The sequence below is a fragment of the Streptomyces sp. NPDC050145 genome, assembly GCF_044460245.1.
Taxonomy (GTDB): Bacteria; Actinomycetota; Actinomycetes; order Streptomycetales; family Streptomycetaceae; genus Streptomyces.
The window spans coordinates 1-47671 of the sequence record NZ_JBITJS010000032.1 but is presented as its reverse complement, the minus strand read 5'-3'; the positions used below and the strand labels follow the sequence as shown (position 1 = coordinate 47671).

Below are 47671 nucleotides of genomic sequence, written 5' to 3'. Positions count from 1 at the left end.
GCGCCCCTGATGAGGCTGCGCCTCATCGGGGAAATGCGACGCGAAGCGTCTGCATTTCAGGGGCGCGGGGAACTGCGCGACCAGCCCCCACCGGGGCGCACCCGGCGACGAAACGATCAGAACCCGTGGCGGAAGCCGCCGTCGACCGGGAGCATGACACCCGTCAGATAGGACGCGGCCGGGGACAGGAAGAACGCCGCGGCCCGCCCGAACTCCTCCGGAGCCCCGTACCGCCGCAGCGGAATCCGCGACTCGTTGGCGAGCCGCGTCGCCTCGGGGTCCGCCGAGAGCCCGTCCAGCTCGCGCACGCGATCCGTGTCGATCCGCGCCGGCAGCAGCCCGACGACCCGGATCCCGCGCGGCCCCACCTCGTTCGCCAGCGACTTCGCGAAACCGGCCAGCCCGGGCCGCAGCCCGTTGGAGATGGTGAGCCCGGGGATCGGCTCGTGCACGGAGCCGGAGAGCACGAAGCCGATGACCCCGCCCTCGCCGAGCTCGCCCGCCGCCGCCCGCGCCAGCCGCACCGCACCGAGGAAGACGGACTCGAAGGCCGACTGCCACTGCTCGTCCGTGTTGTCGGCGGCGAAACCGGGGGCCGGCCCGCCCACGCTGATCAGCATCCCGTCGAACCGCCCGAACCGTTCACGCGCGGCCTCGATGACCCGCTCCGCGACCCGGGGATCGGCGTTGTCGACGGCGACGCCGTGCGCGTTCGGCCCGAGCTTCTCCGCGGCCTCGGCGACCCGCTGCTCGTCGCGCCCGGTGATGATCACCTTGGCGTCGTCGGCGACCAGCTCACGGGCGGCGGCGTTGCCGAGGCCCCGGGTCGCGCCGGTGACTACGTAGACACGGTCCTTCAGTCCAAGATCCATGCCCTCTATCCTGCCCCGCCCGGCCGCGCCGCGCCGAGGTGGGTCAGACCGTGGCCGCGGGCACCTCGTCGGCGTCCGCCCCGGCCTGCGCGGCCTCCTCCTCGCGGCGGCGCCGCTCGCGCAGTTCGCGGCGGAGCAGGACGACCCAGCCCACGGGCACCGCGGCGGCGAACAGCCACCACTGGTAGGCGTACGCGAAGTTCAGCGCCGCGTCCTCGTGGCCGGGCTTCCCGACCGGTTCGGGGGTGCCGTGCGCGGGGTCGGGGGCGGTCAGCGCGATGTAGCCGCCGAGCACGCGCGCGTTCAGGCGGGCGGCCTCGCGCTCGCTGTCGATCAGCATGATCTGCCGGTCGGGCAGGCCCTTGAGGTCCTTGATGCCGCTGGCCTCGGTCGTCTCGTCGGGCATGAGACGCCCGGTGACGGTGAGCTCGCCGCGCGGCGGCGCCGGGATCTTCGGGAAGGCGGTCTGGCTCGGGCCGTCCGCGGGGATCCAGCCCCGGTTGACCAGCAGGACCTTGCCGTCGTTCAGGACGAACGGGGTGAGGACGTGGTAGCCGACCTCGTCGTCCGCGTTGACACGGCGCCGCACGACGACCTCGTGCTCGGTGTCGAAGCGGCCCCGCGCGGTGACCGAGTGGTACCGCTCCTTGCTGGTGACCGTGTGCCCCGGGGAGGTCAGCTCCTCGGCGGGGACGGGCTTCGCGTCGAGCGCGTCGGTGACCAGCTGGTTCCGCGCGGTGCGCTCGTCGTAGCGGTGCATCTGCCAGATGCCCAGCCGGATCATCGTGGGGATGAGGACGAGGGCGACCAGCGTGAGGATCACCCACTGCCGGGTCAACAGGAAGCGGTACACGCTCACGACGGTACCCCGGCATGCGACGGCCCCCGACGGGCGGGTCCCGTCGAGGGTCGTAGGGGGTCGTAGGGGGCCGGCTCAGACCTTGTCGACGATGCCCACCCGCCCCTCGGCGCGGGAGCAGTGCGCCCCGCAGTACCAGTGCCCGTCGACCTCGACGCCCTGCCCGATGATGCGGCACCGGCAGTGCTCGCAGATGGGCGCCATGCGGTGGATGGCGCAGGAGAAGCAGTCGAAGACGTGCACCGCGCCCTGCGCGTGCACCTCGAAGGACATCCCGTAATCGTTTCCGCAGACCTCACAACGTGCCATGCGCCACAGGGTGGGTCCCCCGGGCGCCGGCGGGCGAGCGGGCGCGGGGCGAGTCGCCCCGCAATCACCCGTCTGACGCCCCCGGCCCCCTCAGCGCTTGTCCGCCGGGGTGACGTCCTGCAACAACTGTCCGAACGCGGCCTCGTCCACGACCGGCGTACCGAACTGCTTCGCCTTCACGGCCTTCGAGGTGTACGAGTCCGGGTCGTTGGTCACCAGGAGGCTGGTGAGCCGGGACAGGCTCGTCGCCACATGCAGGCCCGCCTCGACCGCGCGGTCCTCCAGGAGCTCCCGGTCCACGGACGTGTCCCCGGAGAACGCGACCCGCATCCCCTGCTGGAGCGCCTTGCCCGGCTCGTAGCGGCCCGGGTTCGGGTGCGGGCACGCCGGCCGCTTGCGCGCGGGCCGCCAGGTGCCCGCGCCGCCGCCCCGGTACGCGGACTGCGCCTGGCGCGGCACCGGGGTCCGCCCGGCCGTGTCGACCCACTCGGTCAGCGGGCGGCACTCGAGCAGCGGCAGCCGCACGTTCCCCGCCGCCGCCTTGCGCAGGCTCGGGCGGAAGGCCTCCGCGAGCACGCGCGCGTCGTCGAGAGCGTGGTGCGCGTGCTGCTGCACGACACCGAAGTGCGCGGCCAGCGACTCCAGCTTGTGGTTGGGCAGCGGGAGCGCCAGCTCCTTGGAGAGCGCGATCGTGCACAGCCGCTGGCGCACCGGGGCGGTGCGCTTCGCCCGCGCGTACTCGCGGGCGATCATCGACCAGTCGAACACCGCGTTGTGCGCGACCAGGACGCGGCCGTCGAGCCGCGCCGCGAACTCCTCGGCGATCTCCGGGAACAGCGGCGAGCCCTCCAGGACGTCCGTCGTCAGACCGTGGATCCACACCGGTCCCGGATCCCGCTCCGGGTTCACCGTCGTGTACCAGTGGTCCTCGACCTCGCCGCGCGCGTCCAGACGGTAGACGGCAGCCGAGATGATCCGGTCGTCCTTGGACAGGCCGGTGGTCTCCACGTCGACGACCGCGTATCCCTTGGGGTACGCGGCCGGCCAGGGAGTGTCGGAGGCTGCGGTCGTACGGTCTTCGAGCATGGTCCATGAGGATACGGGCCCGCACCGACAGTCCCGCGCCCGCCCGGGCCCCTTTCCCCCCGGACGAGTCAAGCCCCGGGCTCCAGAAGCGACTTCACGAGCGCCCGTACGGACGTGGTGAACAGGGCGTCGCAGTCCACCGGCCCGGCGAGCTCGCGGGCGAGCGCCTCGTCACCCTCGGCGGCGGACGTGTCCCACAACTCCTCCTCGCCCGGCCGCTGCACGGGGGCCCGTTCACGATTCCGCTCGACCAGGACATATCCGACAACCTGGAACTGCAGGGCGCGGACGGCCCCGGCGGCGCGCGCCCCGCGCAGCCCGGCCGCGTGCACCTCACGCACCAGGGCGCGCTGCGCGGGCAGGAACATCCGCTCGGTCAGGCCGCGCTCGTGGACCATCGCCACGAGGTGCGGATGCGCGCGCAGCTGCCGGCGCAGCGCGCGGGCGACGGAGACGACCCGCTCGGCCGGACTCGCGCCGCGCGGCCGGATCGCGCCGAGCTCGGCGACCGTGCGCTCCACGAGCGCGTCGAGCAGCGACTCGCGGTTGCCGACGTGCCAGTAGATCGAGGTGACCGCCGTGCCCAGCTCGGCCGCCAGCTTGCGCATCGTCAGCGCCTCGGGGCCGTGCTGCCTGACCAGGCCCGCGGCCGTGCTCAGCACCTCCTCGCGGGTGAGTGCGGTGCGTGCCATGTCGGCCCTCTTCTCGGCGAAGATCCGTCAACTTCCGTACGTGCACGTGTCTTTACCCTTCATCGGTGCCGGTGTAACTGTGTTACAGGCGCCGCGCGAACGACCCCCAACACGTCTTCGACGAAGGGCGGTACGACATGGCACGCGTACGGTACGGAGCGCGCAGCGAGGCGGAGATCGCCGCCGCGCGCACCGCGAGCAGCAAGCTTCCCGACATCTGGTCCACCGGCGTGGTCGCCGTGTGGGAGTCCGACCCCGACGCGGTCGCCGCGGTGCTCCCGCCGCCGCTCAAGCCGACCGCCCGGCCCCTGGTCCGGGCCAACATCAGCAAGGTCGACCTGCCCGGCTATCCGCTCGGCGCGGGCTCGGTCGCGGTGGCGGCCGAGCACGGGGGAGTGGAGGGCTGGTACCCGCTGGTCATGCCGATGACCCACGAGCGCGCCCTGATCGGCGGCCGCGAGGTCTTCGGCGAGCCCAAGAAGCTCGGCGAGGTCACCGTGGAGCGCGACGGACTCGTCGTACGGGCCGCGCTCGCCCGGCACGGCATCGCGTTCGTCGAGGTGCGCGGCGCCGTCAGCGGCGACCTGCCGCTGCCCGAGCCGGCCCAGAAGACCGACTTCTACTTCAAGTTCCTGCCCGCGGTGGACGGTTCGGGCTTCGACGCCGACCCGGTCCTCGTGCACTGCGTGCGCAACGAGAAGGTCAGGAAGCTGGAGCGGGTCACCGGCGACGTCGTCCTGCGCGAGTCCATGTACGACCCGGTCGCCGATCTGCCCGTGCGCGCGCTCGTGGAGATCACCATCGGCGAGAAGACCACCGACCAGAAGGGGAAGGCCGTCGAGCGGGTCAGCGCCCAGGCCCTCCTCCCGTACATCCACCAGCGCTACGACGACCCGCAGCAGATCCTCGACGGGCCGCCCGAGGGGAGCGTGTGACATGGAGCTGCGCGAGGGACAGGTCGCCGTCGTCACGGGCGCGGCGAGCGGGATCGGGCGCGCGATGGCGCGGCGGTTCGCGGCCGACGGCCTGAAGGTGGTGCTCGCCGACGTCGAGAAGGGCGCCCTGGAGGCGGCCGCCGCCGAACTGCGCGACGAGGGCGCCACCGTGCACGCGCGCGTGGTCGACGTCGGGGACCGCGAGCAGGTCATGGCGCTCGCCGAGGACACGTACGCGACGTTCGGCGCCTGCCATGTGCTGTGCAACAACGCGGGCGTCGGCTCCGGCGCCGAGGGCCGCATGTGGGAGCACGAGCCCAACGACTGGAAGTGGGCGTTCGACGTCAACGTGTGGGGCGTCTTCCACGGCGTCCAGGCGTTCGTCCCGCGCATGCTCGCGGGCGGCGAGCCGGGCCACGTCGTCAACACCTCGTCCGGCGACGGCGGCATCGCCCCGCTGCCCACCGCCTCCGTGTACGCGATCACCAAGGCGGCCGTCGTCACCCTCACCGAGTCGCTGTACGCACACCTGAAGGCGGAGCACGCGCGCGTGGGCGCCTCCGTGCTCTTCCCCGGCCCCCACATGCTGCGCACCGGCCTGTGGGAGTCGCACCGCAACCGGCCTGACCGGTTCGCCAAGGAGCGCCCCCGCAGGACGCCGTACCGCAGCCTCGACCAGTGGGAGGCCGCCATGAAGGAGGCCGGTCAGGAGGTCGCCTTCACGCCCGTGGAGGACGTGGCGGACCTCGTCGCGGAGGGCATTGCGGCCGACCGGTTCTGGCTGCTTCCCGAGAGCGAGCACAGCGACCGGCAGATCCGGGCGCGCTCGCGGTCGATGCTGGACCGGGCGAACCCGGCGTACCTGGAGAGCTTCATTCTCGACTGACCCCTCGACTGAACCCTCAGAGGAGGGACGCACGATGAGCGACCAGGACCCCTACCTGATCATCTCCTCCGACTGCCACGCCGGGCTGCCCACCGAGGAGTACCGGCCCTACCTGGACAGCCGCTTCCACCGGGACTTCGACGCGTTCCTCGGGGAACGCGACGCCCGGCGCGCGGAGGCGACCCGGCTCGGCATCCGCAACGACGCGTTCGCCGCCAAGTGGTTCCAGGACAACGAGGAGGGGCTGCGCGGCGGCTGGGACGCCGCACAGCGACTCAAGGAGCTCGACGGCGACGGTGTGGCCGCCGAGGTCGTCTTCCCCGACGCGGACGCCGTCGACAGCCAGACGGCGGCGCCCTTCGGCGTCGGGCTCGGCCTCTCCGGCGACCAGGACCCCGAGCTCGGCATGGCCGGCGCGCAGGCGCACAACCGCTGGCTCGCCGAGTTCGTCTCCCAGAACCCCGAACGGCACTGCGGCGTCGCCCTGTTGCCGATCACGGCCGACCCCGACAAGGTCGTCGCCGAGGTGCACCGCGCCAAGGAGTCGGGGCTCGGCGCCCTGATGATCCCCTCCATGTGGGTCGACAAGGACCCCTACCACGCGGCCCGTTACGACCCCGTGTGGGCGGCGGCCGCCGAATGCGGCATGCCCGTCGTGACCCACTCGGGCGCCGCCCCCCGCCACGAGTACGGCGACCACCTCGGCATCTACGTCAGCGAAGTGACCTGGTGGCCGGCCCGCCCGCTCTGGTTCCTGCTCTGGTCCGGCGTCTTCGAGCGCCACCCCGGGCTCAGGTTCGGCGTCGCCGAGTCCGGCTGCTGGTGGCTGCCGAACCTCCTGTGGTTCATGGACCGCCTCTACCTGGGCGCGCACGGCGGCAAGAAGCTCTCCCCGTTCGCCGAACTGAAGCGCCCGCCGCACGAGTACCTCGACCGGCAGATCTTCGTCTGCGCCACCAACACCAAGCGCCGCGAACTCGCCCAGCGCTACGAGATCGGCGTCGACAACATCCTGTGGGGCAGCGACTTCCCGCACCCCGAGGGCACCTGGCCCGACACGCGCGCGTGGCTGCGCAGGACCTTCCACGACATCCCCGTCGCCGAGACCCGCCGCATGCTGGGGCTCGCCGCCGCCGAGGTCTTCGGCTTCGACACCGAGAAGCTGGCCCCGCTCGCCGCCCGCATCGGACCGACCCCCGCCGACCTGGGCCAGGACGCCGACCAGAGCGCCGTCGAGGCCTCCTGGGCCCGCTCGCGCGAGGTCGGCCGGCACTGGCTGACCGACCACGACTTCCCGACCCTGGGGGTGACCCCGTGACCGCACCGCGTCCTTCCGAGGACCGCTACACCGTCATCTCGGCGGACTGCCACGCGGGCGCCGATCTCCTCGACTACAAGCCCTACCTGGAGAAGCGCCACCACGACGCCTTCGACGCCTGGGCCGCGACCTACGTCAACCCGTACGCGGACCTGCTCGCCGACACCGCCGACCGCAACTGGAACTCGGACCGGCGCGTCGCCGAGCTGGAAGCGGACGGCATCGTCGCCGAGGTCGTCTTCCCGAACACGATCCCGCCGTTCTTCCCCTCGGCCGCGCTCATGGCCCCCGCGCCCACCCGCGAGGAGTTCGAGCTGCGCTGGGCCGGACTGCGCGCCCACAACCGGTGGCTCGCCGACTTCTGCGCCGCCGCCCCGGGCCGCCGCGCGGGCGTCTTCCAGATCCTCCTCAACGACGTCGACGAGGCGGTGCAGGAGATCCGCAGGTCCGCCGACGCGGGCCTCAAGGGCGGCCTCCTGCTGCCCGGCACCCCGCCGGGATCGGGCCTGCCCGAGCTGTACTCGTCGGCGTACGACCCGATCTGGCGGGCCTGCGCCGAGCTCGGCGTCCCGGTCAACCACCACGCGGGCTCCGCGTCCCCGCCGCTCGGCGACGAACCGGCGGCCCGCGCGGTGTTCATGGTCGAGACGACCTGGTTCTCGCACCGCGCCCTGTGGCACCTCGTGTTCGGCGGTGCCTTCCGCCGCCACCCCGAGCTGCGGCTCGTCCTCACCGAGCAGGGCTCCGGCTGGATCCCCGGCGTCCTGGACATGCTGGACTACTACCACGGGCGTCTCGTGGCGGCCGCCGGCAGGGCCACCACCGCCGAGTCCAAGTTCGGCGCCGGCCTCGCCGACTCCATGGGCAAGGGCCCCTCCACGGTGTGGCGCGACAACTGCTTCGTGGGCGCGAGCTTCATGCGCCCCCACGAAGTGCCGCTGCGGGAGCGCATCGGCCTCGACAAGATCATGTGGGGCAGCGACTACCCGCACGACGAAGGCACGTACCCGTACACGCGCGAAGGGCTGCGCATCTCCTACGCGGGCCTGTCCCGCGACGAGATCGCCGCCATGGTCGGCGGCAACGCCGCCCGCGTCTACGGCTTCGACCTCGCCCTGCTCGACCCGATCGCGGCCCGCGTCGGCCCCACCGTCGCCGAGATCGACGAACCCCTCGAGGAACCGCCGGCCGACGCGACCAGCCCGGTCTTCGCGACAGGGGGTTCGGTCCGGGTCTGGTGACCCGGAGAGTGTCATGCTCGTGCCGTGACCGAACCCACCCGGAGCGATGCGACGCACGACGAGGCCCACGGCGGCGCGCTCGGCACCCGGCTCAACTGGCTGCGCGCCGCCGTCCTCGGCGCCAACGACGGCGTGGTCTCCACCGCGGGACTCGTCGTCGGCGTCGCCGGGGCCACCGACGACCGCGGCGCCCTGCTCACCGCCGGGCTCGCCGGACTGCTCGCCGGCTCGATGTCCATGGCCGCCGGCGAGTACGTGTCCGTCTCCACCCAGCGCGACTCCGAGAAGGCCGCCATCGCCCAGGAGCGGCGCGAGCTCGCCGAGGACCCGGCGGCGGAGCTGGAGGAGCTGACCGGGCTGCTCCACGGACACGGACTCAGTGCCGAGGTCGCCCGGGAGGCCGCCGTGCAGCTCACCGCGCGGGACGCCCTGCGCGCCCACGCGCGCGTGGAGCTCGGCATCGACCCCGACCAGCTGACCAACCCCTGGCACGCGGCCTGGGCCAGCTTCCTCGCCTTCACCGTGGGCGCCCTGCTCCCGCTGCTCGCGATCGTGCTGCCGCCCACCGCGCTCCGGCTGCCCGTGACGGTCGGCTCCGTCCTCGTCGCGCTCGCCTGCACGGGCTGGGGCAGCGCCCGCACCGGCGGCGCGCGCGTCGCCCCCGCGGTGTGGCGCAACGTCCTGGGCGGCGCCCTCGCGATGGGGGTCACCTACGCGGCCGGCTCTTTGTTGGGAGCCGCCGGAGTCTGAGCCTTTACCCGGGGTAATACTTGTCGGTAACTGCCTCTAGTCCTGGCTCGGTCCGCGCGCTTACGGTGCACCCATGTCCGCTTCCAGCCTCCCCGACGTCGTCCTGTGGTCGATACCCGCCTTCGTGCTGCTCACCGTCGTCGAGATCGTCTCCGTACGGATCCATCCCGACGAGGACGCCGCCGGGTACGAGACCAGGGACGCGGCCACCAGCATCACCATGGGGCTCGGCAGCCTCGTGTTCGACTTCCTGTGGAAGATCCCGATCGTCGCCATCTACACGGCGGTCTACGAGCTGACCCCGCTGCGCATACCGATCCTGTGGTGGACGCTCCCGCTGATCCTGCTCGGCCAGGACTTCTTCTACTACTGGCAGCACCGCGGCCACCACGTCATCCGCATCCTGTGGGCCTGCCACGTCGTGCACCACAGCAGCCGCAAGTTCAACCTCTCCACCGCGCTGCGCCAGCCCTGGACCAGCCTCACCGGCTGGCCGTTCTACCTGCCGCTGATCGCGCTCGGCGTGCACCCGGCGGCCCTGGCCTTCTGCTACTCGGTCAACCTCGTCTACCAGTTCTGGATCCACACCGAGCGCATCGACAAGATGTGGCGTCCCTTCGAGTTCCTCTTCAACACCCCCTCGCACCACCGCGTCCACCACGCCTCGCAGGGCGGCTACCTGGACCGCAACTTCGGCGGCATCCTCATCGTCTGGGACCGGCTCTTCGGCTCCTGGGTCGCCGAGACCGAACGCCCCGTCTTCGGCCTCACCAAGAACATCAGCACCCACAACCCGCTGCGCGTCGCCACCCACGAGTACGCGGCCATCGCCCGGGACCTCAGGAGCGCGGGCAGCTGGCGCGAGCGCGCCGGACGCGTCTTCCGCGGCCCCGGCTGGCAGCCCGCACCGGCCCCCGCGTCCGCCGCCGCCCCGCAGCAGGTCACCGAGGGAGCCGCGTGAGCGCGCCCGCGGCCCTGCGCACCGCCTTCCTCGCCCTGTGCGCGGTGGACCTCGTCGCGCTCCTGGCCGACGTCCACGCCGTCCACGTGGCCGTCAAACCGCTCCTGATGCTCGTCCTGCTCGCCCACGTGATCGCGCGCGGCGGACCCCGGCTGCTGTGCGGCGCGGTGCTGTTCGGCTGGGGCGGCGACGTCCTGCTGCTCTTCGACGACGACCTCGCGTTCCTCGCCGGAATGGGCTCCTTCGCCGCCGGACACGTCTGCTACCTGCTGCTCTTCAAGCGGCTCGGGACACCCCGGGCGCGCGGCACGATGCTCGGCGTCGTCTACTGCGTGGTGCTCGTCAACACCGTCGCCGCGCTGTGGCCGGACCTGCCCGCCGACCTGCGGATCCCGGTCGCCGCCTACAGCGTGCTGCTCACCGCCATGGCGTACGGCTCCTCCCGGCTCGGCAAGGTGGCGGGCATCGGCGGCGCCCTGTTCCTGCTGTCCGACACGCTCATCGCCATGGGCGTGGCCGAGTGGCCGGCCCTGCCGCGCCCCGACTTCTGGGTCATGCTCACCTACGTGGCGGCGCAGTACCTGCTGGTCCAGGGAGCCCTCGAAGAGCGGACGACGCACGGTGCGGCGTACGGTGAGGAGCGGGCCGAGACCCGGCCCACCCCGCACTGACCTGCAAGGACACCCCATGCGCGCCACCACCATCCACGCCCCGTACGACATGCGGGTCGAGGACGTCCCCGAGCCCGTCGTCGTGCTGCCCACGGACGCGGTGGTCCGCGTCCTGCGCGCCTGCATCTGCGGCAGCGACCTGTGGGCGTACCGGGGCGAGGCCGCGCGGGAGCCTGGGCAGCGCATCGGGCACGAGTTCCTCGGGATCGTCGAGGAGACGGGCGGGGAGGTGTCCGGGGTCCGGCGCGGCGACCTCGTCGTGGCGCCCTTCATGTGGTCGGACGGCGTGTGCGACTACTGCCGCGAGGGCCTGACCACCTCCTGCGTCCACGGCGGCTTCTGGGGCGCGGTCGGCTACGACGGCGGCCAGGGCGAGGCCGTGCGCGTCCCGTTCGCCGACGGCACCCTGGTGCGGCTGCCCTCCGACGCCGCGTCCGACGAGCACCTGCTGTCCGCCCTGCTGACGCTCTCCGACGTGATGGGCACCGGCCACCACGCGGCCCTCGGCGCGGGCGTCCGCGAGGGCTCCACCGTCGCCGTCGTGGGCGACGGAGCCGTGGGCCTGTGCGCCGTCCTCGCGGCCAAGCGGCTCGGCGCCGAGCGGATCATCGCGCTCGGCCGCCACGAGACCCGCACGGACATCGCGCGCCGCTTCGGCGCCACCGACGTCGTCGCCGAGCGCGGCGAGGCGGCCGTCGAAGCGGTCCGCGAGCTCACCGGCGGCCAGGGCGCGCACGCCGTCGTCGAGGCCGTCGGCACCGAGCAGTCCATGAACACCGCCGTGCACATCACCCGCGACGGCGGCGCCGTCGGCTTCGTCGGCGTCCCGCACGGCAGCGGCACCGGACTCGACCTGTCCGTCATGTTCGACCGGAACATCGCGCTGCGCGGCGGCGTCGCCCCGGTCCGCACCTACATCCCGCAGCTGCTGCCCGACGTCCTGAACGGCACGATCGACCCGTCGCCCGTCTTCGACCTGACCGTCGGCATCGAGGACGTCCCCGCCGGCTACAAGGCGATGGACGAGCGCACCGCCCTCAAGGTCCTCGTCACCAACGACTGACCCGCGAGGAGCGGGAGCGGGGCCTCACCAGCGGATCGGGAGCGGCACGGCCGTCAGCACCGCCGACACCGCCACCACGACCCCGAGCACCACGACCTCCGCCCGCGCGGGCCCGTACGCGCGCGTGCGGACCCGCGCCCCGCGCCGGCCGAGCCGGAGCCGCGCGGCCAGCGCCAGCGCGGCCACGACGGCGACGAGCAGCACCTTCGCCAGCAGGGTCCGCCCGTACGCCGTCCCGGTCAGCTGGTCCAGGACCGTGCCCGGCGGCATCCGGCGCAGCGTGCTGCACACCCCGGTCGCCGTGAGGGCGGCGAGCAGCAGCGCGGCCACGCGCGCGTAGCGGCCCAGCAGCGCCGTGCCCGCCCCGGGGTCGGCGGCGCGCCAGGCACGCAGGGTGCGCAGCGCGTACAGCAGCCCGCCGACCCACAGGGACGCGCTCGTCAGATGCACGAGAGTGAGCCCCGACCCCAGCAGCGCGCTGTCCTCGGTGGGTGGATGCGCGCGCAGCGCCTCCGCGACGACCACGGCCGCCAGCGGCAGCAGCGCACGGTCCGGCCGCCTGGAGCGCGCGCACAGGGCGGCCACCAGGAAGGCGTTCACCTCCAGGAGGGCGAGGGTGCCGTCGCGCGTCCCGTAGAGGCCGCCGATGTCGAGATCGCCGAAGCCGCGCGGGATCAGGTTCCCCGCGGAGACCACGGCGGCGAGCCCGAGCGCGGCGGCGAACCCGGCCCACGCCGCGCACGCGGACCACCGGTGCGCCGCCCGCAGCTCCGGCGCCACCCGCCGCGCCAGGAGGCCCGCGAACAGCTCGCCCGCCTGCACGCTCAAAGCCCCGAACAGCACGGCCCGCAGCAGTGCGATCCCGCCCGTGCCCGGAGCGGCCGCCTCGCCGGTGCCGCGGAGCGCCGCCTGCGGCCCGAGCATCGGGATCAGCGCCGCGAGGGCGACCAGGACGAGCACGGCGACGGCCCGCCCCGGTCCCGCCGGGCGCGCGGGGGCGGACATTTCGGTGGTGGGCGGTATCGAACTCACCACTGGATCTTCACCATCCGGCACGGATCCGGGCAAGCGCAGCGGAACAAAGGGAGCAAAAAAGGGCCGGGCGGCACACGCCACCCGGCCCCTCAGGAACAGACGTTCCGCTACTTGACGGCCTTCAGCGCGTTCACGATGCCGCTGCCGTAGAAGCCGTTGTCCGCCACGCTGCCCTTGCACCAGGCGTCGACGACACCGTCGCCGTTGCCGTCGTAGTCGGCCGGGCAGGCCTGCTCGTCGGCCTGCGCCTTCATCATCGCCTGCAGCTCAGCCGGCGACGCCTTCGGGTGCGCCGACTTCAGCAGCGCCGCGACACCCGCCGCGTGCGGCGAGGCCATCGACGTGCCCTGCAGCCAGCCGTACTGACCGCCCGGCAGGATCGACAGGATGCGGCCGTTCTTCGACGGGGTGTCCGGGATCTGATACTTGTCGCCGCCCGGCGCCGCGATGTCGATGGCGTTGCGGCCGTACGTCGAGTAGTACGACTTGGCCTTGTTCACGCCGGTCGCGCTGACGGTGACGACACCCTTCAGCTGGGTCGGCACGTCGAAGCACTTGTGCGGGTCGATCGTGCGCTCCACCGCGGTCGAGTCGTCCGGGCTGGAGTCGTCCAGGATCGCGTCCGAGTCGAGGTCGTGGTTGGAGTTGCCGGCCGAGGCCAGGTTCAGCGTGCCCTTGCGCTGGGCGTACGTCTGGGCCCGGTTCACCGCGTCGACGATCGCCCGCTGGTCGGGGTCGTCCATGCAGTTGTACAGCCACGGGTCCACGTAGTAGCTGTTGTTGGTGACCTCGATGCCGTGGTCGGCGGCGAACACGAAGGCGCAGACGACGGCCTCCGGGTAGAACAGCTCGCTGACCGGGTCGGCCACCTTGATGCCCGCGACCTTCACGCCCGGTGCGACACCGGCGACGCCCACGCCGTTGCGCGGCGCCGCGATCTCACCGGCGACGTGCGTGCCGTGGTAGTGGTCCGGGGTCGCGGGACGCCAGGCGCCCGGCGAGGTGTCCGCCTTGCCGCCGACACAGTTCGCCGACTGCGACGGCGAGAAGTTCGCGGCGATGTCGGGGTGCGTGTCGTCGACGCCCGTGTCGATGACACCGACGGTGACCTTGCTGCTGCCCGGGTTGATCTTCGCGGCCTGGTCCGCGCCGATGGCCCGGAGGTCCCACTGGTCGGCCTCCATCGGCTCCTGACCCGGGGCGGCCTCGGCGGCGAGCTTCTGGGCGTCCGCCTTCGAGAGCTTCTGCACGGCGCCCTCGTCGGTGGTGCCGGCCAGGCTCAGCGGCGAGGTGCGCGTGGCACCGGCCGAGGCGACGCCCTCGTTGGCGCGCAGCTGCTTGCCGAAGTCGGGGTTGGACGCGTGGACGACGAAGACGCCTATCTTCGCGTACGTCTCGACTATGGAACCGCCGGCCGCGGATATCGCCTTGCTCACCGAGGCGATGGTGTGCGCGTCGGTGCTGCGCGCGTTCACCACGTAGGAGAGCGAACCGGCCTCGGAACCGGCCGTCACGGCAGGGGCGTCGGCGGGTGCGGCGACCGCGGAAGGCAGGAAGCCGAACGAAGCCGTCAGAGCGATGCCGATCGGCAGGGCGAGGGCCATGCGGCGTCTGGCAGGCAGATGAGCCATGGGATCTCCACATCATCCGTCGTAGCGGGCGAATAAGGGAAGCCCGGGACACAGGTGGTGTCCGGGCAGGTACATGACGCGTGGTGCGGCCTGAAGGTATCGCTGATCCCGCAGGTCAGCAACGGATTCGTAAATAAACAGGCGGAGTTGAACCGCTCCCATCGTGTCCCCGTGCCGTTGTGCAGGGAGCGCACGGGTGATCAGGCCCTCTGTCGGATCACCCCGTACACCCCCTACCATCCGACCCCCGTCCCCGTCCCCGACCGCATCCGCATCACGAGGAGACTCTCCGTGGCCACCGACGCACCACCACCCCAGAAGGGCAGCCCCGACGAGCGGCGGACGATGCCCTCCACCGAGGAGTTCGTCGAGGTGCAGCAGAGCGCGGAGTTCGGTGAACTGCGCCGGGCGCACCGCTCGTTCGCCTTCCCGCTGACCATCGCCTTCATCGCCTGGTACCTGCTCTACGTCCTGCTGTCGAACTACGCGGGCGACTTCATGGGCACCAAGGTCCTCGGCAACATCAACGTCGCCTTCGTCCTCGGACTCGCCCAGTTCCTCACCACGTTCCTCATCGCCTGGTGGTACTCGAAGCACGCCGCGGCGAAGCTCGACCCCAGGGCCGAGGCCATCAAGTCCCGGATGGAGGGCGGCGCATGAGCCCCGCAGTGCACGTACTCGCCGCCGGCGAGGCGAGCGAACACCGGCCGCTGATCATCGGCCTCTTCTCGGTGTTCGTCCTCGCGACGCTCGTCATCACCGTCTGGGCCGGCCGCCAGACCAAGGACGCCTCGGACTTCTACGCGGGCGGCCGCCAGTTCACCGGCTTCCAGAACGGCCTCGCCGTCTCCGGCGACTACATGTCCGCCGCGTCCTTCCTCGGCATCGCCGGCGCCATCGCCCTCTTCGGCTACGACGGCTTCCTCTACTCCATCGGCTTCCTCGTCGCCTGGCTCGTGGCGCTCCTCCTCGTCGCCGAACCGCTGCGCAACTCCGGCCGCTACACGATGGGCGACGTCCTCGCCTACCGGATGCGCCAGCGCCCCGTGCGCACCGCCGCGGGCACCTCCACGATCGTCGTCTCGATCTTCTACCTGCTCGCGCAGATGGCGGGCGCCGGCGTCCTGGTCTCGCTGCTGCTCGGCATCACCTCGGACGCGGGCAAGGTCGGCATCGTCGCCCTCGTCGGCGTTTTGATGATCGTCTACGTCACCATCGGCGGCATGAAGGGCACCACCTGGGTGCAGATGGTCAAGGCGGTGCTCCTCATCGTGGGCGCCATCCTGCTGACCTTCCTGGTGCTCCTGAAGTTCGACTTCAACATCTCCGACCTGCTCGGCACCGCCGCGGACAACAGCGGCAAGGGCGCGGCGTTCCTGGAGCCCGGTCTCAAGTACGGCGCCACCTCCACGTCGAAGATCGACTTCATCTCGCTCGGCATCGCGCTCGTCCTCGGCACCGCGGGTCTGCCGCACATCCTGATCCGGTTCTACACGGTGCCGACCGCCAAGGCCGCCCGTAAGTCCGTCAACTGGGCCATCGGCATCATCGGCGCCTTCTACCTGATGACGATCGCGCTCGGCTTCGGCGCCGCCGCCCTCATCAAGCCGGAGGAGATCATCGCCTCCAACCCGGCGGGCAACACGGCCGCGCCCCTGCTCGCCCTCCATCTCGGCGGCACCGACTCCAACTGGGGCGCGATCCTGCTGGCCTCCATCTCGGCCGTCGCCTTCGCGACGATCCTCGCCGTGGTCGCGGGCCTCACCCTCGCCTCCTCGTCCTCGTTCGCGCACGACATCTACGCGAACGTCATCAAGAAGGGACAGGCCTCCGAGAAGGAGGAGATGAAGGCAGCCCGCTGGGCCACCGTCTTCATCGGCATCGTCTCGATCGGCCTCGGCGCCCTCGCCCGCGACCTCAACGTCGCCGGCCTCGTCGCCCTCGCCTTCGCGGTCGCCGCCTCCGCCAACCTGCCGACGATCCTCTACAGCCTCTTCTGGAAGCGCTTCAACACCAACGGAGCCCTGTGGTCGATCTACGGCGGCCTGTTCACCGCCGTCTTCCTGGTGCTCTTCTCGCCGGTCGTCTCCGGCAACCCGAAGACGTCCATGTTCAAGGGCGTCGACTTCCACTGGTTCCCGCTGGAGAACCCCGGCATCATCTCGATCCCGGTCGGCTTCCTGCTCGGCGTCCTCGGCACGTACCTGTCGAAGGAGAAGGCCGACAAGGGCAAGTACGCGGAGCTGGAGGTCCGGTCCCTGACCGGCACCGGAGCCCACTGACGCACCCGCGCGCACCGTGCTCCCGCCACGTCCGGAGCACGGTGCGCTGGTAGCTCTCTACGACAGGAGCACCGCACGCTCGTGGGATCACCGGCCTCCCCGCTGTCGGCGGCGTCACGTAGGCTCGGTCGTGTCAGGCAGAACGCGATCACAGAACGCGACCAGGGAGGGGGCCCACGTGCTCATCGACACCTACGGCCGAGTGGCCACCGACCTGCGGGTCTCACTGACCGACAAGTGCAATCTCCGCTGCACCTACTGCATGCCCGAGGAGGGCCTGCAGTGGCTGGCCAAGCCGGACCTGCTCACCGACGACGAGATCGTCCGGCTCGTCCGCATCGCGGTCACCGATCTGGGCATCACCGAGGTCCGCTTCACCGGCGGCGAGCCCCTGCTGCGCCCCGGCCTCGTCGGCATCGTGGAGCGCGTCGCGGCCCTGGAGCCCCGCCCCCGCATGTCCCTGACGACGAACGGGATCGGGCTCAAGCGCACCGCCGAAGCCCTCAAGACGGCGGGCCTGGACCGGGTGAACGTGTCGCTGGACACGCTCCGCCCCGACGTCTTCAAGACCCTGACCCGCCGCGACCGCCACAAGGACGTCATCGAGGGCCTCGCCGCCGCCCACGAGGCGGGCCTGACCCCCGTGAAGATCAACTCTGTCCTGATGCCGGGGCTCAACGAGGACGAGGCCCCCGAGCTCCTCGCCTGGGCCGTCGAGCACGACTACGAGCTGCGCTTCATCGAGCAGATGCCGCTGGACGCCCAGCACGGCTGGAAGCGCGACGGCATGATCACCGCGGGCGACATCCTCGCCTCCCTGCGGACGCGCTTCGAGCTGACCCCCGAGGGGTCCGACGAGCGCGGCTCGGCCCCGGCCGAGCGCTGGATCGTCGACGGCGGCCCGCAGCGGGTCGGCGTCATCGCCTCCGTCACCCGCCCGTTCTGCTCCGCCTGCGACCGCACCCGCCTCACCGCCGACGGCCAGGTCCGCACCTGTCTGTTCGCCACGGAGGAGACGGACCTGCGGGCGGCCCTGCGCTCGGACGCTCCCGACGCGGAGATCGCCCGCATCTGGAAGCTCGCCATGTGGGGCAAGAAGGCGGGCTCCGGGCTCGACGACCCGACGTTCCTCCAGCCCGACCGCCCCATGTCGGCGATCGGCGGCTGATCCCGCTAGCCGGCTTCGGGCCGGGTCTCCCACTCCGCCAGCGTCACGACGTCCTTCAGGAACCCGCGCACCCCCAGGAACTGGCTGAGGTGCTCACGGTGCTCGTCGCAGGCCAGCCACGTCTTGCGGCGGTCCGGCGTGTGCAGCTTCGGGTTGTTCCACGCGAGCACCCAGACCGCGTCGGCGCGGCAGCCCTTGGCCGAGCACTGGGGGGTGGCGGGCGACGGTTCGGAGAGGTTCGCGAGGTTCACGCCCCCACCCTAAAGGCCCGGGAAATGGCGACGCCGAGCAGCCACGGGGGGAGCTGCCCGGCGTCGGTCCGTCGCTCCGACGGGGGATGCGGAGCGCGTACGCAGTATGCCACGCACACCCCCGGCCCCGGCACCGGAACAACATGATTGATCTGAGCTTTTCTTGAGCTTCGCCCCGGCCTCGCACCGGCCTCGAGCGGGTCTCCAGCGGCTCTCGAGCAGGCCTCCGGGCAGGCTCCGAGGCGGCGGCGCCGGAGGCCGCCGCCGCTAGCGGCGGTCCTCCGCCACGGGTTCCGCCGGAGCGGCCGACGGGGCGGCGGAGATCATCGGGCGCAGGGGCGCCGTCACGAAGGTCGAGGGCAGCGTCGGCACGTTCTCCCGGCCCGCGTTCGCGATGACGACGGCGACATAGGGGAGCAGGGCGCCGAGGATCAGCGTCACGATCGCGACAGGACGCTCCACGTCCCACAGCACCGCCGTGAGAATCACCGACACGGTGCGGATCGACATCGAGATGACATAGCGGCGCTGCCGGCCCCGCACGTCCTCCGCGAGCCCCTGGCGGGCCCCGGTGATCCGGAAGACCTCTGCTCCGCCGTTGCCGCTGCGCTTCCGCATCACATTCCACCACCCGCAAGGTCGCCGGACTCTCCCCGGACCGGACTGCACCCCACGGTACGCCCGGGCCGCGCCGCCCACGAGACCGGGGGACACCCGGACAGGCCGTGCCGTCTGCGCCGTCCCACGTACGGCCCGCCCCGACATGCGCCGTACGGGGTACGGCCGGAGACTGATCGCACGCGTGCGGCATGTGCCGCGCGCCCGGCGCCGTTTGAGGAGGCGACCACATGAGTTGGTTGTGGGCGATCATCGTGGGTTTCGTGCTGGGGCTGATCGCGAAGGCGATCCTTCCGGGCAAGCAGCAGATCCCACTGTGGCTGACGACGGTCTTCGGCATCATCGGCAGCGTCCTGGGCAACTGGGTGGCCACCGGCATCGGGGTCAACGACACCCGGGGCATCGACTGGACCCGGCACCTGCTCCAGCTGATCGGCGCGGTCGTCGTCGTCGGCGTCGGAGACTGGCTCTGGACCTCGATGCGCGGCACCAAGCAGCGGGAACGGGCCTAGCCCCCGGCCCGCCCCGAGAAATGGCGAAGGCCCGGTCCCGCGAGAGCGCGGGACCGGGCCTTCGGCCGTTCTACGAGCGTTCTACGAGGCGGGCGTCAGCCCTTGAGCTCCACCGCGGCCAGGTTCTTCTTGCCGCGGCGCAGCACCAGCCAGCGCCCGTGCAGCAGCTCGTCGGCGGAGGGCACGTAGTCCTCCGCGGCGACCTTCGCGTTGTTCACGTACGCGCCGCCCTCCTTCACCGTGCGGCGCGCGGCCGACTTGCTGGCGACCAGGCCGACCTCGGCGAACAGGTCGACGGCCGGGGCCAGCTCGGTGACCTCGATCCGCGGCAGCTCGGACAGGGCGGAGGCGAGCGTCGCCTCGTCCAGGTCCGCGAGGCTGCCGTCGCCCTGGCCGAACAGCGCCTTGGACGCGGAGACCACGGCCGCGGTCTGGTCGGCGCCGTGCACCAGCGTCGTCAGCTCCTCGGCCAGCGCCCGCTGCGCGGCCCGCGCCTGCGGCCGCTCCTCGGTCTGCCGCTCCAGCTCCTCGATCTCCTCCCGGGACTTGAAGGAGAAGGTGCGCAGGAACTTGGAGATGTCCCGGTCGTCCGCGTTCAGCCAGAACTGGTAGAAGGCGTACGGCGAGAACATCTCCGGGTCCAGCCACACGGTGCCGGACTCGGTCTTGCCGAACTTGGTGCCGTCCGCCTTGGTGAGCAGCGGGGTGCCGATCGCGTGGACCACGGCCTCCGGGTGGACCCGGTGGATCAGGTCGGTGCCGGAGGTCAGGTTGCCCCACTGGTCGCTGCCGCCGGTCTGCAGGACACAGCCGTACTGCTCGTACAGCTTGAGGTAGTCCATGCCCTGGAGGATCTGGTAGCTGAACTCGGTGTAGCTGATGCCCGCGTCCGAGTTGAGCCGCCGCGAGACGGCCTCCTTCGCGATCATCTTGTTGACCCGGAAGTACTTGCCGACGTCGCGCAGGAACTCGATGGCGGACAGGCCCGAGGTCCAGTCCAGGTTGTTCACCATCGTCGCCGCGTGCGGGCCCTCGAAGTCGAGGAACCTCTCCACCTGGCCGCGCAGCCGCTCCACCCAGCCGGCGACGACCTCCGGCGCGTTCAGCGTGCGCTCCGCCGTCGGCTTCGGGTCACCGATCAGACCGGTGGCGCCGCCGACCAGACCCAGCGGACGGTGCCCCGCCTGCTGGATGCGCCGCATGGTGAGGATCTGCACCAGGTTGCCCAGGTGCAGGCTGGGCGCGGTCGGGTCGAAGCCGCAATAGAACGTGACCGGACCGTCCGCGAATGCCTTGCGCAGCGCGTCTTCGTCGGTGGACAGGGCGATCAGCCCGCGCCACTTCAGTTCGTCGACGATGTCCGTCACGGTCTGAGTCTCCTCGTACGTACCTGATGAATGAAGCTGATGAAGCCGAATGAAGCTGGTTGAACGCTGCCAGTCTATGGGCGTCAGACGCCCTGGCTGACCGAGCTCATGTTGAAGTCCGGCACCCGCAGCGCGGGCATCGCAGCCCTAGTGAACCAGTCGCCCCATTCGCGCGGCAGCGTCTTTTCCGTGCGCCCGGCCTCGGTGGCCCGCCCCAGGAGGTCCACCGGCGACTCGTTGAACCGGAAGTTGTTCACCTCGCCGACCACCTCGCCGTTCTCCACGAGGTACACGCCGTCCCGGGTCAGTCCGGTCAGGAGCAGGGTCGCCGGGTCGACCTCGCGGATGTACCAGAGGCAGGTCAGCAGCAGCCCGCGCTCCGTGTCCGCGACCATCTCGTCCAGGGAGCGGCCCGTGCCGCCGTCCAGGATCAGGTTGTCCCCGGCCGGCGCGACCGGCATCCCGGTCAGGGCGGCGCTGTGCCGGGTGGTCGTCAGCTGCCGCAGCTCGCCGTCCGCGATCCACTCCGTGGCGCTCACCGGCAGCCCGTTGTCGAACACCGACGCGTCGTCCCCGGAGGAGTGCGCGAGGACGAACGGCGCGCACTCCAGACCCGGCTCGTACGGGTCGCTGCGCAGCGTCAGCGGCAGCGGGCTCAGCCGCTCGCCGACCCGGGTGCCGCCGCCCGGCCTGCTGAACACGGTCCGGCCCTCGGCCGCGTCCCGCGCGCCCGCCGACCACAGCTGGTAGATCAGCAGGTCCGCGACGGCCGTCGGCGGCAGCAGGGTCTCGTACCGCCCGGCGGGCAGGTCGATCCGGCGCTCGGCCCAGCCGAGGCGCCGGGCGAGCTCGGCGTCCATCGCCCCCGGGTCGACGTCCTTGAAGTCGCGGGTGGAGCGGCCCGCCCACGCCGAGCGGGTGCGGTCCGGCGACTTCGCGTTCAGCTCCAGCGTCCCGTTCGGCTGGTCGTGACGCAGCCGCAGACCCGTCGACGTGCCCAGATAGCTGGACGTCATCTCGTGGTTCGCGAAGCCGTACAGCTCGCGGCCGCCGGCCCGCGCCCGGGCGAACGCCTCGCCGAGCGCGGGCGCGAAGTCGGCGAACACCGCGGAGGACGTCTCGGCCGGCGCCTCGGTGAACGCGGGGGAGTGCGGTACGCCGTCCACGAGCGGCTGCGCGTCCTCGGCCGGCCCGGCCTTCGCGGCCGCCTCCTCCGCGGCCCGCACCAGCGGCTCCAGGTCGGCGGCCGTCACGGCGGCCCGGGACACGACCCCGGTCGCCGTGCCCTCCTTGCCGTCGACCGTCGCGATCACCGTCAGGGTCCGGCCGCGCGTCACGCCGTTCGTGGTCAGCGCGTTGCCCGCCCAGCGCAGATTGGCGGTCGAGGTCTCGTCCGCGACGACGACACAGCCGTCGGCCCGCGACAGCTCCAGGGCGCGCTCGACGATCTCGTACGGCTTGGTGGAACGCGGGCTCATCGACCGGCCTCCTGCGTCGTGTTCAGAATGTTGACGCCCTTGAACAGGGCCGAGGGGCAGCCGTGGGAGACCGCCGCGACCTGGCCCGGCTGGGCCTTGCCGCAGTTGAAGGCGCCGCCGAGGACGTACGTCTGGGGGCCGCCGACCGCCGCCATCGAGCCCCAGAAGTCGGTGGTCGTCGCCTGGTACGCGACGTCGCGCAGCTGCCCGGCGAGCCGCCCGTTCTCGATCCTGAAGAAGCGCTGGCCGGTGAACTGGAAGTTGTAGCGCTGCATGTCGATCGACCACGACCGGTCGCCCATGACGTAGATGCCGCGGTCCACGCCCGCGATCAGGTCCTCGGTCGACAGGCCGCCCGGGTCCGGCTGCAGCGACACGTTCGCCATCCGCTGCACCGGCACATGGCCGGGGGAGTCCGCGTACGCGCAGCCGTTGGACCGCTCGAAGCCGGTCAGCCTCGCGATGCGCCGGTCGAGCTGGTACCCGACGAGTGTCCCGTCCTTCACCAGGTCCCAGGACTGCCCGGCCACGCCCTCGTCGTCGTAGCCGATCGTCGCGAGCCCGTGCTCGGCCGTCCGGTCACCCGTCACGTTCATGATCTCGGAGCCGTACCTGAGCTTGCCGAGCTGGTCGAACGTGGCGAAGGACGTGCCCGCGTACGCCGCCTCGTAGCCGAGCGCCCGGTCCAGCTCGGTGGCGTGCCCGATCGACTCGTGGATCGTCAGCCACAGGTTCGACGGGTCCACGACCAGGTCGTACGAACCGGCCCGCACGCTCGGGGCGCGCATCTTCTCCGCGAGCAGCTCGGGGATCTGCGCGAGCTCGCTCTCCCAGTCCCAGCCCGTGCCCGTCAGGTACTCCCAGCCGCGCCCGACCGGCGGCGCCAGCGTGCGCATCGAGTCGAACTCACCGCTGGAGTCGTCCACGGAGACGGCGGTCAGCTGCGGGTGGAGGCGGACCCGCTGCTGCGTCGTCACCGTGCCGGCCGTGTCCGCGTAGAACTTGTTCTCGTGGACGCTGAGCAGCGAGGCGTCCACGTGCGACACCCCGTCGGCCGCCAGCAGCCGCGCGCTCCAGTCGGTCAGCAGCCCCGCCCGCTCCTCCTCCGGCACGGAGAAGGGGTCGATCTCGTAGGAGGAGACCCACGTCTTCTCCGCGTGCACCGGCTCGGCCGCGAGCTCCACCCGCTCGTCGGACCCGGCCGCCTTGATCACCTTCGCGCTGAGCTGCGCCATCGCGACGGCCTGGGACGCCACCTTCGCCGCCGCGTCCATCGTCAGGTCGACCCCGGACGCGAAGCCCCACGTACCGCCGTGCACGACCCGCACCGCGTAGCCCAGGTCCGTCGTGTCGGAGCAACCCGACGGCTTGGCGTCCCGCAGCCGCACCGACGCGCTGCGCACCCGCTCGAACCGGAAGTCGGCGTGCTCGGCGCCCAGCGCCCGCGCGCGGGCCAACGCCGCGTCGGCGAGCGCCCGCAGGGGCAGCGCCGTGAAGGCTTCATCGATCGTATGAGGCACGAATGTCTCCCTTTCCTCACCACCGTGAGACCCGATCATGTCGCGCGGCGGGGGTGCGCGGCCAGACCTTTCTGTAGGGACCCGACAGTGAGTCGGGGGTGGCGCTGTGGGTGGCCGATTCTCCGTACCCCGGGTCGGACCGATAGGTTTCCGAGGTACGACGACCGCTATCGAAAGGGTGATCCGTTGAGCCGCTCGGTTCTCGTCACCGGAGGAAACCGGGGCATCGGCCTCGCCATCGCCCGCGCATTCGCGGAGGCCGGCGACAAGGTCGCGATCACGTACCGCTCGGGCGACCCGGCGGAGCTCGAGAAGCTGGGTCTCCTTGCCGTCAAGTGCGACATCACCGACGGCGAGCAGGTGGAGCAGGCCTACAAGGAGATCGAGGACAAGCACGGTCCCGTCGAGGTCCTCGTCGCCAACGCCGGCGTCACCAAGGACCAGCTCCTCATGCGCATGTCGGAGGAGGACTTCACGTCCGTCCTCGACACCAACCTCACGGGCACCTTCCGGGTCGTCAAGCGTGCCAACCGCGGCATGCTGCGCGCCCGCAAGGGCCGCGTCGTGCTGATCTCCTCCGTCGTCGGGCTGCTCGGCTCCGCGGGGCAGGCGAACTACGCCGCCTCGAAGGCCGGTCTCGTCGGCTTCGCGCGCTCCCTCGCCCGTGAGCTCGGGTCGCGCAACATCACCTTCAACGTCGTCGCCCCCGGTTTTGTCGACACCGACATGACCCAGGCGCTCACCGACGAGCAGCGCGCGGGCATCGTCGCCCAGGTCCCGCTCGGCCGGTACGCGCAGGTCGAGGAGATCGCCGGCGTGGTGAAGTTCCTGACCTCGGACGACGCCGCGTACATCACTGGAGCCGTCATCCCGGTTGACGGCGGACTGGGAATGGGTCACTGACGAACATGGCTGGAATCCTCGAGGGCAAGAAGATCCTCATCACCGGTGTGCTGATGGAGTCCTCCATCGCCTTCCACGCCGCGAAGCTGGCCCAGGAGCAGGGCGCGGAGATCATCCTCACCGCCTGGCCCCGGCCGACGCTGACCGAGCGCATCGCCAAGAAGCTGCCGGAGCCCGACAAGGTCAAGGTCCTGGAGCTCGACGTCTCCAACGACGAGCACCTCGCCCGCCTGGAGGGCCAGGTCCGCGAGCAGCTGGGCGACCGCCTCGACGGTGTCGTGCACTCCATCGGCTTCGCGCCGCAGGACGCGCTCGGCGGCAACTTCCTCAACACGCCGTTCGAGTCCGTGGCCACGGCCATGCACGTCTCGGCGTTCTCGCTGAAGTCGCTCACGATGGCGCTGCTGCCGCTCATGTCCGAGGGCGGGTCCGTCGTCGGCCTCACCTTCGACGCGCAGTTCGCGTGGCCGCAGTACGACTGGATGGGCCCGGCCAAGGCCGCGCTCGAGGCCACCAGCCGCTACATGGCCCGTGACCTGGGCAAGCAGAACATCCGCTGCAACCTGATCTCGGCGGGCCCGCTCGGCTCCATGGCCGCCAAGTCCATCCCGGGCTTCGGCGAGCTGGCCTCCGTGTGGGACACCCGCTCCCCGCTGGAGTGGGACCTGAAGGACCCGGAGCCGGCCGGCCGCGGCATCGTCGCGCTGCTCTCGGACTGGTTCCCGAAGACCACGGGCGAGATCATCCACGTCGACGGCGGCCTGCACGCCATCGGCGCCTGACCTCAGGCCCCGCAAGGGCCTCGGATGGGTCAACAATCCGGGCCGTCACGAGGGACCTCCACGCACTCTGGGTGCGGGAGGTCCCTTCGTGCGTCTCAGGTACCGGATAGCCACCGTTCTCGCGGCGCTCGCCCTCGTGGGCGCCGGCGCCGACAGCGTCGCCGCGCCGGAGCCCTTCGGGGCCGGGTGCCGGGTCAGGGTCGACGGGTCACGGGTGAGCGCCACCTGCCACAACCCGTACCCGGGCGTCGACCGGGTCGCCCTGCACGTCGAGTGCGACCGCTGGTGGGACATCGACACGGACACCGCGCCGCGCGCGGTCGGCCCGGCCGAGACCGTACGGCTCGCCGGGCGCTGCTGGAAGGACGTACGGAGCGCCTGGGTCAGTCACCGGGAGGCGCGGTGAGCCGGCTCGAGCGGCACAGGAACGCGTAACTGGCCGCCTCCGTCGCCGCCGCCTCCGCGTCCCCCTCGCGGATCGCGTCCACCAGCGCCGTGTGGTCCATGTTGTTCTCCTCCGTCAGCCGTTCGCCGACGTCCTCGCGCAGCCAGTCCCGCAGCACCTCGCCGAGGTCCGCGTACATCGCCGTCATCACGTCGTTGTGCGACGCGGCCACCACGGCCAGGTGGAACGTCGAGTCCGCCGTCACGAACGCCTCGGCGTCACGCGCCTCCCAGGCCTCCTCACGGCGCAGGAGCAGGGTGTGCAGCTGCTTGAGGTCCCGCTCGGTGCGCCGCTGCGCGGCCAGCGCGGCCGCGCTCGACTCCAGCGTGGAGCGCAGCTCGGCGATGTGCCGCGGATCGGCGTCGGCGAACCGCCGCTGCATCACACCGGCCAGCTCGCTGGTGGCCACCACATAGGTGCCCGAGCCCTGCCGGATGTCGAGGAGTCCGTTGTGCGCGAGGGCGCGGACCGCCTCGCGCACCGTGTTCCTCGCCACACCGAGCTGCTCGACGAGCTCCGGCTCGGTGGGGATCCGGGAGCCCACCGGCCACTCGCCCGAGGAGATCTGGGCGCGCAGGGCGGAGATGACCTGCTCGGACAGGGCCGAGCGCCGGGGGGAGGTCAGTGCCATGACGTTCCTTCGTGCTTGCTCGTACGAACGCGGAGGGGCGGGCCGAGGGGCCGGCCCCAGGTCCAGTGTGACGCAATCCGATTGGACAACCAATCATCCCATGATTCTAATATGGGTCTCATGGCTAGTGAGGAAACCCCGACGATGGCGCCACCGACCGCCCCGACGACCACGACCCCGGCCGCGGAGCCGGTCAGGAGCACCGCGCCACGCACCTGGGCGCTGCGCCTGGTGACCGTCGGCATCGTCCTCGCCGCCATGAACCTGCGCCCCGCCGTCACCAGTCTCGGCGCCCTCCTCGAAGAGGTCCGCGACGGGCTCGGCATGAGCGGCAGCGTCGCCGGCGTCCTCACCTCCGTGCCGCCCCTCTGCTTCGCGCTCTTCGGCTCGATGGCCCCGCGCCTCGCCAAGCGCTTCGGCCCCGCCGCCGTCGTCTGCTTCGGCATGGCCGCCATCGCCGCCGGCCTGGCCCTGCGCCCCTTCACAGGGAACACGGTGGCCTTCCTGGCCGCCACCGCCCTCGCCCTCATGGGCATCGCGGTCGCCAACATCCTGATGCCGGTCGTCGTCAAGCGCTGGTTCCCCGACCGCGTCGGCTCCATGACCGGCCTCTACTCGATGGCCCTGGCCGCCGGCACCTCCACCGCCGCCGCGATCACCGTCCCGGTGACCGACGCCATGGGCGGCAACTGGAAGACCGGCCTCGCCGTGTGGTCCGTGCTCGCCGCGGCCGCCGTGCTGCCCTGGCTCCCGCTGGTCCGCGACAAGGGCGACCGGCAGGACGCCGGACAGACGGCCCCGGCCGTCGAGTCCGTGCCCGCCGAGAACGACGGCTCCGGACTGCGCATCGCCCGCAGCCGCACCGCCTGGGCGCTCGCCTGCTTCTTCGGCCTCCAGGCCACCGCCGCGTACATCACCATGGGCTGGATGGCGCAGATCTTCCGCGACGCCGGGGTCTCCGCCTCGACCGCCGGAGTGCTGCTCGCCGTCTGCATGGTCATGGGCGTGCCGCTCGGCTTCGTCATCCCGCGCGTCGCCGCCCGGCTGCCCAGCCAGGGCCCGATGGTGATCTTCCTCGGCGCCTGCGGCCTCGCCGGCTACGCGGGCCTGTACTTCGCCCCGGCCTCCGGGGCCTGGATCTGGGCGGTCCTGCTCGGCATCTCCAACTGCTCCTTCCCGCTGGCCCTCACGATGATCGGCATGCGCGCCCGCACCGGCGCCGGCGTCGTCAAGCTCTCCGGCTTCGCCCAGTCCACCGGCTACCTGATCTCGATCCCGGGCCCGCTGCTCGTCGGCGTCCTCTACCAGCACAGCGGCGGCTGGGGCGTGCCCATCGCGCTGATGGCCGCGCTGATGGTGCCGCAGATGGTGGTCGGCATCATCGCCGGCCGCAACCGCACGGTCGAGGACGAGGCGGCCGCTGCCGCCTGACCCCGGGGGCCGGACGGCGGGGGACGGGTGCGACACTTGCCGCATGTCGCCTGTGCTCGAACCCAACCCCCAGAACGGCCAGAAGAAGCTTCTCGCCGTCTTCGGCGCGATGATCGCCATCACCGTCGTCATCGCCGTCATCGCGACGATCGTCTCCCCGTGACCCCGTGACCCCGTGACCGCGTGACCCGGGCCCGGCCCGCACCCGGGGGTGGGGTTAACTCCACCGTCCCCTAGGGGGCCAGGGTCAGGGTCGAGTGGGTGGATCACCGGATGGGCCCGGGCCCGTCCGGTCCGTACCGTCGAAGTGTCGCCCCGACCGGGCGGCCCACCGCGGTGGCGGACCGCGGCGCCCACGGACCCGGAGGCAGCCATGCAGGCCCCCACGCACACCCGGACCCACCCGGTAGCGACGGGCGGCGCGGACACCCGGCTGCCCTGGTGGGCGCTCGTCCTGCCCGCCGTCGCGTTCGCGGCCCTGCTCCTGCTGATCCTCAACCCGGCGGACGCACAGGCCGCCGCGGGCGACCCGACCTTCACGCACGTACTCGAACGCGCCAGGGAACTCATCCAGCGCTAGGGAACTCATCCAGTACCAGGGCGTGTGCGCACCGCTTCTCACCCCTGCCGGGTGAGCACGTCAACTCCCTGCGCCTCATGGCCGGTTTCGTGCGAAGCTGGGATCCATGAGCGTCGCAGAACCCCGCAGGATCGTCCTTTTCCGGCATGCCAAGGCGGACTGGCCGCAGGTCTCCGACCACGACCGGCCGCTCGCCGAGCGGGGCCGCAGGGACGCCCCCGTCGCCGGCCGCAGACTGGCCGACTCCGGCATCCCGTTCGGCCTGGCCCTCTGCTCGACCGCCGCCCGCACCCGCGAGACCTGGAAGCTCGCCGTCGCCGAGCTGCCCGAGCGGCCCAGGACCGTGTACGAGGAGCGGATCTACGAGGCGTCGCCGGGCGAGCTGATCGCCGTGCTGAACGAGACGCCGGACGACGTGCGCGACCTCGTCCTCATCGGCCACAACCCCGGCGTCCAGGCCCTCACCGAGATCCTCGCCAAGGACGCCGAGGGCGACACCCGCCAGCGGGTGGACCGGCGCGGCTTCCCCACGGCCGCCTTCGCCGTCCTCACCTTCTCCGGCCCCTGGAAGAGCCTGGAGCCCGGCACCGCGACCCTCGTCGACTACTGGGCGCCCAGCGAGTGACACGCAGGAGGCGCGGGCCCCGGAAGGACCGGGATCCGCGCCTCACGTCTGTCGTCCGGCAGGTCAGCGCTCGTGCGTGTCCGCGGCCTCGACCTCTTCGCGGGTGATCCCCAGCAGGTACAGGACCGTGTCGAGGAACGGCACGTTCACCGCCGTGTGCGCGGCCTCGCGCACCACCGGCTTCGCGTTGAAGGCGACCCCGAGACCTGCCGCGTTCAGCATGTCCAGGTCGTTCGCACCGTCGCCGATCGCCACCGTCTGCGCGAGCGGCACCCCGGCCTCGGCGGCGAACCGGCGCAGCAGCCGCGCCTTCCCGGCCCGGTCCACGATCTCGCCGGTGACCTTGCCGGTCAGCTTCCCGTCGACGATCTCCAGCGTGTTGGCCTGCGCGAAGTCGAGCCCGAGCCGCTCCCGCAGGTCGTCCGTGACCTGGGTGAACCCGCCGGACACGACGCCCACTTGATAGCCGAGCCGCTTGAGCGTACGGATCAGGGTGCGGGCCCCCGGCGTCAGCCGGACCTCGCTCCTGACCTTGTCCACGACCGACGCGTCGAGCCCCTCCAGGAGCGCCACGCGCGCGTGCAGCGACTGCTCGAAGTCCAGCTCACCGCGCATCGCCGCGGCCGTCACCTCGGCGACCTCGGCCTCGCAGCCCGCGTGCGCCGCGAACAGCTCGATCACCTCGTCCTGGATGAGCGTCGAGTCGACGTCCATCACGACGAGCCGCTGCGCGCGCCGGTGCAGACCGGCCGCCACCACCGCGACGTCCACGCCCAGGCGCGCCGCCTCCGTGGCCAGCGCCGTGCGCAGCCGCTCCGTCTCCGTGCCGGACACCGCGAACTCGACGGCCGTCACGGGGTACTTGGCGAGCCGGAAGATACGGTCGATGTTGCCGCCGGTCGCGGTGATGGACGCCGCGATGGCGGCCGTCGACTCGGCGGTGAGCGGGTGACCGAGGACCGTGACCAGCGAGCGGCCCACACCGCGCGGCCGGTTGTCACCGGTGCCGGAGATGATCTCGGCCTGCATCCGGATGGACTCGGCCCAGCTGTGGACGGTGGCCCGCAGATCGCCGTCGAGGCCGGCCGGCGGCGCGGTCACCAGGGCGCACAGGACGATGCGGCCGCGGGTGACGACCTGCTCGATGTCGACCACGTCGACGGAGTAGGCGGCGAGGGTGTCGAACAGTCCGGCCGTGATGCCGGGCCGATCCTTGCCGAAGATCTTGACCAGGAGAGTCGGGACATCGGCCGCGAGACCGGCCGGGGCGTCAGCAGGGTGCTGGGGCTGCGAAGCGCTCATGATGTTTCTACGTTATCGGGCCTGTGTACGAAGCCGCTGCCGCGGTCCGAGTGCCGGACACCGCTGCTTCGTTGCCGGGTGCGGCTCCGGTGGGGGCTGGTCGCGCCCCGCGGCGTAGCCGCTAATAGACACAGCCCCGCGCCCCTGAGATGCATGGCGCTTCGCGCCGCATCTCCCCGACAAAGGCGCCGGGCGCCTTTCATCTGAGGAAGGCGCGGCGAAGCCGCATGCCTTCCAGGGGCGCGGGGCTGTGTCGATGTGCGGCTCCGCCGCGTGGGCGCGACCAGCCCCCACCGGCCGGCGGCCCCGCGTCGACTCAAAGTCCCCCATCCGCTGGGGGAGGCGGCGGTGGAGGGGGAGGCGGCGGCCAGGACGCGGAGCGCGGGCGCTTGGCGGGGCGCGGTGGCTGAAGCGGGGCCGCCATGGTGGGCGCCGCCGAGACGTCGTCCCGCACCTCGCCCCGGGGCGGATCGGGCTCAGGCTCCAGATACGGGTTCTCCGGGACGCCCGGCGATCCGTACGGGTGGGGCGGGGCGTACGGACCTGGCTGCGGACCGGCTGCCTCCGGGGCCGACAACGGGGCCGCGCGGGCCCCCGCGGCGCCGGTCCACACGGCCAGCAGCGCCCCGCAGGCCCCCGCACCCGCCCCCCACACCGCCCCGAGCAGCAAGGCCATCCCCGTACGACCGTGCAGCTCGACCCCCGCGTCGAACGCGTCGAAGCCCAGGACCGAGAGGGACGAGGACGCGGAGACGTCCGTGAGCCGTACCAGGAGGGGCAGGGCCAGGGCCGTCACGGCGCCGAGGCGGAGCGCGCAGTGCCCCGCGAGGGCGAGTGCCCCCTGGCGCGGGGTGCGGGCCGCCGTGAGCACGCCCGCGCACAGCATCATCAGCGCCGCCCCCACCGGCAGCAGCCACACCCGGCCGTCGAGCTCGGCGAGCCGCGCCACCGTCACCGGCTCGTCCGCCGACACCCGGAGCAGTTCCCCGAGCGGGTCCGGCAGCAGCTGCGCGAGCTCACCCGTCGCCGCCCCGTCCCAGGGCACGAACAGCCCCAGGGGCACCGCGAGCCACACCCCGTTCGGCGCCCCTAGCAGCGCCGCCCCCGCGATCCGCCGGGGATGCTCGTCGCCGGCCATCGCGTACGCCGCCGCGGCGAGCCCGGCCAGCACCGCCACCAGCACCACCCCGACCAGCGCCGACACCGCGGGCCGCACCACCCGGTGCAGCGGGTCCAGAGCCCGGGGCAGCGGCGTGCGCCGCGACGCCAGCAGCGCGATCACCAGCACCCCGAGCACGAACACCGCGCCGCCCACCAGCGTCGGCCCCGTCCGCACCGTGAAACCCACCGACGCCTTCGCCCCCGCGAGGTCGCCGAGCCGGTCGGGCAACAGCCCCGCGACACCGCCCGGCAGCCGGTCCGTGATCCCCGCGGGCAGGCCCCCCTTGTCGGGAATGCCCCCAAGGCCCAGCTTCGTACCGTCAATCGTGATGAGGTCGTGACCCGCCCACGACAACCCACCGAGCAGCCCGAGAAAGAGCGCCGCCACCGTGCCCGCGCGAGCCGCCAGCTCCCCGAAACCGACCTCGATCGCCCCTGAGCGCAGGGATCGCAGGAAGAACCAGCTGAGCAGCAGCGCGCCGGTGAGCCCCACGCCCAGCGGGGCGACATCGATCGCCGTGTGCGCCTGCGCCGCGTCCAGACCGAAGGCCGAGACGTCGCCCGACGGCGCCACCCGCCCGCCGACCCCGAGCGTCACGGCCGCGGCCGTCATCGGCCCGAGGGAACCGGCCGCGTCCGCGTCCAGCAGATGCAGACCCAGCGCCGCGACCCCCACCATTCCGATGAAAGCCCAGCTCACAGCGGCGACGGCCGAGATCAGCACATCGCCGGCGAGCGCGGCACCCGGCCGCCGAGTGCGCCGGCCGGTCTCCGTCACGGACATCTTGGACCCCCCGATCCGTCCCGCAACGCCCCTGATTTCCCATTTACTCATGATCCGTAGGGAGTTGTGGGCTCTTACCACTCTCGGGGCCCGTATCGCCCCCGTCAACGGCGTGCGCGAGGAAGGGCGGGAGAGTCTTCACAACCCCTGACGCAAGGCCCGACTTTCGGTCACGGGGGGCTTCCTGAAATAGTTCCTCACGATGTTCGACATCCCTAGACTCCCCATGACGGGGGCAAAAATCGGGGGACAACTCAGTGGGGCATGGAGTGCCTGAACTCGTACTGGAATTGAACGGCAGGACCTGGACGCTCGACCCGTCCAGGCCGTACACCCTGGGGCGTGACCCCGGGGGAGACATCGTGCTCGACGACGCCAGGGTCTCCTGGCGTCACGCCACGATCAGCTGGGGCGGCCGCAGTTGGGTCATCGAGGACCACGGCTCGACCAACGGCACCTTCGTGCAGGGGCAGCGGATCCATCAGATGGAGATCGGTCCCGGCTCCTCGGTGAATCTAGGCAACGCGACCGACGGTCCCAAGGTCAGCGTGCAGGGCAGCGCGCAGGCCGCCGCCGTGGCCACGCCGCCGCAGCAGCATGCTCAGCAGGCCCCGCAGCAGCACCAGCAGCAGGCCGCCGCACCCGCGTGGCCCCAGCAGCAGGCGCAGCAGCAGCCCCCGCAGCAGGCCTGGAACCAGCAGCCGCCGGCGCAGAAGGTGCCGCAGCAGCAGGGTGGTCCGGCCGGCGCTCCGCCGGTCTACGGCGACCGCAGTCCCACGACCTTCCACCAGGTCGCCCTCGGCCGCGTGATGCGCATCGGTCGTGCGCTGGAGAACGAGCTGGTGGTCTCCGACCTCCAGGTCTCCCGCCACCACGCCGAGTTCCACGCGACGCCCGACGGCCGCTTCGAGATCCGCGATCTCGGCTCGCACAACGGCACGTACGTCAACGGTCAGCCGATCGCCAAGGGCGGCACCCAGCTGCTCGGCCCGAACGACATCGTCGGCGTCGGCCACTCGACGTTCCGCCTGGTCGGCGACCGCCTCGAGGAGTTCGTCGACACCGGTGACGTCTCCTTCTCGGCGCGCCACCTCACGGTGACCGTCGACGGCGGCAAGCAGATCCTCAAGGACGTCTCCTTCGGCGTCCCCGAGAAGTCGCTGATCGCCGTCATCGGCCCCTCCGGCTCCGGCAAGTCCACCCTCCTCAAGGCGCTCACCGGCTACCGGCCCGCCAACCAGGGTGACGTGCTCTACGACAACCGGAACCTGTACAAGCAGTTCGCCGAACTGCGGCAGCGCATCGGTCTGGTCCCGCAGGACGACATCCTGCACAAGGAACTGACCGTCAAGAAGGCGCTCAAGTACGCGGCCAAGCTCCGCTTCCCCGCCGACACCAGCGAGCAGGAGCGCGAGCAGCGCATCGACGAGGTGCTGCGCGAGCTCAAGCTGGACATCCACAAGGAGAAGAAGGTCACCTCCCTCTCCGGTGGCCAGCGCAAGCGTGTCTCGGTGGCCCTGGAGCTGCTCACCAAGCCGTCCCTGATCTTCCTGGACGAGCCCACCTCGGGCCTCGACCCGGGCATGGACCGCGACGTCATGCAGCTGCTGCGCGGCCTGTCCGACGACGGCCGCACGGTCCTCGTCGTCACCCACTCCGTGGCCGAGCTCGCCCTGTGCGACAAGCTCCTCGTCATGGCGCCGGGCGGCTCGGTGGCCTACTTCGGTCCGCCGGAGGAAGCGCTCAACTTCTTCGGCTACGAGACCTGGGCCGACGTCTTCTCCGCGTTCGAGAACTACCGCGACTACGACTGGGCGGGCCGCTGGAAGGGCTCGCAGCACTTCCAGATGTACGCCGCGGACATCGACGCCGTCGCCCCGCAGTCGGTCCAGATGCCGCCGCCCGCCGCGGTCAAGCCGCCGAAGCCGCAGCCGTGGGGCTCGCAGCTGATCACGCTGATCCGCCGGTACTGCTCGGTGATCGCCTCCGACAAGGGCTTCATCGGTCTGATGGTGATCCTGCCCGCGGTGCTGGGCCTGGTCTCGGTGGTCATCCCCGCCGACTTCGGCCTCGCGCCGCCCAAGCCGCCGTCCCGGTTCAACGGCGACGCGGGCACGATCATGCTGATCATCGCCGTCGGCATGTGCTTCTCGGCCGCGGCCAACTCGGTCCGTGAGCTGATCAAGGAGCGGGTCATCTACGAGCGCGAACGGGCCACCGGCCTGTCCCGCTCCGCGTACCTGATGTCGAAGGTCATCGTCCTCGGCGTGATCACGGCCATCCAGGGCGTCATCATCTGCGGCATCGGCTTCGCGCCGCGCGACCTTCCCACCGAAGGCCTGCTGATGCCGCCGGCGGTCGAGCTCTGCATCTCGATCATCGCGCTCGGCTTCACCTCGATGATGTTCGGCCTGGTCATCTCCGCGCTGGTGAAGACCTCCGAGAAGACGATGCCGCTGCTCGTCATGTTCGCGATCGTCCAGGTCGTGTTCACCGGCGTCCTCTTCCAGATCTACGGAACGCTCGGCCTGGAGCAGTTCGCCTGGCTGATGCCGTCCCGCTGGGCCATCGGCGCCGCCGGAGCCACCCTGGACCTGGCGCACCTCATGCCGCCGTGGGACCAGCAGAAGCCGAACGACCTGGACCCGCTGTGGGAGCACTCGGTCGGCCAGTGGGGCATGAACCTCACGATCCTGATCGCCCTCGGTGTCATCTGCGGCTTCGCGGTCGCGCGTCTGCTGCGCCGCCACGAGCCCGAGGTCATGCGCAAGTAGTCAGGGCTCACGTACCACGTACGACGGAGAAGGGGGGGGGGGGGGGGGGGGGGGGGGGGGGGGGGGGGGGGGGGGGGGGGGGGGGGGGGGGGGGGGGGGGGGGGGGGGCGGGGGGCCGGGCGGGGGGGCGGGGCGGGCGCCGGGCGCCCCCCCCCCCCCCGCCGCCCCCCCGCGCCCCCCCCCCCCCCCCCCCCCCCCCCCCCCCCCCGTCGTGGGGGGTGCGGCGTGCGCCGGAGACCCGGAGGTCCCGTCAGCGAGTCCCGGTACGCGCCGGGTCCTCAGTACGCGCTGTTGACGTTGTCGATCGAGCCGTACTTGTCGGCCGCGTAGTTCGCGGCGGCCGTGATGTTGGCGACCGGGTCGTAGATGTTCGTCGAGGTGCCGGAGACGTGGTACGCGTTGAACGTCGGCGGGATGACCTGCAGCAGACCCTTCGAGGGGATGCCGTTGATCGCGTTGATGTCCCAGCCGTTCATGGCGTTCGGGTTGCCGGAGGACTCCCGCATGATGTTGCGGTGCAGCCCGTTGTAGGAGCCCGGGATGCCCTTCGCCTTCATGATGGCGAGGGACTCCTTGATCCAGCCGTCGAGGTTGTTGGCGTAGACCGGCTTGCGGGCGGCGGCGCGGGAGGCGGCCTCGCGGACCTCGCGGTCCTTCTTTGCCTTGGCCTCGGCGTCGGCCTTCGCCTTCGCGTCGGCGGCGGCCTTGCTCTTGGCGTCCTGCTCGGCCTTCAGCTTGGCGGCGATCGCCTTGGCCTTCTCGGAGGCGGCGGCCTGCTGGTTGGTGACGCTCGCGTGGACGTCCTTGATGCGCTGCGCACCCGCGTCCGTCGTGAACGCGACGGGGGAGGAGGTGACCTCCTCGGCCTGGGCCTGCGTGTCGTGACCCGGCACCAGCGTGATCGCCAGGGCGGCGGCGCCGAGCGAGGCGACACCGGCGATGGAGAACTTGTGGGCCCGGGTCAGCGGACTATGGCCAAAGGCGCGGAGCTGCTTCATGAGACGGGGACCTCTCGGTGGTTTGGGGGACGGACGTTGCGGGCAGAACCTTTCGGCGCTGAGCAACGGGGGCAATTCTTAGCGGTTGCAAAATTGCGTGGCAAAGGTGTGACCTACGAAGCCGGTTAGTGGATCACAGAACGCGCAAAAAGGACCGGGAGCCAGTTTTCGGCTCCCGGTCCTTGCGTTCTCTCGGGACCAAAGTCCCATCTCGGTCCACTAGGCGACTTCGTAGGTGACGTGCACCCTATGCGCGGCATCACACGGGGCCACCCCATGGCTCACTGATAGTTGCCGGTGCAACGCACTCTGTGAGCCCCCTGTGGGTCCCCATGAGTCCCCGTGCGTCCCCCGCGCGTCCCCGTGAGTTCAGTGAGCCCCTTCCGGCGGCAGCACCAGATGCACGTCCCCGAACTCGTGCCACAGGTACCGGCCGCGCAGCGCCTCCTCGTACGTACGCCGCACCGCGTCCCGCCCCGCGACCGCCTCCAGCATCTGCAGATGGGAGGCCTCGGGCTCGTGCAGCCCGGTCAGCAGACCGTCCACCGCCCGCACCCCGCGCTCCGGTGTCACCACCAGCTCCGTCCAGCCGCGCGCCGCCCGCACCACCCCGTCCGCACCGGCCGCCGACTCCACGGCCCGCACGGCGGTCGTCCCCACCGCCACGACCCGGCCGCCGCCCGCCCGCGCCGCGTTGATCAGCCGCGCCGATGTCTCCGGCACCTCGAAGCGCTCCGCGTACGGCGGCTCGTGCGCCTCCGTCGACGCCACCCCCGTGTGCAGCGTGACCGGAGCGAACTGCACGCCCCGCCGCACCAGCGCCGCCACCGCCCGCTCCGTGAACGGCCGCGCCGCGCTCGGCATCTCCGCGCTGCCCGCCCCGTCCGCGTACGGCAGCGCGAACACGGTCTGGTACGCGGACAGCGGCTGGTCCCGCCGTGTGTAGGAGTAGCGGATCGGCCGCCCGTGCCCCCGCAGCACCTCCGGCACGTCCCCGGTCGCACGCACCCACCACAGCCGGTCCCCGCCCGCCGCGACCCGCTCCTCGAACACGAGGTGCACGCAGCCCGGCAGCGACACCACTTCCCCCGCAGGCCCGCCCGCGCGCGGGCGCGTGGTCCCGCGCCCGTCCGGATCCCGCAGCTCGACGGCCCAGCGCCCGTCGTCGCCCCGCGTCGAGAAGTGCACCACCACGCGCGCGTGGCCGAGCGTCCCGTCCACGGCCGCCGCCAGCGTGGGGGAGGTGTTCACGATCAGCAGGTCCCCGGCGCGCAGCTCGCCCGGCAGCTCGGCGAACCGGCGATGCGTGACCTCGGTGCCGCGCGACACCAGCATCCGTACGGAGGACCGGTCCCGGCCCGGCCCCCGCTGCTCGGCCGGCACCCGCGCCGACAGCTCCTCCGGAACGCGCAGAGCGAGCGTCATCGGACCTCCTCCATAAGAAGAGAGGGAGCGGAGTAGCGGCCGCTCGCCGGGCGGACGTCCAGCAGGCGCAGGAACGCCGGCACGACCTCCTCCGGCCGCGGCACCCCGCTGAGGTCCTCGTCCGGCTCCGCCGCGGCCAGCATCTGCGTACGCATCCCGCCCGGATCCACCGCCCACACCCGCAGCCCCGGCTCCTCCACGGCCAGCACCGCCGACAGCTGGTCGAGCGCCGCCTTCGTCGCCCCGTAACCGCCCCACGTCCCGTACGCCTCGACCGCCGCGTCCGAGCTCATGTCGATCACCGCCCCGGCCGGCGCGTCCCGCAGCAACGGCAGTGCCTCCTGGAGCAGCCCGAGCGGCGCCACCACATTCACCTCCAGCGCCGTACGGAAGTCGTCCAGCGAGTACGCGCCGAGCGGCCGCAACGGCACCGCGCCCAGCACCCCCGCGTTGTTCACCAGCAGATCGAGACCGCCCAGCTCCCAGGCCGCCGCGATCAGCTCCACCCGGTGCCCGCCGTCCGCGACATCCCCCGCGACCGCCGTCACCGTGCCCCCGTGCCGGCGCAGCTCCGCCGCCGCCTCCTCCAACGGCCCCGCGGACCGCGCGTCGAGCACCAGATCCCAGCCCCGCCGCGCGAGCGCCTCCGCCAGCGCCCGGCCGAACCCCCGCGAAGCACCCGTGATGATCGCTACCGCCATGACAACCGTCCCCTTGCTCCGTCGTCCCGCACTGTCGTCCCGCACTGTCGTCCTGCGTGATGTCTTCAACGTAGGAACCGGCCGGTCCCGGGCACCTCAGGCGCGGGTCGCGACGCGCCAGGGCCCTTCGCCCTACGACCGTCGGCCTAGGCGACCGCCGCCACAGGTCCGATCCGCGCCGTCACCGGCCGCCGGTACGGTGAGCTCATGAGTGACGGACCCCAGTCAGGCCTGGCCGCGGTGAGCGCCGCGCTGCTCGCCATGAGCAGGCATCTCGAGGTGCGCGACGTCCTCAAGACGATCGTCGCCTCGGCGCGCGAGCTGCTCGACGCCGAGTACGCGGCGCTCGGCGTCCCCGACGACCACGGGGGCTTCGCCCAGTTCGTCGTCGACGGGGTGAGCGAGGCACAGTGGAAGGCCATCGGCCCGCTGCCCCGCCAGCACGGCATCCTCGCCGCGATGCTGCGCGACGCCCGCACCGAGCGCCTCGCCGACGTCCGCGAGGACCCCCGCTTCGAGGGCTGGCCCTCCGCCCACCCCGACATGTCCGACTTCCTCGGCCTGCCGATCAAGGACGGCGACGAGACCATCGGCGCCCTCTTCCTCGCCAACAAGCGCTGCTCCAAGCCCGAGGGCGGCTGCGGCTTCACCGAGGACGACGAGCGGCTCCTCGGCATCCTCGCCCAGCACGCCGCGATCGCCCTGACGAACGCCCGGCTCTACGAGCGCAGCCGCGAGCTCACCATCGCCGAGGAGCGCTCCCGCCTCGCCCACGAACTGCACGACGCCGTCAGCCAGAAGCTGTTCTCGCTCCGCCTCACCGCCCAGGCCGCCGCGACCCTCGTGGACCGCGACCCGGCCCGCGCCAAGGGCGAGTTGCAGCACGTCGTCGCCCTCGCCGCCGAGGCCGCGGACGAACTGCGCGCGGCCGTCGTCGAGTTGCGCCCCGCGGCCCTCGACGAGGACGGCCTCGTCGCGACCCTGCGCACCCACGTCCAGGTCCTCGACCGGGCCCACGGCGCCCACGTCACCTTCGACACCCGCGGTGTACGGGCGCTGCCAGCCGCCCAGGAAGAGGCCCTGCTGCGCGTCGCCCAGGAGGCGCTGCACAACGCGCTGCGCCACTCCGGGGCCGAGGAGGTCGGCGTGACGCTGGACCGGCACGGCACCGGCGCGGTCCTGCGCGTCACGGACGACGGCACCGGCTTCGAGCCGCACGCGACACGGCGCGCGGGACGCCATCTCGGCCTGGTCTCGATGCGCGACCGGGCGAGCGGCGTCGGCGGCCGACTCACAGTGGAATCGGCGCCCGGCAAGGGCACGACGATCGAGATGGAGGTCCCCGGTGGCTGACCGGATCAAGGTGCTGTTGGTGGACGACCACCAGGTCGTCCGCCGGGGCCTGCGTACGTTCCTCGAGGTCCAGGACGACATCGAAGTCGTCGGCGAGGCCGCCGACGGGGCCGAAGGAGTCGCCCGCGCCGAGGAGTTGAAGCCCGACGTCGTCCTCATGGACGTCAAGATGCCGGGCATGGACGGAGTCGACGCGCTGCGCCGGCTCCGCGAACTGGCCAACCCCGCCAAGGTGTTGATCGTCACCAGTTTCACCGAGCAGCGCACCGTCGTGCCCGCCCTGCGCGCCGGCGCCGCCGGATACGTCTACAAGGACGTGGACCCCGACGCCCTGGCCGGCGCCATCCGTTCCGTCCACGCGGGCCACATCCTGCTCCAGCCGGAGGTGGCCGGCGCCCTGCTCTCTCAGGAGGAGAACAACAACGGGCAGGGGAGAGGCGGTTCGCTCACCGACCGGGAGCGCGAGGTGCTCTGTCTGATCGCCGACGGCCGGTCGAACCGGGAGATCGCCCGCGCCCTCGTCCTCTCCGAGAAGACGGTCAAGACCCACGTCTCGAACATCCTCATGAAGCTCGACCTGGCGGACCGCACCCAGGCCGCCCTGTGGGCCGTACGGCACGGCGTCACGGGCTGACGGCCGCGCACACCGGCGCACTACTGCACCGCACCACGGGCGGTTCCCATCCGGTCTGAGATTCATACTGTCGTGTGGATGTCCCCCGGACGGCGTATCCCGTGGGGCGGTGCCGCGTTCTCCAGTCACACGCCGCGGCGGCTGGCCACGGCGATCGCTAGGAGGACCAAGAAGTGATGAACCTGAAGAAGGCCGCTGCCGTCACCCTCGTCGCCGGTGGTCTCGTCGCCGCCGGTACCGGCCTCGCCTCCGCCACCGACGGCGGTGCGCACGCGGGCGGCAAGGCCGTGCACTCCCCGGGCGTGCTGTCGGGCAACGTGATCCAGGCCCCGATCCACATCCCCGTGAACGTCGTGGGCAACACGGTGAACGTGGTCGGCCTCCTGAACCCCGCGTTCGGCAACCTCGGCGTCAACAACTGACGCAGCCCCGCGGTCCCAGACCTCCCGGCCCCTCGGACACGTCCCCGAGGGGCCGGTCGCCTGCCGTTGATCCCATCGGGGTCATCCTCACGGTGCCCCCGTGACCTCACGAGCATGATCGCGTTGCTCAGGGCAAGACCCCATGCCGGGGTCGTCTTTCTTATCTGGAGGAACACTTCTCATGAGCATCGCCAAGAAGGCCGCCCTGGTCGTCGCTGTCGCCGGTCTGGCCGCGGGTGCCTCCGCGGGTGCCGCCTTCGCCGACTCCGAGGCGGAGGGCGTCGCCGCCCACTCGCCCGGCGTCGCGTCCGGCAACGAGGCGCAGGTCCCGGTCCACGTCCCCGTGAACGCCACGGGCAACTCGGTCAACGTGATCGGCCTCCTGAACCCGGCCTTCGGCAACACCTCCGTCAACAACTGACGCCCCCACACCCAAAGGCCCCGCGCCCTCCTCCGCGGGGCCTTTGCCATGCCCGGATTAAAGGGGGGCTTGAGGTGGCCGCGGGGCGCGCCCAACGAATCCCCTGGGGCGCGCGAAGCGTGCCTTCAGGGGCGCGGGGAACTGCGCGACCAGCCACGAGAACCCCGCACCCGGCTTCACACGGAACCCACAACGGCGCAACCCCGCCGACCCGCACACCAACCCGCCGAGCCAGAGGCAAGGGCTCAGCCCCGCTCCCGCATCTCCACAACGGAGTTGTACGCAGCGACAACAGCCCGCCGAGCCGTCCGCTCCACAGGCCGCAACGCCCCGGCCCGAGCCCCCATCTCCCCGGCACTCACCGCCCCACCATGCCCAGCCTCATGGGCGACATCCACCAGCAACCCCACCCGCTGCGCCAGCTCGAGCACCCGCACGGCCCGAGCCGGATACCCGGGCGCCAGCGCCTCCCGCCCCCGCTCGGCCCGAGCCCGATACGCATCGATCGCCGCCTCCGCGACCGGCCCCGACCCCGCCACATCGAGCCGGGTCAACACCTCCGTCGCCTCGCGCAGCGCCTCCGCGAGCTCCCGCTCGGCCTCCCCGAGCGAGGGCACGTCCGCCGGCGGAGCCTCCCGCACCGGCAGGCAGTGCCACAGCACCTCGACATGCACATCGCCCTCGGGCCCGGCCTCGTACACCTCGGGCACCAGCCCGAGCGCGACGCCGACGCAGACGACGGCCTCCTCGGCGTCCAGCGCCCGCGCGTTGAACTCCGGCGGCCCGCTCAGCCCCAGCGGATGCCCCGGCGCGGGCAGCGCCACCCGCAGCCCCGTCGCGCCGAGCGCCCGCAGTCGCCCGAGCGCGAGGGTGAGCCCGACGGGCCCCGACTCCCCGGGCAGCCCTTCGACGCGGTGCACCGCGTCCTCACCCACGATCGCGAGCGCCGCGTCATCAGGTGCGACAAGTCCGGCCAACAGGGCATTTCCCCACGCCGCGAGGCGGCCGGAGCGAGGTTCGGAAAGCATGCGCTCCAGCTTAGAAGCCCGACAGGCCGCCAAAAGCCCGACCGATGGAAGGGACGACGTGACCGGTGGCGTAGGTTTTCCCTGGGGACAGCGACCGACCGGCACCGAGCACACGGCCGGCGGACGCACGAGACAGCCGAGACTGCAATGGGAGACAACGCGCTCATGAGCGATGTACTGGAGCTGGAGGACGTATCCGTGGTCCGCGAGGGCCGGGCTCTGGTGGACCAGGTCTCCTGGTCGGTGAAGGAGGGGGAGCGCTGGGTCATCCTCGGCCCGAACGGGGCGGGCAAGACCACCCTCCTCAACGTCGCCTCGAGCTACCTGTACCCGAGCCAGGGCACCGCCACGATCCTCGGCGAGACCCTCGGCAAGCCCGGCACCGACGTCTTCGAGCTGCGCCCGCGCATCGGCATCGCCGGCATCGGCATGGCCGAGAAGCTCCCCAAGCGCCAGACCGTCCTGCAGACCGTGCTCACCGCGGCCTACGGCATGACCGCCGGCTGGCAGGAGGAGTACGAGGACGTCGACGAGCAGCGCGCCCGCGCCTTCCTCGACCGCCTCGGCATGAGCGACTACCTGGACCGCAGGTTCGGCACCCTCTCCGAGGGCGAGCGCAAGCGCACCCTCATCGCCCGCGCCCTGATGACCGACCCCGAGCTGCTGCTCCTCGACGAGCCCGCCGCCGGACTCGACCTCGGCGGCCGCGAGGACCTGGTCCGCCGCCTCGGCCGCCTCGCCCGCGACCCGATCGCCCCCTCGATGATCATGGTCACGCACCACGTCGAGGAGATCGCCCCGGGCTTCACGCACGTTCTGATGATCCGCCAGGGCAAGGTCCTCGCCGCGGGCCCGCTCGAGCTGGAGCTCACCTCCCGCAACCTGTCCCGCTGCTTCGGCCTCCCGCTGGTCGTCGAGCAGAACGGCGAGCGCTGGACGGCCACCGGCCTGCCCCTGAGCTGACGCCGCACCGGCCGCGCGGAGGAAGATCCGGACGATCTCCCGAGGGATCGTCCCCTGTCCGTGCGGCCACCCGCGGACCTACCATGACGATGTGACAGACATCGACGCATGGGTGTGGTGGCTGATCGCAGCGGCCGCGCTCGGAATCCCGCTGGTCATCACCGCGATGCCCGAGTTCGGCATGCTGTCCGTGGGCGCCGTCGCCGGCGCCGTGACAGCCGGACTGGGCGGCGGAATCGTGCCGCAGGTCCTCGTCTTCGCCGTGGTCTCCTGCGCTCTCATCGTCGTCGTACGGCCCATCGCCGCACGCCACCGCGCCGGACAGCCCCAACTGGCCACGGGAATCGACGCCTTGAAGGGGAAACAGGCCGTCGTCATCGAGCGCGTCGACCACCGCGGCGGCCGCATCAAACTCGGCGGCGAGATCTGGTCGGCCCGCACCCTCGACGGCGACGCGGTCTTCGAACCCGAACAGCAGGTCGACGTCGTCGACATCGAAGGCGCCACGGCGATCGTGATGTGATCCCGCGGGTGGCCTGAACTCCCCACGTCGCACAGGCGGTTCTGACAGACTCGACGAGCAAGATCCTATGATCTTCCGGTCGGCGGAACGAAGGGCACAGGAAACTCGATGTCAGCGATCATCATCGTCCTGATCATTCTGGTGGTGTTGGTCTTCATCGCCCTGATCAAGACCATCCAGGTCATCCCCCAGGCGAGCGCGGCCATCGTGGAGCGGTTCGGCCGCTACACCCGCACGCTGAACGCCGGGCTGAACATCGTGGTCCCGTTCATCGACTCGATCCGCAACCGCATCGACCTGCGCGAGCAGGTCGTCCCCTTCCCGCCCCAGCCGGTGATCACCCAGGACAACCTGGTCGTCAACATCGACACCGTCATCTACTACCAGGTGACCGACGCCCGCGCCGCGACCTACGAAGTGGCCAGCTACATTCAGGCCATCGAGCAGCTCACCGTCACCACCTTGCGCAACATCATCGGTGGCATGGACCTCGAGCGGACCCTGACCTCCCGCGAGGAGATCAACGCAGCACTGCGCGGCGTCCTCGACGAGGCCACCGGCAAGTGGGGCATCCGCGTCAACCGCGTCGAGCTCAAGGCGATCGAGCCGCCCACCTCCATCCAGGACTCGATGGAGAAGCAGATGCGCGCCGACCGTGACAAGCGCGCCGCGATCCTCACCGCGGAGGGCATCCGCCAGTCCCAGATCCTCACCGCCGAGGGTGAGAAGCAGTCGGCCATCCTCCGCGCCGAGGGCGAGGCCCGCGCCGCGGCCCTGCGCGCCGAGGGCGAGGCCCAGGCCGTCCGTACGGTCTTCGAGGCCATCCACGCGGGCGACCCGGACCAGAAGCTGCTCTCCTACCAGTACCTCCAGATGCTCCCGAAGATCGCCGAGGGCGACGCCAACAAGCTCTGGATCGTGCCCAGCGAGATCGGCGACGCGCTCAAGGGCCTCTCCGGCGCCATGGGCAACTTCAACCCCATGGGCGGAGGCTCGGTCCCTGCCCAGGGCAAGGAGCGCCGCGAGCAGCCCCCCATCGACTGACCGCACACACGAGAGCGGGCCCACCGATCCCGGATCGGTGGGCCCGCTCTCGTACGTCCGCGTCCGTACCTCTGTCTAGGCCGCCGCGCTCTGACCGTTCAGCCAGTCCGGCAGCGCCTCCATCTCACCCGCGCCGAGCGACAACAGCATCGCGTCCGAGGGCGTCGGCTCGAACGGCTGCCGCAGCAACGGCATCCCGGCCTCCTCGGGTGTCCGGGCGGCCTTGCGGTGATTGTCCTCGGCGCAGGACGCCACCGTGTTCAGCCACGAGTCCGCACCACCGTGGGAACGCGGCACGACGTGGTCCACCGTCGTCGCCCGCCGCCCGCAGTACGCGCACCGGTGCTGGTCCCGTACGAGCACACCCCGCCTAGACCAGGGCGCGCGTCTTCGGAACGGCACCCTCACGTACCTGCACAGCCTGATCACCCGGGGCACCGGGATGTCGATCGCGGCTCCGCGCATGCGCAGATCGGGATGGGCCTGTTCGACGACGGCCTTGTCCTGGAGCACCAGCACGACGGCTCGGTTCAGCGTCACCGTCGAGAGCGGCTCGAAGCTCGCGTTGAGCACCAGTGTGTCCCGCATCCTGCCCACCTCCCGTACGCAGCGGATCACCCCTCGGCGTCCGTGCGTCAACTCTGGCCGTGCACGCCGAGATGGACAACGCAATAAAAACTGCCCGCCTCCGGCCACTTTCATGACCGGGGGCGGGCAAACGTTCAGTGAACGATATCTCCGGGTGCGCTCACTCGGCGGGCGCCGCGTACTCCGCGACGACCTGGGCGCGCGCCAGCGTGTGGAAGCGCAGGTTGAACCCGACGACCGCCGGCGAGGCGTCCGCGTCCGGGCCCAGCTTCTCCTGGTCGACCGCGTACACGGTGAACACGTACCGGTGCGCCGGATCGCCGGGCGGCGGCGCGGCTCCGCCGAAGTCCTTCGTCCCGTAGTCGTTGCGCACCTGGACGGCGCCCTCGGGCAGGCCGTCGAACTTACCCGTGCCCGCACCGGCGGGCAGCTCCGTCACCGACACCGGGAGGTCGAACACGGACCAGTGCCAGAAACCGCTGCCCGTCGGTGCGTCCGGGTCGAAGCAGGACACGGCGAAGCTCTTGGTCTCCGGCGGGAAGCCCTCCCACCGCAGCTGCGGCGAGGTGTTCCCGGCGGCGTACACCTGGGCGTCCCGGAGCACGCCGCCCGGCTCGAAGTCCTCGCTCACGACGGTGAACGACGGCACCTGCGGATGAAAGGCATGAGGAAGCGGAGCCCGCTGGGGCTGCTCGGTCACAACGACACCTCCTGGTGGGGCACAGACAAAGTCCGACCCTGGAAACCCTAGAACCAGTTCTTCTTGCTGCCGACCTCGGACAGCCACTGGTGCAGGTACGCCGACCAGTCCGTGCCCTGGAAGTCGTGGTGCCCGACCACGAAGGAACGGAACGTGTCGCTGCCCTCGCTGAACAGACCCGGCTTCTTGTCCATCTCCAGGACGACGTCCATCTCCCGGTCGTCGGCCACGAAGCTCAGCTCCACCTGGTTCAGCCCCCGGTACTGCTGCGGCGGGAAGAACTCGATCTCCTGGTAGAACGGCAGCTTCTGCCGCGTGCCGCGGATCCGGCCGCGCTCCATGTCCGCGCTCTTGAAGCGGAAGCCGAGCTGGATGAAGGCGTCGAGGAGCGCCTGCTGCGACGGCAGCGGGTGCACGTTGATCGGGTCCAGGTCGCCGGAGTCGACCGCGCGGGCGATCTCCAGCTCGGTGGTCACCCCGATGTTCATGCCGCGCAGCGTCTGCCCGTCGATCATGGTGACCGGCGTCTCCCACGGGATCTCGAGCCCGAAGGGCACCGCATGCACCGCGCCGGCCTGCAGCGAGAAAGCGCCACCGAGACAGACCTTCGTGAACTCGATGTCCTGCTTGGTCTCCTGGTCGGCGCCCTCGACCTCGACGCGGGCCTGCAGCCCGACCGACAGCCCCTCGATCTCCTGATCGACGGAACCGCCCTGGATCCGCACCTCGCCCTGCACGACGCCGCCGGGCACGACATTGACCTCGGTGAGCACGGTCTCCACGGACGCCCCGCCCGCACCCAGGCTCGCCAACAGCCGCTTGAACCCCATGAACGATCTCCTCCGTCGACTTACTACTGCTCACTACAAACGCGATGGACGGCCGCCTGGTTCCTCGCCGGCCCATGCCGCCCCTGCACTACGCTCGGACGGCATGATCGCGGCCCCTGACCGTACGCCCCTCTCCCGGGACTTCTTCGACCGACCTGTACTGGAGGTCGCCCCGGATCTCCTCGGCCGCACTCTGGTCCGCCGCACCCCGGACGGCCCGATCGAACTCCGCCTCACAGAGGTGGAGGCGTACGACGGTGCGAACGATCCCGGCTCGCACGCCTTCCGCGGTCAGACAGCCCGGAACACCGTGATGTTCGGTCCACCCGGACACGTGTACGTCTACTTCACCTACGGCATGTGGCACTGCATGAACTTCGTGTGCGGCCCCCCGGGCAGGGCGAGCGGCGTCCTGCTCCGGGCCGGCGAGATCACGGAGGGCGCCGAGCTCGCCCGTAAACGTCGACTCTCGGCCCGATACGACAAGGAACTGGCCAAAGGACCGGCCCGCCTGGCCACCGCCCTCGGAGTGGACCGCGCCCTCGACGGCGCGGACGCCTGCGGCCCGACCGACTCCCCACTCACCGTCCTGCGCGGCACCCCCGTCCCCGCCGACCAGGTACGCAAGGGACCACGCACGGGAGTCTCGGGCGACGGGGCCGTCCACCCCTGGCGTTTCTGGATCGCCGACGACCCCACCGTCAGCCCCTATCGGGCCCACACGCCACGCCGCCGTTCAACTTGACTCTCCCCCCGAGGGGTCCGTAATGTAGCCCGAGCCGCTGAAACCGGTACGGCTCTCAGCCAGTCACCGGAAGCGGCCAAACCACTACCTACGACTTCCCCAAGCGGGGTCTCTTTCGTCATGCCTGCATGTCGAAATTCGAACCCGCGAATCTCGATTATGAGTTACCGGGGAAATCCGCTAACGTAGTGGACACGCCGAAAGGCAAAGGCCCTCCAACGGCCACCGGAAATGAAATCCGAACCGGAAACGGAACGGAAAACGGATCTGGTAAGGTTGGAAACGCAAGACCGAAGGGAAGCGCCCGGAGGAAAGCCCGAGAGGGTGAGTACAAAGGAAGCGTCCGTTCCTTGAGAACTCAACAGCGTGCCAA

General features: G+C 71.6%; 50 protein-coding genes. 28 read left to right on the top strand and 22 right to left on the bottom strand.

Features of this window, described 5'->3' with window-relative positions; translation table 11 throughout:
- Window positions 1-116: 116 nt before the first annotated feature.
- From ACIBTU_RS38610 to ACIBTU_RS38590, 5 genes are all read right to left on the bottom strand, one after another.
- Window positions 117-872 carry an SDR family oxidoreductase gene (locus ACIBTU_RS38610; RefSeq protein ID WP_399131452.1) on the bottom strand — a complete coding sequence of 252 codons (756 nt, stop codon included), beginning with the start codon at window positions 870-872 and terminating at the stop codon, window positions 117-119.
- Between the two features lie 43 nt (window positions 873-915).
- Complete coding sequence (locus ACIBTU_RS38605) at window positions 916-1725, bottom strand: SURF1 family protein (RefSeq protein WP_399131451.1); 810 nt, start codon at window positions 1723-1725, stop codon at window positions 916-918.
- Window positions 1726-1806: 81 nt separating this feature from the next.
- Window positions 1807-2040, bottom strand: coding sequence for a hypothetical protein (locus tag ACIBTU_RS38600; protein WP_188339667.1), 234 nt, complete (start codon window positions 2038-2040; stop codon window positions 1807-1809).
- 90 nt (window positions 2041-2130) lie between these two features.
- Window positions 2131-3126, bottom strand: a complete 996-nt coding sequence (locus ACIBTU_RS38595) for a DEDDh family exonuclease (protein ID WP_399131450.1) — start codon at window positions 3124-3126, stop codon at window positions 2131-2133.
- Window positions 3127-3194: 68 nt separating this feature from the next.
- Window positions 3195-3818 carry a TetR/AcrR family transcriptional regulator gene (locus ACIBTU_RS38590; protein WP_399131449.1) on the bottom strand — a complete coding sequence of 208 codons (624 nt, stop codon included), beginning with the start codon at window positions 3816-3818 and terminating at the stop codon, window positions 3195-3197.
- A 137-nt stretch (window positions 3819-3955) separates the two neighbouring features.
- Between ACIBTU_RS38590 and ACIBTU_RS38585 the strand changes: the two genes are divergently transcribed.
- The 8 genes from ACIBTU_RS38585 (at window position 3956) to ACIBTU_RS38550 (ending at window position 11643) form a co-directional block, all read left to right on the top strand.
- Window positions 3956-4753, top strand: a complete 798-nt coding sequence (locus tag ACIBTU_RS38585; RefSeq protein WP_399131448.1) for an acetoacetate decarboxylase family protein — start codon at window positions 3956-3958, stop codon at window positions 4751-4753.
- Window position 4754: 1 nt separating this feature from the next.
- A complete protein-coding gene (locus tag ACIBTU_RS38580) occupies window positions 4755-5639 on the top strand; it encodes an SDR family NAD(P)-dependent oxidoreductase (protein WP_399131447.1) in 885 nt (294 codons plus the stop codon).
- A gap of 34 nt (window positions 5640-5673) precedes the next feature.
- Window positions 5674-6957 (top strand): amidohydrolase family protein, encoded by a 1284-nt coding sequence (locus tag ACIBTU_RS38575; protein ID WP_399131446.1) that lies wholly within the window; start codon window positions 5674-5676, stop codon window positions 6955-6957.
- On the top strand, window positions 6954-8198 hold the full coding sequence (locus ACIBTU_RS38570; protein WP_399131445.1) for an amidohydrolase family protein: 1245 nt from the start codon (window positions 6954-6956) through the stop codon (window positions 8196-8198). The genes ACIBTU_RS38575 and ACIBTU_RS38570 overlap by 4 nt, the downstream gene beginning before the upstream one ends.
- Window positions 8199-8222: 24 nt before the next feature.
- A complete protein-coding gene (locus tag ACIBTU_RS38565) occupies window positions 8223-8948 on the top strand; it encodes a VIT family protein (protein WP_399131444.1) in 726 nt (241 codons plus the stop codon).
- A gap of 73 nt (window positions 8949-9021) precedes the next feature.
- Window positions 9022-9909, top strand: a complete 888-nt coding sequence (locus ACIBTU_RS38560; protein WP_399131443.1) for a sterol desaturase family protein — start codon at window positions 9022-9024, stop codon at window positions 9907-9909.
- Window positions 9906-10580 carry a lysoplasmalogenase gene (locus tag ACIBTU_RS38555; RefSeq protein WP_399131442.1) on the top strand — a complete coding sequence of 225 codons (675 nt, stop codon included), beginning with the start codon at window positions 9906-9908 and terminating at the stop codon, window positions 10578-10580. The genes ACIBTU_RS38560 and ACIBTU_RS38555 overlap by 4 nt, the downstream gene beginning before the upstream one ends.
- Before the next feature lie 16 nt (window positions 10581-10596).
- Complete coding sequence (locus ACIBTU_RS38550) at window positions 10597-11643, top strand: zinc-dependent alcohol dehydrogenase family protein (RefSeq protein WP_399131441.1); 1047 nt, start codon at window positions 10597-10599, stop codon at window positions 11641-11643.
- 24 nt (window positions 11644-11667) lie between these two features.
- Here ACIBTU_RS38550 and ACIBTU_RS38545 read toward each other — a convergent pair whose 3' ends face one another.
- Window positions 11668-12648: a CopD family protein gene (locus ACIBTU_RS38545; RefSeq protein WP_399131453.1), complete on the bottom strand. Its 981-nt coding sequence runs from the start codon at window positions 12646-12648 to the stop codon at window positions 11668-11670.
- 137 nt (window positions 12649-12785) lie between these two features.
- Window positions 12786-14309: a S8 family peptidase gene (locus ACIBTU_RS38540; RefSeq protein ID WP_399131440.1), complete on the bottom strand. Its 1524-nt coding sequence runs from the start codon at window positions 14307-14309 to the stop codon at window positions 12786-12788.
- 291 nt (window positions 14310-14600) lie between these two features.
- Between ACIBTU_RS38540 and ACIBTU_RS38535 the strand changes: the two genes are divergently transcribed.
- From ACIBTU_RS38535 to moaA, 3 genes are all read left to right on the top strand, one after another.
- Window positions 14601-14969 carry a DUF485 domain-containing protein gene (locus tag ACIBTU_RS38535; protein WP_399131439.1) on the top strand — a complete coding sequence of 123 codons (369 nt, stop codon included), beginning with the start codon at window positions 14601-14603 and terminating at the stop codon, window positions 14967-14969.
- The gene (locus tag ACIBTU_RS38530; RefSeq protein WP_399131438.1) at window positions 14966-16591 is read left to right on the top strand and encodes a cation acetate symporter; all 1626 of its coding nucleotides are present in this window, start codon (window positions 14966-14968) and stop codon (window positions 16589-16591) included. The genes ACIBTU_RS38535 and ACIBTU_RS38530 overlap by 4 nt, the downstream gene beginning before the upstream one ends.
- A gap of 178 nt (window positions 16592-16769) precedes the next feature.
- Window positions 16770-17759 (top strand): GTP 3',8-cyclase MoaA, encoded by a 990-nt coding sequence (gene moaA / locus ACIBTU_RS38525; RefSeq protein WP_399131437.1) that lies wholly within the window; start codon window positions 16770-16772, stop codon window positions 17757-17759.
- Window positions 17760-17764: 5 nt separating this feature from the next.
- Here moaA and ACIBTU_RS38520 read toward each other — a convergent pair whose 3' ends face one another.
- A complete protein-coding gene (locus tag ACIBTU_RS38520) occupies window positions 17765-18010 on the bottom strand; it encodes a hypothetical protein (RefSeq protein ID WP_399131436.1) in 246 nt (81 codons plus the stop codon).
- 267 nt (window positions 18011-18277) lie between these two features.
- Window positions 18278-18628 carry a DUF3099 domain-containing protein gene (locus ACIBTU_RS38515; protein WP_399131434.1) on the bottom strand — a complete coding sequence of 117 codons (351 nt, stop codon included), beginning with the start codon at window positions 18626-18628 and terminating at the stop codon, window positions 18278-18280.
- Window positions 18629-18858: 230 nt separating this feature from the next.
- Between ACIBTU_RS38515 and ACIBTU_RS38510 the strand changes: the two genes are divergently transcribed.
- Window positions 18859-19140, top strand: a complete 282-nt coding sequence (locus ACIBTU_RS38510) for a GlsB/YeaQ/YmgE family stress response membrane protein (RefSeq protein ID WP_399131433.1) — start codon at window positions 18859-18861, stop codon at window positions 19138-19140.
- Between the two features lie 95 nt (window positions 19141-19235).
- On the opposite strand, the gene tyrS is transcribed toward ACIBTU_RS38510, so the two are convergent.
- The 3 genes from tyrS to ACIBTU_RS38495 all read right to left on the bottom strand — a co-directional run bounded on the left by tyrS (window position 19236) and on the right by ACIBTU_RS38495 (window position 23544).
- A complete protein-coding gene (tyrS, locus tag ACIBTU_RS38505; protein WP_399131432.1) occupies window positions 19236-20507 on the bottom strand; it encodes a tyrosine--tRNA ligase in 1272 nt (423 codons plus the stop codon).
- Between the two features lie 83 nt (window positions 20508-20590).
- Entirely contained in the window at window positions 20591-21985 is a 1395-nt protein-coding gene (locus ACIBTU_RS38500; RefSeq protein WP_399131431.1) for a metallopeptidase TldD-related protein, read from the bottom strand.
- Window positions 21982-23544, bottom strand: coding sequence for a TldD/PmbA family protein (locus ACIBTU_RS38495; RefSeq protein ID WP_399131430.1), 1563 nt, complete (start codon window positions 23542-23544; stop codon window positions 21982-21984). The genes ACIBTU_RS38500 and ACIBTU_RS38495 overlap by 4 nt, the downstream gene beginning before the upstream one ends.
- Window positions 23545-23691: 147 nt before the next feature.
- Here ACIBTU_RS38495 and fabG point away from each other — a divergent pair, with 147 nt between their 5' ends.
- From fabG to ACIBTU_RS38480, 3 genes are all read left to right on the top strand, one after another.
- The gene (gene fabG / locus ACIBTU_RS38490; protein WP_399131429.1) at window positions 23692-24408 is read left to right on the top strand and encodes a 3-oxoacyl-[acyl-carrier-protein] reductase; all 717 of its coding nucleotides are present in this window, start codon (window positions 23692-23694) and stop codon (window positions 24406-24408) included.
- 5 nt (window positions 24409-24413) lie between these two features.
- Window positions 24414-25190, top strand: coding sequence for an enoyl-ACP reductase FabI (fabI, locus tag ACIBTU_RS38485; RefSeq protein ID WP_399131428.1), 777 nt, complete (start codon window positions 24414-24416; stop codon window positions 25188-25190).
- 88 nt (window positions 25191-25278) lie between these two features.
- Window positions 25279-25596 carry a hypothetical protein gene (locus ACIBTU_RS38480; RefSeq protein ID WP_399131427.1) on the top strand — a complete coding sequence of 106 codons (318 nt, stop codon included), beginning with the start codon at window positions 25279-25281 and terminating at the stop codon, window positions 25594-25596.
- Here the strand turns inward: ACIBTU_RS38480 and ACIBTU_RS38475 are convergent.
- The gene (locus ACIBTU_RS38475) at window positions 25574-26266 is read right to left on the bottom strand and encodes a FadR/GntR family transcriptional regulator (RefSeq protein WP_399131426.1); all 693 of its coding nucleotides are present in this window, start codon (window positions 26264-26266) and stop codon (window positions 25574-25576) included. The genes ACIBTU_RS38480 and ACIBTU_RS38475 overlap by 23 nt on opposite strands.
- A 120-nt stretch (window positions 26267-26386) precedes the next feature.
- Between ACIBTU_RS38475 and ACIBTU_RS38470 the strand changes: the two genes are divergently transcribed.
- The 4 genes from ACIBTU_RS38470 to ACIBTU_RS38455 all read left to right on the top strand — a co-directional run bounded on the left by ACIBTU_RS38470 (window position 26387) and on the right by ACIBTU_RS38455 (window position 28902).
- Window positions 26387-27697: a CynX/NimT family MFS transporter gene (locus ACIBTU_RS38470; RefSeq protein WP_399131425.1), complete on the top strand. Its 1311-nt coding sequence runs from the start codon at window positions 26387-26389 to the stop codon at window positions 27695-27697.
- Between the two features lie 43 nt (window positions 27698-27740).
- Complete coding sequence (locus ACIBTU_RS38465; RefSeq protein ID WP_399131424.1) at window positions 27741-27860, top strand: SGM_5486 family transporter-associated protein; 120 nt, start codon at window positions 27741-27743, stop codon at window positions 27858-27860.
- 210 nt (window positions 27861-28070) lie between these two features.
- Complete coding sequence (locus tag ACIBTU_RS38460; RefSeq protein WP_399131423.1) at window positions 28071-28277, top strand: hypothetical protein; 207 nt, start codon at window positions 28071-28073, stop codon at window positions 28275-28277.
- Between the two features lie 106 nt (window positions 28278-28383).
- Entirely contained in the window at window positions 28384-28902 is a 519-nt protein-coding gene (locus ACIBTU_RS38455) for a SixA phosphatase family protein (protein WP_399131422.1), read from the top strand.
- A 63-nt stretch (window positions 28903-28965) separates the two neighbouring features.
- Here the strand turns inward: ACIBTU_RS38455 and serB are convergent, their stop codons facing one another.
- Both serB and ACIBTU_RS38445 read right to left on the bottom strand, forming a co-directional pair.
- Window positions 28966-30204, bottom strand: coding sequence for a phosphoserine phosphatase SerB (gene serB, locus ACIBTU_RS38450; RefSeq protein WP_399131421.1), 1239 nt, complete (start codon window positions 30202-30204; stop codon window positions 28966-28968).
- 316 nt (window positions 30205-30520) lie between these two features.
- Window positions 30521-32149 (bottom strand): streptophobe family protein, encoded by a 1629-nt coding sequence (locus ACIBTU_RS38445; protein ID WP_399131420.1) that lies wholly within the window; start codon window positions 32147-32149, stop codon window positions 30521-30523.
- A 269-nt stretch (window positions 32150-32418) separates the two neighbouring features.
- Here ACIBTU_RS38445 and ACIBTU_RS38440 point away from each other — a divergent pair, with 269 nt between their 5' ends.
- Entirely contained in the window at window positions 32419-34923 is a 2505-nt protein-coding gene (locus ACIBTU_RS38440; RefSeq protein WP_399131419.1) for an FHA domain-containing protein, read from the top strand.
- Window positions 34924-35201: 278 nt separating this feature from the next.
- On the opposite strand, the gene ACIBTU_RS38435 is transcribed toward ACIBTU_RS38440, so the two are convergent.
- The 3 genes from ACIBTU_RS38435 to ACIBTU_RS38425 form a co-directional block, all read right to left on the bottom strand.
- Entirely contained in the window at window positions 35202-35921 is a 720-nt protein-coding gene (locus ACIBTU_RS38435) for a transglycosylase SLT domain-containing protein (RefSeq protein WP_399131418.1), read from the bottom strand.
- A gap of 369 nt (window positions 35922-36290) precedes the next feature.
- Window positions 36291-37346, bottom strand: coding sequence for an S-adenosylmethionine:tRNA ribosyltransferase-isomerase (locus ACIBTU_RS38430; RefSeq protein WP_399131417.1), 1056 nt, complete (start codon window positions 37344-37346; stop codon window positions 36291-36293).
- Entirely contained in the window at window positions 37343-38047 is a 705-nt protein-coding gene (locus tag ACIBTU_RS38425) for an SDR family NAD(P)-dependent oxidoreductase (protein ID WP_399131416.1), read from the bottom strand. Before ACIBTU_RS38425 ends, ACIBTU_RS38430 begins: the two co-directional genes overlap by 4 nt.
- 207 nt (window positions 38048-38254) lie before the next feature.
- Here ACIBTU_RS38425 and ACIBTU_RS38420 point away from each other — a divergent pair, with 207 nt between their 5' ends.
- The 4 genes from ACIBTU_RS38420 (at window position 38255) to ACIBTU_RS38405 (ending at window position 40877) form a co-directional block, all read left to right on the top strand.
- Window positions 38255-39400: a GAF domain-containing sensor histidine kinase gene (locus ACIBTU_RS38420; protein ID WP_399131415.1), complete on the top strand. Its 1146-nt coding sequence runs from the start codon at window positions 38255-38257 to the stop codon at window positions 39398-39400.
- Window positions 39393-40034 (top strand): response regulator, encoded by a 642-nt coding sequence (locus ACIBTU_RS38415; protein ID WP_399131414.1) that lies wholly within the window; start codon window positions 39393-39395, stop codon window positions 40032-40034. The genes ACIBTU_RS38420 and ACIBTU_RS38415 overlap by 8 nt, the downstream gene beginning before the upstream one ends.
- 173 nt (window positions 40035-40207) lie before the next feature.
- Entirely contained in the window at window positions 40208-40456 is a 249-nt protein-coding gene (locus ACIBTU_RS38410) for a chaplin (protein ID WP_399131413.1), read from the top strand.
- A gap of 181 nt (window positions 40457-40637) precedes the next feature.
- A complete protein-coding gene (locus ACIBTU_RS38405) occupies window positions 40638-40877 on the top strand; it encodes a chaplin (protein ID WP_399131412.1) in 240 nt (79 codons plus the stop codon).
- A gap of 245 nt (window positions 40878-41122) precedes the next feature.
- Here the strand turns inward: ACIBTU_RS38405 and ACIBTU_RS38400 are convergent, their stop codons facing one another.
- Window positions 41123-41905: a hypothetical protein gene (locus ACIBTU_RS38400; RefSeq protein ID WP_399131411.1), complete on the bottom strand. Its 783-nt coding sequence runs from the start codon at window positions 41903-41905 to the stop codon at window positions 41123-41125.
- Window positions 41906-42070: 165 nt separating this feature from the next.
- Between ACIBTU_RS38400 and ACIBTU_RS38395 the strand changes: the two genes are divergently transcribed.
- The 3 genes from ACIBTU_RS38395 (at window position 42071) to ACIBTU_RS38385 (ending at window position 44435) form a co-directional block, all read left to right on the top strand.
- Window positions 42071-42868: an ABC transporter ATP-binding protein gene (locus ACIBTU_RS38395; protein WP_384628703.1), complete on the top strand. Its 798-nt coding sequence runs from the start codon at window positions 42071-42073 to the stop codon at window positions 42866-42868.
- Between the two features lie 91 nt (window positions 42869-42959).
- On the top strand, window positions 42960-43391 hold the full coding sequence (locus ACIBTU_RS38390) for an NfeD family protein (RefSeq protein ID WP_399131410.1): 432 nt from the start codon (window positions 42960-42962) through the stop codon (window positions 43389-43391).
- 108 nt (window positions 43392-43499) lie between these two features.
- Window positions 43500-44435, top strand: coding sequence for an SPFH domain-containing protein (locus tag ACIBTU_RS38385; protein ID WP_384628706.1), 936 nt, complete (start codon window positions 43500-43502; stop codon window positions 44433-44435).
- 75 nt (window positions 44436-44510) lie between these two features.
- Here the strand turns inward: ACIBTU_RS38385 and ACIBTU_RS38380 are convergent, their stop codons facing one another.
- From ACIBTU_RS38380 to ACIBTU_RS38370, 3 genes are all read right to left on the bottom strand, one after another.
- Window positions 44511-45023: an HNH endonuclease gene (locus ACIBTU_RS38380; RefSeq protein WP_399131409.1), complete on the bottom strand. Its 513-nt coding sequence runs from the start codon at window positions 45021-45023 to the stop codon at window positions 44511-44513.
- Window positions 45024-45183: 160 nt separating this feature from the next.
- A complete protein-coding gene (locus ACIBTU_RS38375) occupies window positions 45184-45723 on the bottom strand; it encodes a YbhB/YbcL family Raf kinase inhibitor-like protein (RefSeq protein WP_399131407.1) in 540 nt (179 codons plus the stop codon).
- Between the two features lie 47 nt (window positions 45724-45770).
- Window positions 45771-46553 (bottom strand): sporulation protein, encoded by a 783-nt coding sequence (locus ACIBTU_RS38370; RefSeq protein WP_399131406.1) that lies wholly within the window; start codon window positions 46551-46553, stop codon window positions 45771-45773.
- Window positions 46554-46656: 103 nt separating this feature from the next.
- Here ACIBTU_RS38370 and ACIBTU_RS38365 point away from each other — a divergent pair, with 103 nt between their 5' ends.
- Entirely contained in the window at window positions 46657-47298 is a 642-nt protein-coding gene (locus tag ACIBTU_RS38365) for a DNA-3-methyladenine glycosylase (RefSeq protein WP_399131405.1), read from the top strand.
- Window positions 47299-47671: the final 373 nt, after the last annotated feature.

What these genes read in the sequence shown, in the direction of transcription:
- fabI (WP_399131428.1), top strand. Translation starts at nt 24,414, where the DNA reads ATGGCTGGAATCCTCGAGGGCAAGAAGATCCTCATCACCGGTGTGCTG.
- ACIBTU_RS38430 (WP_399131417.1), bottom strand. Translation starts at nt 37,346, where the DNA reads ATGACGCTCGCTCTGCGCGTTCCGGAGGAGCTGTCGGCGCGGGTGCCG.
- ACIBTU_RS38470 (WP_399131425.1), top strand. Translation starts at nt 26,387, where the DNA reads ATGGCTAGTGAGGAAACCCCGACGATGGCGCCACCGACCGCCCCGACG.
- ACIBTU_RS38475 (WP_399131426.1), bottom strand. Translation starts at nt 26,266, where the DNA reads ATGGCACTGACCTCCCCCCGGCGCTCGGCCCTGTCCGAGCAGGTCATC.
- ACIBTU_RS38595 (WP_399131450.1), bottom strand. Translation starts at nt 3,126, where the DNA reads ATGCTCGAAGACCGTACGACCGCAGCCTCCGACACTCCCTGGCCGGCC.
- ACIBTU_RS38380 (WP_399131409.1), bottom strand. Translation starts at nt 45,023, where the DNA reads ATGCGGGACACACTGGTGCTCAACGCGAGCTTCGAGCCGCTCTCGACG.
- ACIBTU_RS38435 (WP_399131418.1), bottom strand. Translation starts at nt 35,921, where the DNA reads ATGAAGCAGCTCCGCGCCTTTGGCCATAGTCCGCTGACCCGGGCCCAC.
- ACIBTU_RS38550 (WP_399131441.1), top strand. Translation starts at nt 10,597, where the DNA reads ATGCGCGCCACCACCATCCACGCCCCGTACGACATGCGGGTCGAGGAC.
- ACIBTU_RS38395 (WP_384628703.1), top strand. Translation starts at nt 42,071, where the DNA reads ATGAGCGATGTACTGGAGCTGGAGGACGTATCCGTGGTCCGCGAGGGC.
- ACIBTU_RS38405 (WP_399131412.1), top strand. Translation starts at nt 40,638, where the DNA reads ATGAGCATCGCCAAGAAGGCCGCCCTGGTCGTCGCTGTCGCCGGTCTG.
- serB (WP_399131421.1), bottom strand. Translation starts at nt 30,204, where the DNA reads ATGAGCGCTTCGCAGCCCCAGCACCCTGCTGACGCCCCGGCCGGTCTC.
- ACIBTU_RS38370 (WP_399131406.1), bottom strand. Translation starts at nt 46,553, where the DNA reads ATGGGGTTCAAGCGGCTGTTGGCGAGCCTGGGTGCGGGCGGGGCGTCC.
- ACIBTU_RS38590 (WP_399131449.1), bottom strand. Translation starts at nt 3,818, where the DNA reads ATGGCACGCACCGCACTCACCCGCGAGGAGGTGCTGAGCACGGCCGCG.
- ACIBTU_RS38510 (WP_399131433.1), top strand. Translation starts at nt 18,859, where the DNA reads ATGAGTTGGTTGTGGGCGATCATCGTGGGTTTCGTGCTGGGGCTGATC.
- ACIBTU_RS38540 (WP_399131440.1), bottom strand. Translation starts at nt 14,309, where the DNA reads ATGGCTCATCTGCCTGCCAGACGCCGCATGGCCCTCGCCCTGCCGATC.
- ACIBTU_RS38560 (WP_399131443.1), top strand. Translation starts at nt 9,022, where the DNA reads ATGTCCGCTTCCAGCCTCCCCGACGTCGTCCTGTGGTCGATACCCGCC.
- ACIBTU_RS38495 (WP_399131430.1), bottom strand. Translation starts at nt 23,544, where the DNA reads ATGATCGGGTCTCACGGTGGTGAGGAAAGGGAGACATTCGTGCCTCAT.
- ACIBTU_RS38600 (WP_188339667.1), bottom strand. Translation starts at nt 2,040, where the DNA reads ATGGCACGTTGTGAGGTCTGCGGAAACGATTACGGGATGTCCTTCGAG.
- ACIBTU_RS38425 (WP_399131416.1), bottom strand. Translation starts at nt 38,047, where the DNA reads ATGGCGGTAGCGATCATCACGGGTGCTTCGCGGGGGTTCGGCCGGGCG.
- ACIBTU_RS38455 (WP_399131422.1), top strand. Translation starts at nt 28,384, where the DNA reads ATGAGCGTCGCAGAACCCCGCAGGATCGTCCTTTTCCGGCATGCCAAG.
- ACIBTU_RS38545 (WP_399131453.1), bottom strand. Translation starts at nt 12,648, where the DNA reads ATGTCCGCCCCCGCGCGCCCGGCGGGACCGGGGCGGGCCGTCGCCGTG.
- ACIBTU_RS38585 (WP_399131448.1), top strand. Translation starts at nt 3,956, where the DNA reads ATGGCACGCGTACGGTACGGAGCGCGCAGCGAGGCGGAGATCGCCGCC.
- ACIBTU_RS38445 (WP_399131420.1), bottom strand. Translation starts at nt 32,149, where the DNA reads ATGTCCGTGACGGAGACCGGCCGGCGCACTCGGCGGCCGGGTGCCGCG.
- ACIBTU_RS38515 (WP_399131434.1), bottom strand. Translation starts at nt 18,628, where the DNA reads ATGCGGAAGCGCAGCGGCAACGGCGGAGCAGAGGTCTTCCGGATCACC.
- ACIBTU_RS38580 (WP_399131447.1), top strand. Translation starts at nt 4,755, where the DNA reads ATGGAGCTGCGCGAGGGACAGGTCGCCGTCGTCACGGGCGCGGCGAGC.
- ACIBTU_RS38465 (WP_399131424.1), top strand. Translation starts at nt 27,741, where the DNA reads ATGTCGCCTGTGCTCGAACCCAACCCCCAGAACGGCCAGAAGAAGCTT.
- ACIBTU_RS38365 (WP_399131405.1), top strand. Translation starts at nt 46,657, where the DNA reads ATGATCGCGGCCCCTGACCGTACGCCCCTCTCCCGGGACTTCTTCGAC.
- ACIBTU_RS38400 (WP_399131411.1), bottom strand. Translation starts at nt 41,905, where the DNA reads ATGCTTTCCGAACCTCGCTCCGGCCGCCTCGCGGCGTGGGGAAATGCC.
- ACIBTU_RS38500 (WP_399131431.1), bottom strand. Translation starts at nt 21,985, where the DNA reads ATGAGCCCGCGTTCCACCAAGCCGTACGAGATCGTCGAGCGCGCCCTG.
- ACIBTU_RS38385 (WP_384628706.1), top strand. Translation starts at nt 43,500, where the DNA reads ATGTCAGCGATCATCATCGTCCTGATCATTCTGGTGGTGTTGGTCTTC.
- ACIBTU_RS38530 (WP_399131438.1), top strand. Translation starts at nt 14,966, where the DNA reads ATGAGCCCCGCAGTGCACGTACTCGCCGCCGGCGAGGCGAGCGAACAC.
- ACIBTU_RS38420 (WP_399131415.1), top strand. Translation starts at nt 38,255, where the DNA reads ATGAGTGACGGACCCCAGTCAGGCCTGGCCGCGGTGAGCGCCGCGCTG.
- ACIBTU_RS38575 (WP_399131446.1), top strand. Translation starts at nt 5,674, where the DNA reads ATGAGCGACCAGGACCCCTACCTGATCATCTCCTCCGACTGCCACGCC.
- ACIBTU_RS38610 (WP_399131452.1), bottom strand. Translation starts at nt 872, where the DNA reads ATGGATCTTGGACTGAAGGACCGTGTCTACGTAGTCACCGGCGCGACC.
- ACIBTU_RS38460 (WP_399131423.1), top strand. Translation starts at nt 28,071, where the DNA reads ATGCAGGCCCCCACGCACACCCGGACCCACCCGGTAGCGACGGGCGGC.